The 49,844-nt window shown below is 60.1% G+C and carries 47 protein-coding genes; 21 read left to right on the forward strand and 26 right to left on the reverse strand.

Annotated elements, in window-relative coordinates:
* Nucleotides 1-9: 9 nt before the first annotated feature.
* From pnp to rimP, 7 genes are all read right to left on the reverse strand, one after another.
* Nucleotides 10-2,151 carry a polyribonucleotide nucleotidyltransferase gene (pnp, locus tag ACYQ1A_RS14600; protein WP_499363123.1) on the reverse strand — a complete coding sequence of 714 codons (2,142 nt, stop codon included), beginning with the start codon at nt 2,149-2,151 and terminating at the stop codon, nt 10-12.
* A gap of 337 nt (nt 2,152-2,488) precedes the next feature.
* Nucleotides 2,489-2,758: a 30S ribosomal protein S15 gene (gene rpsO, locus ACYQ1A_RS14605; protein ID WP_053937794.1), complete on the reverse strand. Its 270-nt coding sequence runs from the start codon at nt 2,756-2,758 to the stop codon at nt 2,489-2,491.
* Nucleotides 2,759-2,884: 126 nt separating this feature from the next.
* Entirely contained in the window at nt 2,885-3,799 is a 915-nt protein-coding gene (gene truB / locus ACYQ1A_RS14610; RefSeq protein WP_499363125.1) for a tRNA pseudouridine(55) synthase TruB, read from the reverse strand.
* Between the two features lie 9 nt (nt 3,800-3,808).
* On the reverse strand, nt 3,809-4,234 hold the full coding sequence (gene rbfA / locus ACYQ1A_RS14615) for a 30S ribosome-binding factor RbfA (RefSeq protein ID WP_499363127.1): 426 nt from the start codon (nt 4,232-4,234) through the stop codon (nt 3,809-3,811).
* Nucleotides 4,235-4,365: 131 nt separating this feature from the next.
* Nucleotides 4,366-7,167 carry a translation initiation factor IF-2 gene (gene infB, locus ACYQ1A_RS14620; protein WP_499363128.1) on the reverse strand — a complete coding sequence of 934 codons (2,802 nt, stop codon included), beginning with the start codon at nt 7,165-7,167 and terminating at the stop codon, nt 4,366-4,368.
* Between the two features lie 15 nt (nt 7,168-7,182).
* Nucleotides 7,183-8,655 carry a transcription termination factor NusA gene (gene nusA / locus ACYQ1A_RS14625; protein ID WP_499363129.1) on the reverse strand — a complete coding sequence of 491 codons (1,473 nt, stop codon included), beginning with the start codon at nt 8,653-8,655 and terminating at the stop codon, nt 7,183-7,185.
* A gap of 120 nt (nt 8,656-8,775) precedes the next feature.
* Nucleotides 8,776-9,204, reverse strand: coding sequence for a ribosome maturation factor RimP (rimP, locus tag ACYQ1A_RS14630; protein WP_062222232.1), 429 nt, complete (start codon nt 9,202-9,204; stop codon nt 8,776-8,778).
* A gap of 544 nt (nt 9,205-9,748) precedes the next feature.
* Here rimP and fadD point away from each other — a divergent pair.
* The 4 genes from fadD (at nt 9,749) to dapE (ending at nt 14,373) form a co-directional block, all read left to right on the forward strand.
* Entirely contained in the window at nt 9,749-11,413 is a 1,665-nt protein-coding gene (fadD, locus tag ACYQ1A_RS14635) for a long-chain-fatty-acid--CoA ligase FadD (RefSeq protein WP_499363131.1), read from the forward strand.
* Between the two features lie 88 nt (nt 11,414-11,501).
* Nucleotides 11,502-12,650: a PilT/PilU family type 4a pilus ATPase gene (locus ACYQ1A_RS14640; protein ID WP_499363185.1), complete on the forward strand. Its 1,149-nt coding sequence runs from the start codon at nt 11,502-11,504 to the stop codon at nt 12,648-12,650.
* Between the two features lie 71 nt (nt 12,651-12,721).
* Nucleotides 12,722-13,069, forward strand: a complete 348-nt coding sequence (locus tag ACYQ1A_RS14645; protein WP_499363133.1) for an ArsC family reductase — start codon at nt 12,722-12,724, stop codon at nt 13,067-13,069.
* A gap of 158 nt (nt 13,070-13,227) precedes the next feature.
* Entirely contained in the window at nt 13,228-14,373 is a 1,146-nt protein-coding gene (gene dapE, locus ACYQ1A_RS14650; protein WP_499363134.1) for a succinyl-diaminopimelate desuccinylase, read from the forward strand.
* A 7-nt stretch (nt 14,374-14,380) separates the two neighbouring features.
* On the opposite strand, the gene tilS is transcribed toward dapE, so the two are convergent.
* The 3 genes from tilS to fliW form a co-directional block, all read right to left on the reverse strand.
* Nucleotides 14,381-15,766 (reverse strand): tRNA lysidine(34) synthetase TilS, encoded by a 1,386-nt coding sequence (gene tilS, locus ACYQ1A_RS14655; protein ID WP_499363136.1) that lies wholly within the window; start codon nt 15,764-15,766, stop codon nt 14,381-14,383.
* Entirely contained in the window at nt 15,735-16,703 is a 969-nt protein-coding gene (locus ACYQ1A_RS14660) for an acetyl-CoA carboxylase carboxyltransferase subunit alpha (RefSeq protein WP_499363137.1), read from the reverse strand. The genes tilS and ACYQ1A_RS14660 overlap by 32 nt, the downstream gene beginning before the upstream one ends.
* Before the next feature lie 197 nt (nt 16,704-16,900).
* Complete coding sequence (gene fliW / locus ACYQ1A_RS14665; protein WP_062222225.1) at nt 16,901-17,326, reverse strand: flagellar assembly protein FliW; 426 nt, start codon at nt 17,324-17,326, stop codon at nt 16,901-16,903.
* A gap of 168 nt (nt 17,327-17,494) precedes the next feature.
* Here fliW and flgM point away from each other — a divergent pair, with 168 nt between their 5' ends.
* Nucleotides 17,495-17,797 (forward strand): flagellar biosynthesis anti-sigma factor FlgM, encoded by a 303-nt coding sequence (gene flgM, locus ACYQ1A_RS14670; RefSeq protein ID WP_053937783.1) that lies wholly within the window; start codon nt 17,495-17,497, stop codon nt 17,795-17,797.
* 11 nt (nt 17,798-17,808) lie between these two features.
* Nucleotides 17,809-18,279: a flagellar export chaperone FlgN gene (gene flgN, locus ACYQ1A_RS14675; protein WP_062222221.1), complete on the forward strand. Its 471-nt coding sequence runs from the start codon at nt 17,809-17,811 to the stop codon at nt 18,277-18,279.
* A 38-nt stretch (nt 18,280-18,317) separates the two neighbouring features.
* Here flgN and ACYQ1A_RS14680 read toward each other — a convergent pair whose 3' ends face one another.
* The gene (locus tag ACYQ1A_RS14680; protein WP_499363140.1) at nt 18,318-18,866 is read right to left on the reverse strand and encodes a C40 family peptidase; all 549 of its coding nucleotides are present in this window, start codon (nt 18,864-18,866) and stop codon (nt 18,318-18,320) included.
* Between the two features lie 215 nt (nt 18,867-19,081).
* On the opposite strand from ACYQ1A_RS14680, the gene ACYQ1A_RS14685 reads away from it, so the two are divergent.
* Nucleotides 19,082-20,278 carry a class I SAM-dependent methyltransferase gene (locus tag ACYQ1A_RS14685; protein WP_499363142.1) on the forward strand — a complete coding sequence of 399 codons (1,197 nt, stop codon included), beginning with the start codon at nt 19,082-19,084 and terminating at the stop codon, nt 20,276-20,278.
* Between the two features lie 306 nt (nt 20,279-20,584).
* Here the strand turns inward: ACYQ1A_RS14685 and ACYQ1A_RS14690 are convergent, their stop codons facing one another.
* From ACYQ1A_RS14690 to leuC, 12 genes are all read right to left on the reverse strand, one after another.
* The gene (locus ACYQ1A_RS14690) at nt 20,585-22,066 is read right to left on the reverse strand and encodes a DegQ family serine endoprotease (protein WP_499363144.1); all 1,482 of its coding nucleotides are present in this window, start codon (nt 22,064-22,066) and stop codon (nt 20,585-20,587) included.
* 87 nt (nt 22,067-22,153) lie between these two features.
* Nucleotides 22,154-23,482: an ATP-binding protein gene (locus tag ACYQ1A_RS14695; RefSeq protein WP_499363146.1), complete on the reverse strand. Its 1,329-nt coding sequence runs from the start codon at nt 23,480-23,482 to the stop codon at nt 22,154-22,156.
* Complete coding sequence (locus ACYQ1A_RS14700) at nt 23,479-24,144, reverse strand: response regulator transcription factor (RefSeq protein ID WP_062222234.1); 666 nt, start codon at nt 24,142-24,144, stop codon at nt 23,479-23,481. Before ACYQ1A_RS14700 ends, ACYQ1A_RS14695 begins: the two co-directional genes overlap by 4 nt.
* Before the next feature lie 180 nt (nt 24,145-24,324).
* Nucleotides 24,325-24,627, reverse strand: a complete 303-nt coding sequence (locus ACYQ1A_RS14705; protein WP_499363148.1) for a PsiF family protein — start codon at nt 24,625-24,627, stop codon at nt 24,325-24,327.
* A gap of 104 nt (nt 24,628-24,731) precedes the next feature.
* A complete protein-coding gene (locus ACYQ1A_RS14710; RefSeq protein ID WP_499363150.1) occupies nt 24,732-27,125 on the reverse strand; it encodes a patatin-like phospholipase family protein in 2,394 nt (797 codons plus the stop codon).
* A 123-nt stretch (nt 27,126-27,248) separates the two neighbouring features.
* A complete protein-coding gene (locus ACYQ1A_RS14715) occupies nt 27,249-29,573 on the reverse strand; it encodes a Tex family protein (protein WP_499363152.1) in 2,325 nt (774 codons plus the stop codon).
* Between the two features lie 37 nt (nt 29,574-29,610).
* Entirely contained in the window at nt 29,611-30,495 is an 885-nt protein-coding gene (locus ACYQ1A_RS14720; RefSeq protein WP_499363154.1) for an Asd/ArgC dimerization domain-containing protein, read from the reverse strand.
* Between the two features lie 80 nt (nt 30,496-30,575).
* Nucleotides 30,576-31,640: a 3-isopropylmalate dehydrogenase gene (leuB, locus tag ACYQ1A_RS14725; protein WP_053937773.1), complete on the reverse strand. Its 1,065-nt coding sequence runs from the start codon at nt 31,638-31,640 to the stop codon at nt 30,576-30,578.
* An 84-nt stretch (nt 31,641-31,724) separates the two neighbouring features.
* Complete coding sequence (gene nagB, locus ACYQ1A_RS14730) at nt 31,725-32,459, reverse strand: glucosamine-6-phosphate deaminase (RefSeq protein ID WP_499363156.1); 735 nt, start codon at nt 32,457-32,459, stop codon at nt 31,725-31,727.
* 369 nt (nt 32,460-32,828) lie between these two features.
* Nucleotides 32,829-33,467 (reverse strand): 3-isopropylmalate dehydratase small subunit, encoded by a 639-nt coding sequence (leuD, locus tag ACYQ1A_RS14735; RefSeq protein ID WP_053937771.1) that lies wholly within the window; start codon nt 33,465-33,467, stop codon nt 32,829-32,831.
* A gap of 9 nt (nt 33,468-33,476) precedes the next feature.
* On the reverse strand, nt 33,477-33,590 hold the full coding sequence (locus ACYQ1A_RS14740) for an entericidin A/B family lipoprotein (protein ID WP_053937770.1): 114 nt from the start codon (nt 33,588-33,590) through the stop codon (nt 33,477-33,479).
* 51 nt (nt 33,591-33,641) lie between these two features.
* Nucleotides 33,642-35,051, reverse strand: coding sequence for a 3-isopropylmalate dehydratase large subunit (leuC, locus tag ACYQ1A_RS14745; protein WP_499363158.1), 1,410 nt, complete (start codon nt 35,049-35,051; stop codon nt 33,642-33,644).
* 209 nt (nt 35,052-35,260) lie between these two features.
* Here leuC and ACYQ1A_RS14750 point away from each other — a divergent pair, with 209 nt between their 5' ends.
* The 3 genes from ACYQ1A_RS14750 (at nt 35,261) to ACYQ1A_RS14760 (ending at nt 36,833) form a co-directional block, all read left to right on the forward strand.
* Nucleotides 35,261-36,034: a helix-turn-helix transcriptional regulator gene (locus ACYQ1A_RS14750; protein WP_499363160.1), complete on the forward strand. Its 774-nt coding sequence runs from the start codon at nt 35,261-35,263 to the stop codon at nt 36,032-36,034.
* 68 nt (nt 36,035-36,102) lie between these two features.
* Nucleotides 36,103-36,549, forward strand: coding sequence for a ribonuclease domain-containing protein (locus tag ACYQ1A_RS14755; protein WP_499363162.1), 447 nt, complete (start codon nt 36,103-36,105; stop codon nt 36,547-36,549).
* Entirely contained in the window at nt 36,540-36,833 is a 294-nt protein-coding gene (locus ACYQ1A_RS14760; RefSeq protein WP_062224856.1) for a barstar family protein, read from the forward strand. Before ACYQ1A_RS14755 ends, ACYQ1A_RS14760 begins: the two co-directional genes overlap by 10 nt.
* A gap of 36 nt (nt 36,834-36,869) precedes the next feature.
* On the opposite strand, the gene ACYQ1A_RS14765 is transcribed toward ACYQ1A_RS14760, so the two are convergent.
* Nucleotides 36,870-37,664 carry a ferritin-like domain-containing protein gene (locus ACYQ1A_RS14765; protein ID WP_499363164.1) on the reverse strand — a complete coding sequence of 265 codons (795 nt, stop codon included), beginning with the start codon at nt 37,662-37,664 and terminating at the stop codon, nt 36,870-36,872.
* A 159-nt stretch (nt 37,665-37,823) separates the two neighbouring features.
* On the opposite strand from ACYQ1A_RS14765, the gene ACYQ1A_RS14770 reads away from it, so the two are divergent.
* Nucleotides 37,824-38,150 carry a helix-turn-helix domain-containing protein gene (locus ACYQ1A_RS14770; RefSeq protein ID WP_499363166.1) on the forward strand — a complete coding sequence of 109 codons (327 nt, stop codon included), beginning with the start codon at nt 37,824-37,826 and terminating at the stop codon, nt 38,148-38,150.
* 25 nt (nt 38,151-38,175) lie between these two features.
* On the opposite strand, the gene ACYQ1A_RS14775 is transcribed toward ACYQ1A_RS14770, so the two are convergent.
* Nucleotides 38,176-39,063 (reverse strand): radical SAM protein, encoded by an 888-nt coding sequence (locus tag ACYQ1A_RS14775; RefSeq protein ID WP_499363168.1) that lies wholly within the window; start codon nt 39,061-39,063, stop codon nt 38,176-38,178.
* A complete protein-coding gene (locus ACYQ1A_RS14780) occupies nt 39,056-39,508 on the reverse strand; it encodes a universal stress protein (RefSeq protein ID WP_062225448.1) in 453 nt (150 codons plus the stop codon). Before ACYQ1A_RS14780 ends, ACYQ1A_RS14775 begins: the two co-directional genes overlap by 8 nt.
* A 171-nt stretch (nt 39,509-39,679) precedes the next feature.
* Between ACYQ1A_RS14780 and ACYQ1A_RS14785 the strand changes: the two genes are divergently transcribed.
* The 10 genes from ACYQ1A_RS14785 (at nt 39,680) to loiP (ending at nt 49,696) form a co-directional block, all read left to right on the forward strand.
* On the forward strand, nt 39,680-40,129 hold the full coding sequence (locus ACYQ1A_RS14785; RefSeq protein ID WP_499363170.1) for an acyl-CoA thioesterase: 450 nt from the start codon (nt 39,680-39,682) through the stop codon (nt 40,127-40,129).
* Nucleotides 40,130-40,135: 6 nt separating this feature from the next.
* On the forward strand, nt 40,136-40,549 hold the full coding sequence (locus ACYQ1A_RS14790; protein ID WP_499363172.1) for a hypothetical protein: 414 nt from the start codon (nt 40,136-40,138) through the stop codon (nt 40,547-40,549).
* Nucleotides 40,550-40,709: 160 nt separating this feature from the next.
* Nucleotides 40,710-42,518 carry a methyl-accepting chemotaxis protein gene (locus ACYQ1A_RS14795; RefSeq protein WP_499363174.1) on the forward strand — a complete coding sequence of 603 codons (1,809 nt, stop codon included), beginning with the start codon at nt 40,710-40,712 and terminating at the stop codon, nt 42,516-42,518.
* Entirely contained in the window at nt 42,515-43,006 is a 492-nt protein-coding gene (locus tag ACYQ1A_RS14800) for a DNA-deoxyinosine glycosylase (RefSeq protein WP_499363176.1), read from the forward strand. The genes ACYQ1A_RS14795 and ACYQ1A_RS14800 overlap by 4 nt, the downstream gene beginning before the upstream one ends.
* A gap of 38 nt (nt 43,007-43,044) precedes the next feature.
* The gene (locus ACYQ1A_RS14805; RefSeq protein WP_062224315.1) at nt 43,045-43,695 is read left to right on the forward strand and encodes an HAD family hydrolase; all 651 of its coding nucleotides are present in this window, start codon (nt 43,045-43,047) and stop codon (nt 43,693-43,695) included.
* Between the two features lie 376 nt (nt 43,696-44,071).
* Nucleotides 44,072-44,815, forward strand: coding sequence for a fimbrial biogenesis chaperone (locus ACYQ1A_RS14810; protein ID WP_499363178.1), 744 nt, complete (start codon nt 44,072-44,074; stop codon nt 44,813-44,815).
* Between the two features lie 100 nt (nt 44,816-44,915).
* Nucleotides 44,916-47,144, forward strand: coding sequence for a fimbria/pilus outer membrane usher protein (locus ACYQ1A_RS14815; protein WP_499363180.1), 2,229 nt, complete (start codon nt 44,916-44,918; stop codon nt 47,142-47,144).
* A 529-nt stretch (nt 47,145-47,673) separates the two neighbouring features.
* On the forward strand, nt 47,674-48,051 hold the full coding sequence (locus ACYQ1A_RS14820; RefSeq protein ID WP_062224324.1) for a Csu type fimbrial protein: 378 nt from the start codon (nt 47,674-47,676) through the stop codon (nt 48,049-48,051).
* Nucleotides 48,052-48,208: 157 nt separating this feature from the next.
* Complete coding sequence (locus tag ACYQ1A_RS14825) at nt 48,209-48,703, forward strand: Csu type fimbrial protein (protein WP_499363182.1); 495 nt, start codon at nt 48,209-48,211, stop codon at nt 48,701-48,703.
* A gap of 231 nt (nt 48,704-48,934) precedes the next feature.
* Nucleotides 48,935-49,696: a metalloprotease LoiP gene (gene loiP, locus ACYQ1A_RS14830; RefSeq protein WP_062224325.1), complete on the forward strand. Its 762-nt coding sequence runs from the start codon at nt 48,935-48,937 to the stop codon at nt 49,694-49,696.
* The last annotated feature ends 148 nt before the right edge of the window (nt 49,697-49,844 follow it).

The following is a 49,844-nucleotide window of genomic DNA, read 5'->3' on the forward strand; positions in this document are numbered from 1 at the left end:
GACTAGCGCTTAGCCTTCGGACGGTACGTCGGCCACTTGCTGGGCAGCAGTGGCTTCGTCGTTCAGCACGGCCTTGATCGACAGGCGCACGCGGCCCTTGTCGTCTTGTTCCAGTGCCTTCACGCGTACAACCTGGCCTTCTTTCAGGTAGTCCGACACGTTCTTGATGCGTTCGTTGGCGATCTGGCTGATGTGCACCAGACCATCGCGGCCCGGCATGATCGACACAATGGCGCCGACGTTGTTGTCCAGAATCTTGACGACCGGGCCTTCGTAGATCTTGCCGATTTCCACTTCAGCGGTAATTTCGCTGATGCGGCGTTTGGCTTCGTCAGCACCTTCCGAAGATACGGACGCGATGGTGATCGTGCCGTCTTCCTGGATGTCGATTTGCGTACCGGTTTCTTCGGTCAGCGCGCGGATCACCGAACCACCCTTGCCGATCACGTCACGGATTTTTTCCGGATTGATCTTCATGGTGTACAGACGCGGAGCGTGTGCGCTGACTTCTTCGCGCGCGCCGCCCACTTCGTTCTTCATGATGCCGAGGATGTGCAGACGGCCAGCTTGGGCCTGGTCCAGCGCAACCTTCATGATTTCCTTGGTGATGCCGTCGATCTTGATGTCCATCTGCAGTGCGGTAACGCCTGCATCAGTACCGGCAACCTTGAAGTCCATGTCGCCGAGGTGATCTTCGTCGCCCAGGATGTCGGTCAGCACCGCAAAGCGGTTGCCTTCCTTGATCAGGCCCATGGCGATACCGGCCACGTGGTTCTTCAGCGGCACGCCCGCGTCCATCAGTGCCAGGCAACCGCCACACACCGAAGCCATCGAGGACGAACCGTTGGATTCGGTGATTTCCGAAACCACGCGCATCGAGTAGGCAAAGTCTTCCGGGCTCGGCAGCACGGCGATCAGCGCGCGCTTGGCCAGACGGCCGTGGCCGATTTCGCGGCGCTTGGGCGTGCCCACGCGGCCGGTTTCACCGGTGGAGTACGGCGGGAAGTTGTAATGCAGCATGAAGCGGTCGGTGTATTCGCCGGCCAGCGCATCAATCTTTTGCTCGTCCAGCTTGGTGCCGAGGGTGGCGACCACCAGACCCTGGGTTTCGCCACGGGTAAACAGTGCCGAACCGTGGGTACGCGGCAGCACGCTGGTGCGCACGGTAATCGGACGCACGGTGCGGGTGTCGCGGCCGTCGATACGCGGGAAACCGTCCAGAATCTGGTTACGCACGATCTTGGCTTCCATGTCATGGAAAATGCCGCGGATCTTGTTGGCTTGCAGCGTATCGGTGTCTTCGTTGATCAGGGCGGTTTTCACCAGATCCCAGGCTTCGTTGAGCTTGACGGTACGCGCTTGCTTTTGCGGAATGCGGAAGGCTTGAGCGATGGCTTCGCCGGCGATTTGCTTGATCTGGCCTTCGAGCGCTTCGTCACGGACGGGCTCGTTCCAGTCAAACAGTTCGGGGTTCACTTCATCGGCCAGCGCGTTGATGGCGGCGATGGCTTTCTGCATTTCGTCATGGCCAAACACCACGGCGCCCAGCATCACTTCTTCCGACAGCTCTTTGGCTTCGGATTCAACCATCAGCACGGCTTTTTCGGTACCGGCGACGACAAGGTCGAGTTCGCTGGTAGCCAGCTCTTCTTTGGTCGGGTTCAGCAGGTACTGGCCGTTGGCGTAACCCACGCGTGCAGCGCCGATCGGGCCCTGGAACGGCACGCCGGAAATCGCCAGCGCAGCGGAGGCGCCGATCATGGCGGGGATATCGGAATCAATTTGCGGATCCAGCGACACCACGGTGGCGATGATCTGGATTTCGTTGAAAAAGCCTTCCGGGAACAGCGGACGGATCGGACGATCGATCAGGCGGCTGGTCAGAATTTCTTTTTCCGAAGGACGGCCTTCGCGCTTGAAGAAGCCACCCGGGATTTTACCGGCGGCGTAAGTACGTTCTTGATAATCAACGGTCAGGGGGAAGAAATCCTGGCCGGGTTTGACGCCGCGCGCAGCCACAACGGTGACCAGCACAACGGTATCGTCCATGGAAACCAGAACCGCACCGGAGGCCTGGCGAGCGATTTCGCCCGTTTCCAGCGTCACGGTATGGCGGCCGTATTGGAAAGACTTGGAGATTTTATTGAACACGGATTGCTATCCTTTTCAGTAATGCGCTTTTCGGCCACAAGCGCGTGCGATTGCCGCTGCGGTCAGGCCGGGAGACAGAAGCCGACGCGTTGTGTTCGACGCCGTTCGGAATCCATCCGGGACAAGGGGGCGCGTGGCGCCAGTTTCATGACCCTGTCCATGACCGCCAGTTCCAGCACAGTCCAACACCACTCCTCGCCGCCGGAACTGCAATTTGACGAGGGAGGGCTAAAAACACGATGAGCACCAGACAGGGATGTCAGGTGCTCGATGCGATTGCTTTTCAGCGTACTGAAAAACAAAAAAGTCGCAGTTTTCACTGCGACTTCTTATGAGATTACTTACGCAGACCCAGCTTGGCGATCAGTTCGCGGTAGCTTTCGACGTTGGTGCGCTTGAGGTAATCCAGCAGGCGACGACGGCGGGAAACCATTTTCAGCAGGCCGCGGCGGGAGTGGTGATCCTTGGCGTTGGCTTTGAAGTGGGGGGTCAGATCGTTGATGCGGGCGGTCAACAGGGCCACTTGAACTTCAGGGCTGCCGGTGTCGCCAGCGGCGCGTTGGAACTGGCCGACGATTTCGGCTTTTTGCGTAACAGATACAGTCATTTGGAACTCCGATTCCGATTAAATCAGTCTGGACATCAACACGATGTCGTTCGACTGGACAAGCAAGGCAGAGCTTTCATCGCACCCCGCGCCTTGCTCCATTTACCAGCGTCATCCCCAGCGGGTTTAGCCAGGGATTGCCAGCAGACGTTTGGGCCGCAGCACATCATCGGATGCCACTTCGCCCAAACCGATGAACGCGCCATTATGCCCATTTGCCAAGGTGCCGTAAAGCCGCAAACCACTGGCGGAGACTGGCCAGGCGCTGCTGCGCGCCACGCTCATGCCGTGCAGCATGCGCTCGGTTTCGGCGGCATCCAGCGTAATGGCCGGCAGGTCTTGCAACAGCGTGTCGGGCTGCAGCAACAAGGCTTCGCGCGCGGGCATGTCCATTTCGATCAGCTCGTCCAGCGTCACCGCTTCCGCCAGTTTGAAACCGGCAGTCTGGGTACGGCGCAAACCGGCCAGATAAGCGCCGCAACCCAAGGTGCGGCCAATGTCGTCGGCCAGCGTGCGGATGTAAGTGCCCTTGCTGCAGGCCACGTCGATCACTAGCACATCGGCCTCGAAACTGACGATATCAATCTGATAAATCGTGACGTGGCGAATCTTGCGCTCGATCTCGATGCCTTCGCGCGCGTATTCATATAGCGCTTTGCCTTCGAACTTGAGCGCAGAGTGCATCGGCGGGATTTGTTCGATGGGGCCGGTGTATTGCTGCAGCACCGCTTCGATCTGCGCGCGGCCGCACGTCACCGCGCCGCTGCGGCTAATGCCGCCCTCGCCGTCCAGCGTGGTCGACACCTGGCCTAACTGGATGGTGGCGCGATAGCCCTTGTCGGCATCCAGCATGCGTTGCGCAAACTTGGTGGCCTCGCCAAAACATAGCGGCAACAGGCCAGTGGCGAAAGGATCAAGTACGCCGGTGTGGCCGGCTTTCTCGGCCTGAAACAACCAGCGCACTTTTTGCAGAATGTTATTGCTGGACCAGCCAAACGGCTTGTCCAGCAGCAACACGCCGTCGATTTTACGTTTTGCCATGCGCCCGGCTTAGCCTTCTTGCTTGGGTTCAGCGTCGTGGTCTTCTGCCGCGGCTTCGTCGTCATCCAGCGGGGCCGAGGTGCTGACCGCTTGCTGGATCAGGCTGTCCAGCGCCATGCCGCGCTCTACCGAGTGATCGTATTCAAAATGCAGCTCCGGCATCTTGAACAGCGAAATGCCGCGCGCCAGCTGGCTGCGGATAAAGCCTTTGGCGGCTTCCAGCTTTTCGGCGATCGACTTGGCGTCTTCCGGCGTGCCAAGGAAGGTGTAGAAGATTTTGGCGTGCGAATAATCGCGCGTTACTTCGACGTCGGTAATGGTGATCAGCGATGCTTTGGGATGATCCAGCTCAGCGCGGATCAGCTCGGCGGTATCGCGCTGCAATTGCTGCGCCACGCGGTCCGAGCGTGAAAAATGTTTTGCTTGTTTAGCCATGATGGGGTCTACCCGCCGCGCTCGAGGTGATGCGCAGCCTGCCAGAATGCAAAAAGGCGCAGAACCGGTCTGGTCCTGCGCCGCCGGTGTCCCGGCCGACCACCACCTCGTGGCGGCCGGGATACCTGGTATTACAGCGTACGTGCCACTTCGACGATTTCGAACACTTCCAGCTGATCGCCTTCCTGGATGTCGTTGTAGTTCTTGAGTTGCAAGCCGCACTCGTAGCCGGCCTTGACCTCTTTAACGTCATCCTTGAAGCGCTTGAGCGTTTCGAGCTCGCCCTGATGCACCACCACGTTGTTACGCAGCAGGCGCACGCCGGCACCGCGTTTAACCGTACCGTCAAGCACATAACAACCGGCAATCGAACCGACCTTCGAAATCACGAAGACCTGGCGGATTTCGACCAGACCGATGATCTGTTCGCGTTTTTCCGGCGCCAGCATGCCCGACAGCGCCGCCTTCACATCGTCCACAACGTCATAAATGATGTTGTAGTAACGGATGTCGACGCCTTCAGCCTCGGCCAGCTTGCGTGCGGCTGCATCGGCGCGGACGTTAAAGCCCACCACGACGGCCTTCGAAGCCAGTGCCAGGTTGATGTCCGATTCGCTGATACCACCGACGCCCGAGTGCAGGATCTGCACACGCACTTCGGAAGTGGACAGCTTGAGCAGCGAGCTGGACAGCGCTTCCAGCGAACCCTGCACATCGCTCTTGATGACGATAGGCAGGTTTTGCACTTCGCCTTCGGCCATCTGCGCGAACATGTTTTCGAGCTTGGTGGCTTGTTGCTTGGCAAACTTGACGTCGCGGAACTTGCCTTGACGGAACAAGGCGATTTCACGCGCCTTCTTCTCATCGGCCAGCACCATGGCGTCTTCACCGGCGCTCGGCACTTCGGACAGACCCAGAATTTCGACCGGAATCGACGGGCCAGCTTCGTTGATCTGCTTGCCGTTCTCGTCGAGCATGGCGCGAATACGGCCATACACGCCGCCAGCCAGCAGCACGTCGCCCTTCTTCAGGGTACCGCTTTGCACCAGCATGGTGGCCACAGCGCCGCGGCCTTTATCCAGACGCGCTTCGATGATGATGCCCTTGGCAGGCGCATCGATCGGGGCGGTCAGTTCCAGCACTTCGGCTTGCAGCAGGATGGCGTCGAGCAGTTCGTCGATGCCCGTGCCTTGTTTGGCCGAGACTTCGATGAACTGGGTATCGCCACCCCAGTCTTCCGGCACCACCTCTTGCGCCACCAGTTCCTGGCGGATGCGCTCGGGGTTTGCGCCTTGCTTGTCGATCTTGTTGACCGCAACCACGATCGGAACACCGGCCGCTTTGGCGTGGTGAACCGCTTCAATGGTTTGCGGCATTACGCCGTCATCGGCTGCCACCACCAGCACCACAATATCGGTGGCCGAGGCGCCGCGAGCACGCATGGCGGTAAACGCCTCGTGGCCCGGGGTATCCAGGAAGGTAATAACGCCCTTCTCGGTCTCGACGTGGTATGCGCCAATGTGCTGCGTAATGCCACCGGCTTCGCCCGCCGCCACTTTGGCGCGACGGATGTAATCCAGCAGCGAGGTCTTGCCGTGATCGACGTGACCCATCACGGTAACGACCGGTGCGCGCGGCAGTACTTCGTGCTCGCCCGCCTTGCTGTCGTCGCCCAGATAGATTTCCGGATCGTCATGCTTGGCAGCCACCGGCGCATGGCCCATTTCTTCCACCACGATCATGGCGGTTTCCTGGTCCAGCACCTGGTTGATGGTCACCATCATGCCCATCTTCATCAGGGCCTTGACCACTTCAACGCCCTTGACGGCCATCTTGTGCGCCAGATCGGCCACGCTGATGGTTTCGGGCACGTCAACCGTACGGCTGATCGGCTCGGTCGGCGCCTGGAAGGCGTGAGCGTTGTTGTCTTGTTGTTGCTTGTTGCGACCGCCGGACTTGCGCGATTTCCAGTCATTACCGCCAGCGTCGCCGCCTTTGGTACGCAGACCTTTCTTGCCACCGCGCTTGTCGTCTTCCCACGCGCCCTTCTCTGCTTTCTTCTTGTCAGCAGGTTTGGCGACAGGGGCCGGGGCCGGGGCTGCCGCTTTGGCAGGTTCCGGCGCACGCAGCGGCTCGTTACGCGGCTTGCGCAGTTCAACGCGCATACCGATACGCGGACGGCCACCGTCATGCTCGGACGCGCCAGCCGAAGCCGGGGCCGGAGCAGGTGCGGCAGCGCGAACCGGGGCTGGCGCAGGAGCAGGCGTCGGCGCAGCGGCTTGCGCCACCGGTGCCGGAGCAGCCACTGGCGTCGGCGCCGGAGCGGCAGCGACTTCAGCCACAGCCACCGCAGCGACGGCCGGAGCCGGTGCAGCCACGGCGGCTTGTTCGGCCACAGCAGGCGCGGCAACGGTTTCGGCCACAGCCACGGCGTCGTCTTTACGCACGCCACCATCACGATTGTGCTTGGCTTGCATCTCGGCCGCCTGGCGCGCAAACAGTTCGTTCTGGCGCCGTGCTTCTTGCTCACGCGCGGCCAGTTCAGATTCGTTCACGATCGGTGCGCCGTTGCTACCGGCATTGCTGTTGCTGGCCGCGCCCGAGTACACCTCGGCACGTTCCGGCGCAGCGCCGCCTTCGGGCGTTACCACCACACGCTTCTTGCGCACTTCAACCTGAATGGTCTTGGCTTTGCCGGTTGCGTCGGTCTTGCGGATTTCAGTTGTTTCTTTACGCGTCAGCGTGATCTTGGGCTTGTCCGCGCCAGCACCATGCTTGCGTTGCAAGTGGTCCAGCAGACGCGTCTTGTCCTCGGCCGTTACCGAATCGGATTCGTTGTGCTTGACCACACCTGCCGCGCGCAATTGCTCCAGCAGCTCTTGCGGCGGCATCTTCAGTTCTGCCGCGAATTGACTGACTTTCAGTTCACTCATGCATTTCCTCCCGCCTTATGCGAACCAATGCTCGCGGGCCTTCATAATCAGCTGTTTGGCATCGTCTTCACCGATGCCGATCATTTCTACCAGCTCGTCGACGGCCAGTTCTGCCAGGTCGTCACGGGTATGGATGTCATGCTCAGCCAGTTTGGTTGCCAGTTCGGCCGACATGCCTTGCAGATCGCGCAGGTCTTCCGATTGGTGTTCCAGTTTTTCTTCGCGGGCAATGGCTTGCGTCAGCAGCGCATCGCGGGCACGGGCACGCAACTCGTTCACGGTGTCTTCGTCAAACGCCTCGATCTCGAGCATTTCGTTCAGCGGCACATAGGCCACTTCTTCCAGCGTGTTGAAACCTTCCTGCACCAGCACGTCGGCTACATCTTCGTCTACGTCCAGTGCCTTGACGAACAGCTCGCGCACTTTCGAGAACTCGGCTTCGTGTTTCACTTCAGCTTCGTTCACGGTCATGATGTTGAGCTTCCAGCCGGTCAGTTCAGACGCCAGTTTCACGTTCTGACCGCCGCGGCCGATGGCCATGGCCAGGTTGTCTTCGTCAACGATCACGTCCATGGCGTGGCTGTCTTCGTCTACGACGATGGAGCTCACGTCCGCCGGGCTCAGCGCGCCAATCACAAACTGCGCCGGATCAGCCGACCACAACACGATGTCGACACGCTCACCAGCCAGTTCGTTGGTCACCGCGTTAACGCGGGTACCACGCACACCAATACATGTGCCTTGCGGATCAACACGCGGGTCGTTGGACTTGACCGCGATCTTGGCGCGCATACCAGGGTCACGCGCCACGCCTTTCAGTTCGATCAGGTTGTTCTCGATTTCCGGAACTTCCATTTCAAACAGTTTTTCCATGAACTGCGGCGCAATCCGGCTCAACACCAGTTGCGGGCCACGGCCCATGCGATCAATGCGCAGCAGGAAAGCACGCACGCGGTCACCCACGCGCAGGTTTTCTTTGGGGATCATCTGGTCGCGCGGCAGAATTGCTTCAAGCTTGCCCAGTTCGATGATCGCGCTACCGCGTTCAATGCGTTTGATACTGCCCGACACGATATGCTCGCGACGTTGCAGGAAATCGTTCAGGTTCTGTTCGCGCTCAGCGTCGCGGATCTTTTGCAGGATGACCTGCTTGGCGGTTTGCGCGCCAATGCGGCCAAACTCGATCGGCTCGAGTTCTTCTTCCCACGTATCACCCAGTTGCAACGCCTTGTCATACTCAGGCGCATCGGTGATGGCGATCTGACGCGACGGTTCTTCGTGGTCATTGTCTTCAACCACCGTCCAGACGCGGAAGCTGCGGTAATCGCCGGTATCGCGATCAATGGCAACGCGGACATCCACTTCGTCGTCGTAACGCTTTTTGGTTGCAGACGCGAGCGCCAGCTCCAGCGCGGTGAACACGACGTCTTTCTCTACATTTTTTTCGCGTGCCAGCGCGTCGACCAGCAGCAGAATTTCACGGCTCATTGTCTAATATCCCTCGGCAAAAACCCGGCCAGCTGTAATGCTTTTTTGTATTTACCCGGGCACACGGGCGACGCCCGCATTCATCCCGAAAACCATCTGTAGCCGCGTTCTGTCTCTCAATCAGAATTGCGGCTCCAGGCGTACCTTGTCGATGTGCGCCTGCTCGATCGTCAAGCGCTCACCGTCTACGTCTACCACTACCTTGTTGTCTTCCAGGCCTACCAGTTTGCCGACAAAGCGTTTGCGCTTGTCCGGCAAGGGCATGCGCATCTTGACGCGCACCATTTCACCCGCAAAACGGGCGAAATCAGCGGGCGTCTTGATGGCGCGATCAAGACCGGGCGACGACACCTCAAGGCGGTCGTAGCCGATGTTTTCTACCATGAACAAGCGCGTCAAATGGTTGCTGACCGTGGCGCAATCTTCCACGGTGATGCCACCCGGCTTGTCGATGAACAAGCGCACCAGACCGTTCTGGCCCAGTTCGAGATCGACCACCTCGTAACCCAGACCCGGGACTGTCGCTTCAACCACGCTTTGCAGGTTCACTGCCATAAAAGTGCAAAATCCTTTTCGCAAACAAAAAATGGGCTGCTACAACAGCGCCCATTTCAAGCACTCCCTTGTTGTTGCGGCACGTGCGATGCCGTTTGGGCACCAGAACGTAAAACACACCGCTAGGGGATAGACCGGATTCTATCAGAAACAAGACTTTGGCGAAACTCTGGCTTGCAGCTCAGCACGCAAGGCGCCGTGACGGCGTCATGAATAACAAGACCGGGCCGCGATGTTATCCGGGCAAAAATCAGCGCCACCAGGCGCTGCGGGCCGCTTGCCACGCACCATCGTGAGGCCCGGGCAAGCCGGATCAACCCGCTACCCCGGCACTTTGCGCCATGTACTTGATCGCACAAGGAATTAACCCCAACCCGCTGGCCACCCCGGTTACAGCGCGCGCAAGCACCCTGCTACAGCATTGTGCACAGCGCGTCACACCAGGGCAGGCTCACCTTGTGACCCGCGCATTACATCACTAGAGTTACGCGCTATTGAAGTCGAGGTGCCACGTAGCGCCTCGCATTAAGGAGAGAGCATGGAGCGCCCCTGGTTTGCCAGCTACCCCGCTGGCGTGCCGCACGAGATCAACCCGGCCGAATTTACCTCGATTCCGGATGTGATGAAGCAGACCGTCGCTAAATATGCCGACCGCGACGCGTTTATCAATATGGGCAAGGCCATCACGTATCAAGAGCTGGACCAGCTCTCGACCGCGTTCGCGGCCTATCTGCAGCAAACGCTGCGCTTAAGCCGCGGTGCGCGCGTGGGCATCATGATGCCCAACCTGCTGCAATACCCGGTAGCGCTGTTCGGCATCCTGAAAGCGGGCATGGTGGTGGTCAACATCAACCCGCTGTACACACCGCGTGAACTGGAGCATCAGCTCAAGGATTCCGGCGCCGAGGCCATCGTGATCGTCGCCAACTTTGCCCACACGCTGGATAAATGCATCAGCAAGACCGCAGTCAAACACGTGATCGTGAGCGAAATCGGCGACATGCTGGGCTTTCCCAAGCGCTTGCTGGTCAACGCCGTTATCAAATATGTGAAGAAGATGGTGCCGGGCTATAGCTTGCCCGGTGCGGTCAGCTTTAACCATGCGCTGGCAGACGGCCGCGCCCAGACACTGGCACCGGTTAATCTGACGCTGGATGATCTGGCGTTTCTGCAATACACCGGCGGCACCACCGGCGTGGCCAAGGGCGCCATGCTGACCCACCGCAATATCGTCGCCAACATGCAGCAAGCGCATGCCTGGATCGGTGGTGTGGTGGCGGATGGCCGCGAGCTGATCGTGACCGCCCTGCCGCTGTATCACATCTTTTCGCTCACCGCGAACGGCATGATCTTTACCAAGATCGGCGCCACCAATCTGTTGATCACCAATCCGCGTGATATCCCCGGCTTTATCAAGGAGCTGAGCAAATATCCGGTAACGGCGATTACCGGCGTCAACACGCTATTTAATGCGCTGGTCAATCATCCCGATTTTCTGAAACTGGATTTCAGTAGCTGGAAACTGACACTTGGCGGCGGTATGGCGGTACAGCAGCCCGTCGCCGACAAGTGGAAAAAAGTCACTGGCGTCACGCTGGTAGAGGCTTATGGCCTGACCGAAACCTCGCCTGCGGCCATGATCAACCCGATGACGCTGCGTGAATACAATGGCATGATCGGCTTGCCTGTGCCGTCCACCGACGCGCAGATCCGTGGCGAAGACGGTAGCGTGCAGCCACCGGGTAGCGCGGGCGAATTGTTTATCAAGGGCCCGCAAGTGATGAAGGGTTACTGGCAACGCGCCGATGAGACCGCCAAGGTCATCGGCGCCGACGGTTTCCTTGCCACCGGTGACGTGGCGATCATGTCGCCGACCGGTTTCTTCCGCATTGCGGATCGCAAGAAAGACATGGTGCTGGTGTCCGGCTTCAATGTGTACCCGAACGAAGTCGAAGACGTGGTGGCGCGGCATCCGGGTGTGCTGGAAGTGGCCTGCGTAGGCGTACCGGATGATAAATCCGGTGAAGCGGTCAAGATTTTTGTGGTGCGTAAAGACCCGACCTTGACTGAAGCCGCGCTGATTGCCTATTGCCGCGAACAGTTGACCAATTACAAAGTGCCGCGCAAGGTTGAATTCCGCGACGCCTTGCCCAAGTCGAATGTGGGCAAGATACTGCGCCGCGAATTGCGCGATCATCAATAACGGCCGGGGCTGCAGCCGCACCGGTTGCAGCCCTGTTTAGCGCTGAATGGGCTCACACCTTCAGCGGGAGATCAATGCCGTGAATCTGATGCCTTTTTTCAAGCTGATGGCCGAGCGCCAGGCTTCTGATCTGTTTCTGTCCGCCAACTCCCCCATCACCATCAAGATCCAGGGCGTGTGCTACCCGGTCAACAACCAGGTGCTGGGCCCGGATCACGTCAAGCAACTTATTTATCAGATTCTGACCCCGCAGCGCATCGCGCGCTTTGAAGAAGACCTTGAGCTTAACTTCGGCATGGCGCTGGAAGGTCTGGGCAATCTGCGGATCAACGTCTTTAAAAGCCGCGGCCATGTCGCCATGGTGGCGCGCTTTATCAAGCAAAAGGCTGCCACGCTCGAAGAGTTGCGCGTGCCCACGCTGCTGAAAGATCTGGTGATGGAAAAGCGCGGCATCATTCTGGTGGTGGGCGCCACCGGCAGTGGCAAATCGTCCACCGTGTCGGCCATGCTGGACCATCGCAACGAAAACCATCCCGGCCACATCCTGACGCTGGAAGACCCGATCGAGTTTTTGTACACACACAAAAAGAGCCTGGTCAATCAGCGCGAAGTCGGTGTCGATACGCATAGCTATGGCGACGCACTGAAGAACGCCATGCGTGAGGCACCGGATGTATTGATGATCGGCGAAGTGCGTGACCGCGAAACCATGACCTACGCCATCCAGTACGCGCAAGCCGGCCACCTTTGTATTACTACTCTGCACGCCAACAACAGTTATCATTCGCTCTCGCGCATCGTGAACTTCTTTCCGCAAGAAGCACGCGAAAGCCTGTTGTACGACATGTCCACCGCCCTGCGCGCCATTGTTTCGCAACGACTGGTGCGCAACAAGGCCGGCAAACTGGTGCCAGCAGTCGAGATCATGCTGAACACGCCGCGCGTGGCCGAGCTGATTCGCACCGGCGCCTTGTCGGACATCAAGGATGCGATGGAACAAACGCTGTCCGAAGGCTCACAAACCTTTGAACAAGCGCTGTACCGCCTGTATCGTTCGGGCGAAGTCGAACTGGACGAAGCCTTGCGCAATGCCGATTCCGCCACCAACCTGTCGTGGATGGTGAACAACGCGCAAAGCGTCGAAGAGCAGGAACAAGCGCAACCCGCCGCCGCGCCCACGCGCACGGCCAGCGCGCCGGCCGCCGACAATCTGGATTTTGATATTTCGCTGCACTGATCCACGCTGCGACAGCGCCAGAAACCGGGCCGCCTTTGCGGCCCTTTTGCTTATATGAAGAGAACATCACCATGAAGCTGTACGGCATCCCCAATTGCGACACCGTCAAAAAGGCGCGCACCTGGCTGACCGAGCAAGGCCAGCACTACGACTGGCATGATTTCAAGAAACAAGGCATCGATACCGTGCTATTGCAAAGCTGGGTCAACGCCATCGGCTGGGAGCCGTTGCTCAATCGCCAGGGCACCACCTGGCGCAAGCTGGACGATGCCACCAAAGCCGGCGTGACCGATGCCGCCAGCGCCATCGCCGTGATGCAGGCCAACCCGTCGGTGATCAAGCGCCCGGTGCTCGATCGCGACGGCAAGATCAGCGTGGGCTTCAAACCCGAGCAATATCAGGCGCTCTTCGCAAATTGACTTGGGTTGGATTCTGGCGTCCCCGTCCAGACCCAGCATCAAAGCCATCAAGCAATTGCAATAACGCGAGTTATACCGCGTAGATGCGCCGCACTTAGCCAACGCCTTTGAATGGTGGGCCCAGGCCCACCCTATATCGACACCCGCAGGAAACCACCATGCCCGCCCCCACCGCCGCCGACCCGACACTCGAACTCACCCAGCAACTGATGCGCCAGGCATCCGTGACGCCGGACGATGCCAATTGCCAGACCATGATGGCGGATCGCCTGAGCAAGCTGGGTTTCCATATCGAGCCCATGCGTTTTGGCGACGTCGATAATTTGTGGGCGCGCCGCGGCACGTCCGGCCCGGTGCTGGTGTTTGCGGGCCATACCGACGTGGTGCCAACCGGCCCATTGGAGCGCTGGCATTCCGATCCGTTTGCGCCCGCCATTCGTGATGGCCACCTGTTTGGCCGTGGCGCGGCCGATATGAAGGCCTCGCTGGCCGCGTTCATCACCGCCACCGAAGCGTTTGTGGCTGATCATCCCCAGCACAAGGGTTCGATTGCGTTTCTGATTACGTCAGACGAAGAAGGCCCGGCCAAAGACGGCACGGTCAAAGTGGTTGAAGCCTTGGCGGCACGCGGCGAAGCGCTGGATTACTGCATCGTGGGCGAGCCGACCAGCTCGGAGCAATTCGGCGACATGATCAAGAATGGCCGCCGTGGCTCCTTGTCTGGCCATCTGACCGTACATGGCGTGCAAGGCCATATCGCCTATCCGCATCTGGCGCGCAATCCCATCCACGTGCTGGCGCCCGCGCTGGCCGAGCTGACTGAAACCGAATGGGATCACGGTAACGAATACTTTCCGCCGACCACCTGGCAAGTGTCCAACATGCACAGCGGCACTGGCGCCACCAACGTGATTCCCGGCACGGTGGAAGTACTGTTCAACTTCCGCTTCTCCACCGAGAACACCGCCGATACGCTGAAGCAAAAGCTGGAGGACATCCTGAAGCGGCATGGCGTTGAATATGATCTGGATTGGTCCTTGTCCGGCGAGCCGTATCTGACCGGGACTGGCGATCTGGTGGATGCGATGCAGGCCGCCATCGAAGAAGAAACCGGCGTCCGCCCGGTATTGTCGACCACGGGCGGTACGTCTGATGGGCGCTTTATCGCCAAACATTGTGCTCAGGTGATCGAATTCGGGCCGCTCAACGCCACCATCCACAAGCTGAATGAATGTGTGGCGGTGGATCATCTGCCGCTGTTGTCGGGCGTGTATCGCCGCGCGCTGGAAAAGCTGATTGCCTGACGCGGCATCAGCTTGCGCGGCCCGGATCGGACGGCGGGTTATGGCGCCATAACGGCAGCCAGCCCGCCTCATCGGCGGCCGCGCGATAGCGCTGATCAACGCCCAGCCCGGTAAAGGCAGCCAGTTGATCCTCGATATAGAGGGCGGGGGTGCCCAGCCGTACCCACGGCGGCATGCCTTGCGCCTGCGCCAGATTCTTCAGTTGCTGCGCCGGACCGTCCGCGCGCAAACGCAGGCGGGCACTGCCCTGCCAGGCGCGTAATTCATACCCCTGCTCCAGCCAGTGCAAAGCAATACCGTGCCCGAGTGCCTGCTGCTGCCAGCAGATGCTGCCGTGCCAGAACGGCACGCTTTGCGCTGCGATGCCTTGCAGCGCCACATTTGGCCCGGCCTGGACCTGCGCCGGCGTAATCCACAGCCGCGTGCGATAACGCCGCACCGCCTGCTGCCGCCAAACCAGTGTCGGCTGCGTATCGCCAGCGGCAGCGCTCATCACACGCCATAACTCATCGAAGGCCCGGGTATCCAGCACCAGGCCCGATTGCGCCAGCCAATAGCGCAAGGCATGGCGCAGCCGCAATGGACTGAGCGCTGTGGCCAGCTCAAAGGCAGCGCCCTGCAGACAGCGCGCCAGATCCTCGGCCGCCAGTTCATCCAGCAAATGACTGGCTTCGCCAAAATGGCGTGCGCTGCGCGCCAGGGCTGTGTCGACGTCGCCAAACTGCGCACGCAGGCCCGGCATGATGTCGTGACGCAAGGCATTGCGTTCGTAATCGGTGGATAGATTGCTTTCGTCTTCGACCCATTGCAGCGCGTGCTGGCGGGCGTAATCCAGCAAGCGAGCACGGGGCGTATCGAGCAAGGGGCGCACCAGCGTGGCCGCGCCGAGCGCGCGCGCATACGGCATCGCGGCCAGACCGTTGACGCCGCTGCCGCGCAGCAAGCTCAGCAGCACGGTTTCGGCCTGATCATCGCGATGATGACCCACGGCAAACAGCTGGGCGGGCTGGCGCAAAAAGGCGGCATAACGCGCATTGCGCGCTGCGCCTTCAACACCCAACTCACCGCGCTGGCTGAGCGTAACGCGCTCCACCGTGCACGGCACGCCCAGGCGCCGGGCGTAATCGAGCGCAAATTGCGCCCACGCATCCGCATGCGGCGACAAGCCGTGATGCACATGCACTGCACGTAACGGGAAGGAAGCGGTGTGCGCCCTCGTTTGCGCGTAACGGGCGAGCAGATGCAACAACACCACCGAATCGACGCCGCCAGACAGGCCGACGCACACGGTGGTGTTGCTGTGGAGCAGGGGCGCCAGTCGCTGCGTTACCAGCTGCAGCAACTGCGCCGAGACATCACGCTCAGGCGACGTCGACTTCCTTGAACTTGCCATAAGCCATCAGGCGCTCGTAGCGCGCTTCCAGCAACTGGTCAATGGTTTTGTCCTGCAGCGGCTTCAGTGCATCCGCCAGCGCTTTCTTCAGGCTCACCATCATTTGCTGCGGATTACGATGCGCGCCGCCAACCGGTTCGGTCACGATCTTGTCGATCAGGCCGAGGGTCTTCAGGCGGGCAGAAGTAATGCCCATCGCTTCGGCGGCTTCCGGCGCTTTCTCGGCCGTTTTCCACAAAATCGAGGCGCAGCCTTCTGGTGAAATCACCGAATAGGTGGCGTATTGCAGCATCAGCACCGCATCGCCCACCGCGATCGCCAGCGCACCGCCCGAACCGCCCTCGCCGATCACCGTGGTGATCACGGGCACGCGCAATTGCGCCAGTTCGAACAGGTTACGGCCGATGGCCTCGGACTGACCGCGTTCTTCTGCGCCAATACCGGGATAAGCACCGGGCGTATCGACAAAGGTCAGTACCGGCAGATTAAAGCGCTCGGCCAGCTTCATCAGGCGCAATGCCTTGCGATAGCCTTCCGGACGCGGCATGCCAAAGTTGCGGTATTGGCGATCTTTGGTATCACGGCCCTTTTGATGGCCTATCACCACGACGCTCTGACCATTAAAGCGCGCGAGGCCGCCCACGATGGCAGCATCATCGGCATAGGCACGATCGCCATGCAGTTCTTCAAAGCCGGTGAACAGCCCCTTGACGTAATCAAGGGTGTAGGGGCGCTGCGGATGGCGCGCCACCTGGGCGATCTGTTGCGGCGTGATCTTGCCGTAGATGCTTTTGGTCAGCTCCTGGCTCTTTTTTTCCAGGTGGCCGATTTCTACCGAGATGTCTACCGCCGAGTCATCCTGCACAAAGCGCAGTTCCTCGATCTTGTTTTCGAGTTCGGCGATAGGTTGTTCAAAATCCAGAAAAGTGGTCTTCATGCTGCTCTTTGTTCCCCGAGAAGCCGCCAGGGGTTGGGTCTTCCGATTCGTCGTACACCGCTACAAACCAAGGGTTTGCGGCGCGCTGTGCCGGCTTGCGGTCAAATGCCGGACGAAAAAATGTCGCAACTATACAGCAAGGTTTGCCCTGCCCCAAGCGACTACGCCCGGCGGCTTACAACCGGATAGGCGGTCTATCAGTTGCGGAAAACGATATCCGCGCGCAGACCGGTTTTCTGGAAGCCACGCTTGGCGGCCACATTAAGAATAACGGGCGCAAAGGTATTGGCGGCAATCTGCCCGTCCAGCCCGTTATGGGTGTTACGGCGCGACAGGATCAATAACAGTTGCACGTCTTCCTGGCGCTCCAGTTGCAACAGAGCGACTTCTTCGTCCGACAACACAATCTCATAATCCAACCCCAGGTCTGACGCGGGCACCACGCTCAACGCCACGCTGGTGTCATCCAGCGATTGCAGCCAGCGCACGGTGGGATTGGGCTTGTCTTCATGCAGCAGCACAAAGCGGGTAAAGGTCTCAAAACCGGGCAGGCCCAGCGGAAAGGTCAGCTCGTTGGACGGGTCAATATCGACTTCGCCAAACCGGGTATTCAGATGCGTCATGAGGTCTCCTGACTGATGACAAACAGGCTGCAAGGCCTGCGTTACCGTTCATAAAACGGCATAAGCTGCTGATCGCTAAAGTTTCTGTGCAAGCTGCCGATAGTTGGCATAATAGTGCAATTGTTCCGCCCGCTGCCCCGCAGTGGCGCGGAGTTTGAAAGGTATATCATGAAAATCGACCAGACCGGAAAAGTCTCACTGCAGACCCCGACGCGTTCGACTGATCGCACCGCCACCCCGGCTACTCAAACCGACGCGGGCGAAGTCAGCAGCGCGCGGGATGACAGCGTGACGATCAATCCTGCCGCAGCTCAGCTGGGCCAGGTTGATCAAGCCAATGACACCAGCGTGTTTGATAGCGACCGCGTGGCACAACTGCGCCAGGCCATTGCCGATGGCAAGTTCACCGTGCGCAGCGATGCCATCGCCGACAAGCTGATCGACAGCGTTAAACAACTGCTTAGCCAATAAGGCCCCACGCGGTGACCCCACTCGAAAGCATTCTGCCTTTGATCATCCACGCCAGCACTACGCTGGCGCGTTTACTTGAGGTGTTGCGCGGCGAACAGGATTTGCTGGTGCAGAATCGCATCGATGGTTTAAGCGCCCTGTTGCCCGAGAAACAACAAGCCGCCGCCCTGGCCGATGCGTCGGCGCGCACGCTGCAGGCGTTTCTGGCCGCCAATGGTGTGGAAGGCAGCGAAGCCGCCGTGCGTGCCTGGCTGCAAGCCCATGCCGCCGACGCGCTGGATGCCTGGGACACCTTGCGGGAATATGCGCGCCAGGCCGCTGCGATCAATCGCAGCAACGGCGCGCTGATCGATACCCGCCGCCATTTGATCGATGGCTTTCTGCACGATATCGCCAGCGAACGTCAGGACGATATCCAGGTTTATTCAGAACGCGGCCGCATGCACAGCGGTGCCGGCACCATCCGCCGCGACAAGGCCTGAGCCGCCGCGTTGCGCTGGCCTTCCCCGTTTGACCCTCTCTAGCCCTGGCCCTGACGCCCTGCGATCAAGGTCCGGCCGCCCTCAAAACGCGCGGCAAACCACGGCGATTTGAGCGACTCCACTTTGATATGGCTCTTGCTCGACGGTGCGTGCACAAATTTGCCATCGCCAATGTAGATGCCCACATGCGAGTGCGGTTTGTTCAGCGTGTTAAAGAACACCAGATCGCCCGCTTCCAGATCCCGCGTTTCGACCGGCTTCGACAGCCGCGCCATCTCGGCCGCGTTGTGCGGCAGATTGATGCCCAGCGCATTCTTGTAGATGAAATACACCAGCCCGCTGCAATCCATCCCGGCCTCAGGGTTGGCCCCGCCAAATTGATAGTTCACGTCGAGCAGACTCAGCGCATATAACACCACTTCACGACGATCATCCGAATTGACGGTGATGGTACTGGTCGTGCGGTCTATCGGTTTGGGTGGCGGTGCGCTAGCGGTGGTGTTCTTGCGCGGGGCGCTGCCGCAAGCGGCCAGTACCAGCAGCAAGGGCGATAGATAAAGCCAGGCGGGCGCAGCGGTACGGGTCATGAACGTCTTTGGGTGATCGGCCGGTGGTGGCGCAAAGCATTGTAGCGCGCCACTTTGCCGCGTGGCACCCAGGCCATACAAACATGTCGTTACATATGCAACTGTCAAAGCATTAACCGCTTACTGGATTTTTCAGAAACAAAGTCTTATCGTAGTCCACGACGCGGCCCAGACCGCGCCACATCGCGTTGCTTCACTTGCACAAGAGGCCACCTATGTCCTGGAACCCTTTGTTTGATGAGTTCGTAAACCGCATGCGCAGCCATGCAATTCCCTTGCGATTGCAACTATGGAATGGCAGCCACTTCGATCTGGCCGCTGAACCCCGCGTCACCATCACCGCCAACAGCCTGGGCAGCCTGCGGCACATCATCCACCCCACGCTCGATAACCTCGGCAAAGCTTATGTGGAGGGTGATATCGATGTGAGCGGGCATGTAATGGATGTGGTGGCAGTGGCAGCGCGGCTGGCCGAAGCCAACAATTCCACCGAGCGCCCGTCCACCCGCGTGGCCGACCATACCCGGCAACTCGACAAAGATTCGATCAGTTATCACTACGACGTTTCCAACGAGTTTTATGCGCAGTGGCTGGACAAGGAAATGATCTATTCCTGCGCCTATTTCAAAACCGCCGACGACACGCTGGACGCCGCGCAAGAACAGAAGCTGGACCACATTCTGGCCAAGCTCAATCTGCGGCCGGGCCAGACGCTGTTGGACATAGGCTGCGGCTGGGGCGCTTTGATCATACGGGCGGCCCGCAAATACGGGGTGAAGGCACTGGGTGTGACGCTTTCGCAGAATCAATACGACTATGCCAGGGCGCGCATCGAGCGCGAAGGCCTGAGCGATGTGTGCGAAGTGCGCATTCAGGATTACCGCGATGTGACCGGCACGTTTGACCGCATCACCAGTGTCGGCATGTTTGAGCACGTGGGGCTGAAGAACCTGCAGACCTATTTCAAGCAAGTGAACAAATTGCTGGCCGACGGTGGCGTGGCCATGAACCACGGCATTACCAGCACCGACCCGGATTCAAAAAGCACCCCGTTTGGTGGCGGCGACTTTATTGATCGCTATGTGTTTCCCAATGGCGAGTTGCCCCATATCAGCCTGGCATTACGGGAAATGGCCAGCGCTGGACTGGAAGTGCTCGACGTGGAAAACCTGCGCCGCCACTACGCCTTGACGCTAGAACACTGGGCCGAACGCTTTGACGCCGCCAAAGAACGCGTACTGGCTTTGGCCGGTGAGCAACGCTATCGCATCTGGCGTATTTATCTGGCGGGTTGCGCCTATGGCTTCAGGCAGGACTGGATTGCACTGCACCAGATTCTGGCCACCAAGAGCGGCGGCCCGGAGATGAACAAACTGCCGCTGACACGCGATTATATGTACCGGCACCCGTAGCGACCGACGACGCGCATGTCACGCGTCGCATAGGGTGGGTCATGACCCACCGCCCAAAGCCAAAGCCAAAGCCGGGAACCGTAATCCTGTCCAGCCACACTGGTTGGTGGGTCAAGACGGGGACGCCGAGTCCCACCCTATGCGCAGCGGTTTTTCAGGCGATCGCTTAGGCAAAAAAAAGGGGGCGGATCTTTCGATCCGCCCCTGCCATTTAGCCATTCGAATTACGCAAGGAGAGCTACTGCAAATTTCCACTTACCACTTACCCGCTGCGGCGCTGGAGAAAGCAGCGCCACGGCGTTTTGATCAACCGAGGTTGATCGGCACGAAAATCTTGGCGTCGCCACGTTGTACCAGCAGGGCCACGTGGTCGCCAGCTTTCGCCATAAACGCTTTCAACTGATCCGCCGAAGTCACCGGCGTGCCATTAATCGCCAGCACGACATCACCCGGCTCTATCCCGGCGGCAGCGGCCGGGCCACTGGCCTGCTCCACCACCAGACCGGATGCAATGCCGGATTCTTGCTGTTCATCTTTGGACAAGGGCCGCACGGCCAGGCCCAGACGGCCATGGTCCGGTGTCTTGTCTTCCGCCGCCACCTTGGCGCCCTTGGCTTCCGAGATCTTTGCCGTCAGCGTCTGGGTTTTGCCATCGCGCCAGATTTCCAGCTTGGCATTGGTGCCCGGCGTGATATTGGCAATGCGCGGCGGCAGGTCGCTGGAGCTGATGATGGCTTGATCATTCAGCTTCAGAATAATGTCGCCCGATTTCAGGCCGGCTTTGGCACCGGCGCTATCCGGCTCAACGCCGCTGACCAGCGCGCCATTCGGCGTTTTCAGACCAAATGATTGCGCCAGCGACTGGTTCACATCCTGGATGGTTACGCCCAGACGACCGCGCGTTACCTTGCCGTGCGCCACGATTTGCTGTTCCACGTTCTTGGCGATATCGATCGGAATCGAGAACGACAAGCCCTGGAAGCCACCACTGCGCGAATAGATCTGCGCGTTGATGCCGATCACTTCGCCGTTCAGGTTAAACAGCGGGCCGCCCGAGTTGCCCGGGTTGATCGGCGCATCAGTCTGGATAAACGGGGTGTAGCCGCCATCGGGCAAGGAGCGCGATTTGGCCGAGATAATCCCGGCGGTCACCGAGTTCTCAAAGCCAAACGGCGAGCCTATGGCCAGCACCCAGTCGCCCACGCGGCTATTGGCCGGATCGCCCAGTTTGACGGTCGGCAGGTTGCTGGCGTTGATCTTGAGTACGGCGATATCGGTGTCTTTATCAAAGCCCAACACCTTGGCCACAAATTCGCGCTTGTCGGTCAACTTGACCGTCACTTCGCTGGCATCCGCCACCACGTGCGCATTGGTCAGCACGATGCCGTCGGCGCTGATGATAAAGCCCGAACCGAGCGCATGCGTCGGTTGTGCGCTACCGCCTTGCGGGGCACCGGGAATACCAAAGCGCCGGAAGAATTCATAGAACGGATCGTTCGGGTCAATCTGCGGCGCGCCACGTTGTTGTTGCTGCGCGGTCTTGACCTGGCCGGTCACGCTGATATTGACCACGGCCGGGCCGTTGCGCTGCACGATGTCGCTGAAGTTGGGCAGATTGCCTTGCACCACCGGCACGATCGGTGCGGTGCTGGCGGTCGCAGCGGCGACCGGCGTAGTTGCCTGAGCTTGCGGAAACAGGTGGCCGTTAAATCTGGCCACAGTAAAACCGAGCAGCCCGGCGATACCAAGGGCAATCGCAGACTGCTTCCAGGTACGAGGTTTGGTCATGGTTGCTCCTGTTCAGTAGGGGTTCAGTCGAACCGTTGCCGGCTAGACTAACCACCTGAGCTTAAACGGCTCTTAAAGAACAGACGCTTATGCCGCCACCACGGGGCTGGCCGTATTGGTAAAAATCACTTCGGCCGCCAGCCCGCCCAGCGATGAATCGCCCAGCACCACCAGCGCCTCGTTGCGCTCGGCAATGGCTTTAACGATGGCCAGACCCAGGCCACTGCCGCCCACGGTCATACCCGGGCGCCGATAAAATCGGTCAAACACGCGCTCACGTTCTTCCGGCGGAATGCCCGGCCCGCTGTCGCTGACGCGCATGAACGGATGCCCCGCGTTATCGATGCCGGTCAGCACATCCACCCGGCCGCCATGCGGGGTGTAGCGCACCGCGTTGGTGACCAGATTGCTCAGCAACACACGCACCGATTCCGGGTCCGCGGTCAGAAATGCCGTGTGGGCGTGCTCAGACAGGCCGATATCCAGTTCTTTGTCTTCGGCCAGGGTGTAATGGTCGGCCAGCACATTACCAGCCAGTTCCAGCAAATCAATCTGCACCGGCGGCCGCGCCTGGGCATCGGGCTCGGCCCGTGCCAGCGCCAGCAACTGCAGCAGCACGTGCGTGGCGCGTTCCAGCCCGGATTGCAGATTGTTCATCGCAATCTGGCGTTCTTCTTCGGTGGTGGCACGTTCCAGCATCTGCAATTGCAACTGCAGCGCCGTCAGCGGGGTGCGCAACTCATGCGCCGCGTCGGCGGTGAAATTGCGTTGCGCGCTCATGGCTTGTTCCAGCCGCGCCATCAAACTGTTGATTTCGTTAACCAGCGCACCGGCTTCTATCGGCGCGTGTTCCAGCGCCACCGGCTCCAAGGCCACCGGCGTGCGTGCGGCCACGGCGGCGGCGAGTTTTTCCAGCGGGCTAAGTCCGCGTCCAACCAGCCACCAGCCGATCACCGCCAGCAAAGGCAGCATGGCCAGAAACGGCATGATGGTGCGTAATGCCGCCATCAGCGCCAGCTGGTTGCGGATGCGCATGGGTTGCGCCACTTGCACCACCTGGTTATTGATCGGAATCGATATCGTGCGCCAGTCGCCATCGCGCGTTTCGACGGTGGCAAAGCCCAGCGTGGCACGATCGGGCAAGGAACGGCCGGGATGCGACATATAAATACGTACGCCGCGCTCATTCCACACCTGAATGACAAAATCAAAATCGCCGCGATCACGCGCGGGCGGTGGCAGGCTGCCAATAAAATTCTGGTCACGCAGCGCCAGTGCCATCTGGCGCAGCTGGTAATCAAACAGCTGGTTCACTTCCTGGCGCGCGCGATAAAAAGTGATGGCCGCACCCAGCGCAATCGCGCCGCACAACACCGCCAGCAGCGATGCGACCAGTTGTTTACGGATCGAGATCATGCCTGGCCTTTCGGCACAAAGTAGCCCACCCCGCGCAGGTTCTTGATCCATTCCGGCCCGAGTTTGCGGCGCAAGGCGTGGATATAGACTTCGACTGCGTTGCTGCCCACCTCTTCACCCCAGCCATACAGGCGTTCTTCCAGCTGCGCACGCGATAGCGGCACGCCAGGGCGTTCGGCCAGCGCCAGCAACACGGCGTATTCGCGCGCCGACAGCGTGACCAGCTCGCCCGCCAGGGTGACTTCGCGCGTGGCCGGGTTGATGCGCAAAGCACCGAGTTCGATTACCGGATCGGCGCGGCCGGCATGGCGGCGCAACACCGCGCGGATGCGGGCGGCCAGCTCGTCCAGATCGAAGGGTTTGACCACGTAATCATCGGCACCGGCGTCGAGGCCAGCCACGCGGTCGCTGACCGTATCGCGCGCCGTCAGGATCAGTACCGGGCGGCCGTCTTGTTTGCGGCGCATGCCACGCAGCAAATCAAGGCCGGATTTACGCGGCATCGACAGGTCCAGCAACACCAGTTCATGTTCGCCGCTGCCCAGCGCCAGCTCGCCCTCGCCGCCGTCGCGCGCCCAGTCCACCGTCATGCCCAGCGGCTTGAGGCCTTGTTGCACGGCGTCACCAATCATGGGGTCGTCTTCTACCAGCAAAACTCGCATGTGTTTGTCCTTATAAGCGAAGCCGATCCCGGCGAACGAGCCGTATTGTAAACATGCCACGCCCATTCCTGGCTAAAGCTTTGCGGCCGGGGTGACGGCATAAAAAAACGGACGCGCACAGTCGTCCGTTCTTACATAGCGCGCTATGCCTTTCGGCCAGCGCCGGTCATGGCAGCAGGCTCAGGCGGGCTTTTTCTTCAGGCAATCGCTCATAAAGGTTTTACGCGCATCGCCTTTCAGGGCCTGGGCCGAGGCGTTCTGATTACAGACCTTCATTTTGTCTTGTTGCGTTGCCGGCGCCGAGGCCGCAGCACTATCCGCTTTAAGACACGTGCTCATAAAACTTTTGCGCGCATCGCCGCTCAGGTTTTTGGTTTTGGCATCGGCATTGCAGGTTTTCATTTTGTCTTGCTGGCTATTGGCAGCCATGACTTGCGTTGAACACAACACGGCGGCAATCAGCAACAGGCTTGGCAGCTTCATCACATCTCTCCAGGGATGGTCTTCAAATCAGTCTTTGAATCGGACTTCAAGTCGTGCTCAGTGTAGCCAGGCTTTTGCGTCATGTATTGCCTGCCCTGCGCGTTTCAGAACGGATTGCCCAGCGTCAGGTAATAGCGCATCTGGCGGTTATCGCCGTACGCGGCCCCCAGATACAGCGGCCCAAGAAAAGTATCGACGCCGATATAGGCCACGCCAGAGTAATGCCAACCGGTCTCGGACTGATCATGCACATCCGAAACCTTGCCTGCTTCCGCCGCAAAACCCAGCCAGGTCGATTTGTTATCTGCCTGCAAAAACGGCATCGGTTGATATAGCGTCACGCGGCCATACAGCGAGTGCTCGCCCAATAAGGATTGATAGGCGTAGCTGGACATATTCATAAAGCCCCCCATCCAGCTGACATCGGCACTGCTGTTATTCACGTTGTGCGCCAGCCGCGCCTTGAACATGGCGTAGCCGCTCAAATGCCCCATCGAAAACGCCTGCTTGCCGGTCAATTCGGCCCGGCCATACGAATCGCCGTTTTGATCGCCGCTAATGGCCTGATACACCGAGGCGCGCAATTGCGTGCCGCTGGAAGGAAAATCCGCGTGGTCGAGCTGGTCATAGCTAAGCGAGGCCTGCACGCCCCAGTCGTGCTGGCGGATATCCTGAATCGCATTATCGCCAAACGAGTTCTCGCCTATCTGCCGCGTCAGATGAAAATACTCAGTCTGCAAACCGATGCGCGCTTCGCCATAGCGGCTGAAACCGGAACCAAGATCAATGCCCGCGGTTTCGCGGCGATAACGGTATTGCGAAACCTGCTTGCCATCCTCATACACCGCCAACGGGCTGGATTGCACGCTGGCATTGGGTGCGACAAAGGCGTAGCCATCGATTTGCAGCGGCTGATAAAACTCGCCGGACAAGGCCATGGTATCGCCCGCGCGCAAACTTACGTCCATTTCGCCACCGAGCGAATTCATCCACGTGCGGCGATAGCGCATCAAAAAGGCATAGGGCGAGGAATCATCAAAATCAGTGCCCAGCGCCAGCCCGAAATTAAGGTAATTGGGCCCCCAATCTTTTTCTACCGGCACCAGTCGCAATTTCTGCCCGGCACCGTCATCGATCAATTCGTAATCCAGTTGCGAGAAATCGCCGCGCGCATACAGCCGTTGCAACTGCTGATTGAAATTGTCGCCTTCAAAGCGCTTGCCGGTAGCCACTTGCACATTGCGCGACAATACATCCGGATTAACCCGGCTCATCTTGGCGACTTCAATGTTCTCAATGGGCTTGGGATGCAAACGCCGCGCCTGGCGCGCGGCTTCCCACGCGTTGTATTCGTCTTCGGGCAAGGCATAACGCTGCAATTTGGCCAATTGCAAACGCGCGCCCTTCTCACCGATCACCATCAGGTCGCGGGCGCGATTAAATGCCACGCTTTCGATATTGCCCAGCGGCGGGGTAATCAACACGTCGGCGCTTTTCAGACTGTCGATTTGCGGCCGCTCGTTTTGCACTATCATCAGCCGGGTGTATTGCTCCGCCACATTAAAAATGGTCTGGATACCATCACGCTTGAGCGGCGGCATCGCCACATCCACGGCGATCACCACATCGGCACACATCTTGCGCGCCACATCCACGCCCAGATTACGCGACAGGCCGCCGTCCACCAGCAATTTGTCGGAACGCGGCACCGGCGGAAACACGCCCGGCACCGCCATGCTGGCGCGCATGGCGGTGACCAGATCGCCATCGCCCATCACGACCATTTCACCGGTTTCCAGATCGGTGGCCAGCGCACGGAACGGCACCGCCAGTTGATCAAAATTAGGGGCAGTGCCGGCGTAGGTCAGATCACGCAATACGATCTCGATCTTTTGCGTATCCATCGCCGATTTGGGCAGCGCCAGGCTCAGGTCATCGCGCACGCCCACATCGATCGGAGCCAGATGCAAGTTGTCATCCTGCTTGGCGCGATACGACATTTGCTGGCGCGGCAGGCCCGAGGTGAACAATTGATCCCAATCGGTGACATCGGCTTTATCGCTCATGCTGGCGGCGGTCTGGCCCGCGGCATAGCCGCCGCCGACCAGCGCACCGATGCTGGTGCCGACGATGCAATCAACCGGAATATGGTTGTCTTCCAGCACCTTGAGGACGCCGATATGCGCCAGGCCGCGCGCACCGCCACCGCCCAGCACCAGGCCTATGCGCGGGCGTTTGCGCGCCACCGGCGCACTGGCAGCGCTGCTCAAGGCCGGCGCGCTGGCCGTCAAAGCCGCGGGTGCGCTGGCAATCGGCGCGGTGGACAAGGGCTGGCTGGTGGCTGGCGTAACGGAAACCGGGATGGAAACGGTTGCGGGCGTCAGTGCGGGTGCGGCGGTGGCGTCTGCCGCCCAGGCCGGGGTGGCGACGCTCAAACACAGGGCGGCCAGCGCAGCGGCGCGGGCCCAGACAACAAGGTGATCAGCAAAGCGATTCATGCGGCTCGCAGTTAAACAAAAGGTCGGCGGATCAACAATCTGGCGCGTGGACGCTGCGCCCGCGTAAAGCCTGAGCAATGTCCACGAACTGCAGGGCCAGTGTCAATCAGCGCCGACCCTTGTTTAGCGCTTCAATTTCAGTCCGGACAAGGCGGCGGCCAGCGCATTTTGCGGCTCGGCGGGCTGCTGGCGTTGCACGTGGCGTTTGTCGCCCTTGCTCATGCCCTGCGCCTGCACGCCGCTTTCGTTGGCGCGCTTCTGGCTGTCGTCGCTCAAACGCATGGTGAGCGCAATGCGTTTACGTTTGGCATCCACTTCCAGCACTTTGACCTTGACCACATCGCCCGCCTTGACCACTTCGCGCGGGTCTTTGACGAACTTTGTACTCAGCATCGAGATATGCACCAGGCCGTCCTGATGCACGCCAATATCCACAAACGCGCCAAAGTTGGTGACGTTGGTAATCACGCCTTCCAGCACCATGTCGACCTGCAGATCGGCAATCTCTTCCACGCCCTCGGCAAAGCTGGCGGTTTTGAACTCGGGGCGCGGATCACGACCCGGTTTTTCCAGCTCTTGCAGGATGTCTTTGACGGTGGGCAAGCCAAAGCGCTCATCGGTCAGCTCGGCCGGTTTCAGCTGTTTGATAAAGCTCACGTCGCCAATCAGCGATTTAACCGGGCGATTCACCCGCGCCACAATCTTGTCTACCAGCGGATACGCTTCCGGGTGGACCGCGGAGGCATCCAGCGGATTGTCGCCATTCATTACGCGCAAAAAGCCAGCCGCTTGTTCGAAGGTTTTCTCGCCCAGGCGCGGCACTTTCAGCAGTTCTTTGCGATTGCGAAACGCGCCGTTGCTATCGCGCCAGTTGACGATCTGCTGCGCCAACGTCGCATTCAGGCCCGAGATACGCGTCAGCAGCGGCACCGACGCCATGTTCACATCCACGCCCACGGCGTTGACGCAATCTTCCACCACCGCATCGAGCGAGCGCGCCAGATCCAGCTGGTTAACGTCATGCTGATACTGGCCCACGCCAATCGACTTGGGATCGATCTTGACCAGTTCGGCCAGCGGGTCTTGCAAGCGGCGCGCAATCGACACCGCCCCGCGCAACGACACATCCAGCGTCGGAAATTCTTTGGCCGCCAGCTCGGAGGCCGAATACACCGAGGCACCGGCTTCGGACACCACCAGCTTGGTCAGCTTCAGCTCGGGGTATTTCTTGATCATCTCGGCCGCCAGCTTGTCGGTTTCGCGGCTGGCGGTGCCGTTACCGATGGCGATCAGCTCCACCTTGTGTTTGCTGGCCAGTGCGGCCAGCACGGCAATGGATTCATCCCACTGCCGCCGTGGCTCATGCGGATACACAGTGTGCGTATCCAGCAGCTTGCCAGTGGCGTCGACCACGGCCACCTTCACGCCGGTGCGGATGCCAGGATCGAGGCCCATGGTGGCGCGCGGGCCAGCCGGGGCGGCCAGCAACAGGTCTTTCATATTGTTGGCGAACACCTGGATGGCGGCGCCTTCCGCGCGTTCGCGCAACTGGTTGATCAGTTCGGCTTCGAGGCTGAGCGCGATCTTGGCACGCCAGGTCAGGCGCACGGTGTCTTGCAGCCATTTGTCCGCTGCACGGCCCTGATTTTCAATGCCAAAGCGGCGCGCGATTTTCAGCTCGCACACGCCCGGGCCGGTGGGCTTGGCGGTCTCGTCCAGTTCTTCTGGCAGTGGCAATGCCAAGGTCAGAATGCCTTCGTTACGGCCCCGCAACACCGCCAATGCGCGATGCGAGGGTACGTCACGCCACGGTTCGTCGTATTCAAAGTAATCGGAGAATTTGGCGCCCTCTTCCGCCTTGCCTTCCACCAGCCGGGTTTTGACGTGCGCTTGCGTGGCTACATGTTGCCGCAGCGCCCCGACCAGTTCGGCGTCTTCCGAGAACTGCTCCATCAGGATGGCGCGCGCGCCGTCGAGTGCGGCTTTGGCATCGGCCACGCCTTTTTCGGCATCGACAAACGCGGCGGCGCTGGCTTCGGGGTGTTGCGTCGGGTCGCTCAGCAGACCTTGCGCCAGCGGGTCCAGCCCGGCTTCGCGCGCAATCTGCGCCCGGGTGCGGCGCTTGGGTTTGAACGGCAAATACAGATCTTCCAGCCGTTGCTTGTTATCGGCCGTCAACAACGCCGCTTGCAGTTCCGGGGTGAGCTTGCCCTGCTCTTGCACGCTGGCAATCACCGCGCCACGGCGGTCTTCCAGCTCGCGCAGATAGCGCAATCGCACTTCCAGATTACGCAACTGGGTGTCATCCAGACCCCCGGTTACTTCTTTACGATAACGCGCAATAAACGGCACGGTGGCGCCTTCGTCCAGCAACTGGACGGCGGCGGTGACCTGGGCTTCGCGACAGGCGAGTTCGTCCGCCAGGCGTGCATTGATAGCAGGCAGCATGCTCACAATTCCTTGATTCTTGATTTCGCCGGGGCGATCAGTGACGGGCAGCGCCCAGCAGTTCGGCCACCACGGCCATCGCGCCCAAACGCGCGTTATCCACCACGGCCCACAGCGTGACGGTCTTGCCATCGGCGCTGACTTCTACCTGGCTGATCCACACCAGATCGGCGCCGATCACGTCTTGCGGCGTGGCGATGCCCGCCGGGCCTTCGGCGTCCAGCACAAACAAACCGCTGCTGGCGCGCAGGGCGGCAATTACGGCTTCTTTGCTGGTTTCCTGGATCAGGCGCACCGCCAGGGTAGCGCCATGGCCAAAGAACAACGGCACTTGTACGCGTTGCACGCTATCGAGCAGCGGCGCGCCCAGCTGCTGGTTAACCACATTGCGGATATGTTCGGATTGCTGTTGCGGCAGCGGGAACAGATTGAAAGCCAGGCGTTTGGCGAATGCGCCATTTTCGATTTCGGCATTGGCAAACAGCGCGCGGGTCTGGCGCGACAGCGTGTCCACGCCGCCCTGGCCTTGCGACGAGGCCGATTCCATCAGCGTGGCGTGGGCCCGCGCAATCGACAGACCATTGAGCGCAGCCAGCGGGCGTGCCAGCACGGCAAACGAGGCCAGCGGCGCAGTGGCATCCAGCAAGCGGCAACCGGCGGCTTTGGCGGCGGGCGCGTATTGCTTCATTTCGTCGCGGCTGCCGGCAAATACGGCCACCGATGCTTGCGACCAGTCGAAACCGTCGGCGGCTTCGATGATGGTGTCTTCACCCCGGAACGTGACCACCGAGCCATCTTCGTCGGCGGCCAGTGCAAAAATCTCGTCCACCGAGACCGGGCTTTCGGCCAGCACTTCAAGCAGGGTGTCGCCAAACGGGCCGTGAGCGCCAAAGATGGCCAGTTTCAGGGGAGCTGCAGACATCGGTCATTCCTTTCAAGCTGTGGAGCAAAAAACAAACAGGGCGCCAAACGCGCCCTGTCTTCTTTGAGCAATCCGCGATTTTACAACGCGGCGACCACGGCGTCGCCCATCTCGCTGCACGACACCTTGTTGGTGCCGGCTTCAAAGATGTCGCCCGTGCGATAACCCTGCGCCAACACGGCCTTGACCGCGTTTTCCACGCGTACTGCTGCGGCTTCGTTATTGCCGGAATAACGCAGCAACATGGCCAGCGACAGGATGGTGGCCAGCGGGTTGGCCAGGTTTTTGCCGGCGATATCGGGCGCGGAGCCATGGCTGGGCTCGTACATGCCCTTGTTGTTCTGGTCCAGCGACGCCGACGGCAGCATACCGATGGAACCGGTCAACATCGAAGCCTCGTCCGACAGGATGTCGCCAAAGATGTTACCGGTGACCATCACGTCAAATTGCTTGGGATTACGCACCAGTTGCATCGCGGCGTTATCCACATACATATGGCTGAGCGCCACATCCGGATATTCCTTCGCCACATCGGTGACGATTTCTTTCCAGAACTCGGTGGTTTCCAGCACGTTGGCCTTGTCGACCGAACACAGCTTTTTCTGGCGCTTTTGCGCGGCCTTGAACGCCACGTGCGCAATCCGGCGGATTTCGCTTTCGCTGTAGCGCATGGTGTTAAAGCCTTCGCGCTCGCCCGCTTCGTTAACGTGCACGCCGCGCGGTTGGCCAAAGTAGATATCGCCGGTCAGCTCACGCACGATCAGGATATCCAGGCCGGACACCACTTCGGGCTTCAGCGTCGAGGCATTGGCCAGCTCGGGGTACAGAATGGCCGGGCGCAGGTTGGCAAACAGATTCAGATCTTTGCGGATGGCCAGCAGACCGCGCTCGGGCCGCAGCGGGCGGTCCAGCGTGTCATATTGCGGGCCGCCGACGGCGCCCAGCAGCACGGCGTCTGCGGCGCGTGCCAGGTCTTGCGTTACCTGCGGATAGGGCGCGCCGTACTGGTCATAAGCCGCGCCACCCAGCGGGGCGGTTTCGGTTTCAACCTTCAGGCCGTCGCTACGCAGCACGTCCAGCACGCGCGTGGCTTGTGCAATGATTTCGGGGCCGATGCCGTCGCCGGGCAGAATCAGGATCTTCATGTTGGGGTATCGCCGTTTAAACAAAAATCCGGGCCCTGCCGCCGTACTGCACGGCAAGAAACCGGATTTTGATCGTGGGTAATATCAGCTGTGCGAGAGCTTGTAGTTCACATCGCAATCGGTCAGGACTATGACGCGCGGATGGGTCTGCAACAGTGATGCGGGAATTTCAGTGGTGATCGCGCCGTTGAGCGTGCGATCAAGGATTTCGGCTTTTTCCTGACCCTTGACCACCAGCAGAATGGCCTTGGCGTGCAGGATGGAACCCATGCCCATGGTCACCGCGTGGGTGGGCACTTCGTCCAGCGAGTTAAAGAAGCGCTTGTTGGCTTCGCGGGTATCTTCTTTCAGCGTGACCTTGTGGGTAAACCGAGAGAGCGATGTGTCCGGCTCGTTAAAGCCGATATGGCCATTGTGGCCGATGCCCAGCAACTGCATGTCGATGGGGCCCAGCTGATACATCATTTCGTCGTAACGACGGCATTCGGCTTCGATGTCGGGCGCATTGCCGTTGGGCACATGCGTATTGGCCGGCTCGATGTCGATATGGTCGAACAGATTACGTTGCATAAAGCTGCGGTAAGACTCGGCGTGCGACACCGGCAAACCTACGTATTCGTCCAGGTTAAAGGTACGGGCTTCTTTAAAGCTGACCAGGCCTTGCTGGTAGCTCTTGACGATTTCCTGGTACAGACCGACCGGTGTACCCCCGGTGGCCATCCCCAGTACGGCGTTGGGTTTGGCGCGTACCACCGACAGCATCAGATCGGCAGCAACGCGATCCAGCTCGGACTGGTTTTTGAATTTATGCAGGATCATGGTTTTCGTTTCCCATCTGGTTTATTGAAGCATCACAAGTTGCTGTGAGCGCAAGCCCGACGGGGATCGATGTCATTTGAAGTCTGCATGCGTCGCCCATCCAGGTCTTGCCGTGCCCGGCCACTGTGTCGTGGCTATGTTTTTGGGTACCACACATACATCGCGCGTCCCGGGCTGGATCGCGCAAAGCGCCAATGTTACTCCGAAATCAATTGCTTTCGGCATATTGACGGGGCAAATGCAGCAGATGGACAACGAAGGGTAAAAGGCGGGGCGGCGCGACTTTGCGTGCCTGGCGCGCCCTTAGAACACGCCAGCAAGCGCCAGCCGCAGCCGCCCGCCCTCGATCAAACACCGCGCAGCGACTGATCAGCCAAACAGCCAGGGTTGCGCTTGTTTGTGCTTTGCTTCAAACGCCTTGATCTCGTCGGCGTGTTGCAGCGTCAGGCCAATCTCATCCAGACCGTTGAGCATGCAGTGCTTGCGGTGGCCGGTGATGTCAAAGCCAAACACAGCGCCCGACGGCGTGGTGACCGTTTGCGCGGCCAGATCGATATGCAGGGTGTAACCGTCAGCAGCGGCGGTTTCAGCAAACAACTGGTCGACCGCAGCCTCGGGCAACACGATAGGCAGCACGCCGTTCTTGTAGCAGTTGTTAAAGAAGATATCGGCAAAGCTCGGCGCAATCACCGCGCGAAAGCCATAGTCTTCCAGCGCCCACGGCGCGTGTTCACGCGAGGAGCCACAACCAAAGTTGTCGCGCGCCAGCAGCACTTGCGCGCCTTTGTAACGCGGCTGGTTCAGCACAAAGTCCGGGTTGAGCGGACGCTGGCTGTTATCCATGCCCGGCTCGCCGTGATCCAGATAACGCCACTCGTCAAACAGGTTGGGGCCAAAGCCCGAACGCTTGATCGACTTGAGAAACTGCTTGGGGATGATGGCATCGGTATCGACGTTGGCACGGTCGAGCGGACACACGAGCCCATCCACTTGGGTAAACGCTTTCATGGCAGATCCTTACTTGCCCTCGATCTTCTCACCCACTTTCTGCAGATCCTGGCCAAAACCATGCACGGTGTTACAGGCGGTCAAGGCACAAACAGCAATTACAACGATCAACAGGGATTTCATGGGTGTTAAGACTCCGCAAGTGTATGAATTAAAAGCTGATGGCCACCGGCCTCAGGCAAATGTGCGGACGTCGACAAAATGGCCGGCGATGGCAGCGGCTGCTGCCATCTCGGGGCTGACCAGGTGGGTACGTCCCCCCTGGCCCTGCCGACCTTCAAAGTTGCGGTTGGAGGTGGACGCACAGCGTTCACCCGGTTCCAGCCGGTCCGCGTTCATTGCCAGGCACATCGAGCAGCCAGGCTCACGCCATTCGAAACCGGCGGCGACAAAAATCTTGTCCAGGCCTTCGGCTTCGGCCTGCTGTTTTACCAGACCGGAGCCCGGCACCACCATTGCCAGCTTCACATTGGCGGCCTTCTGGCGGCCTTTGGCCACGGCGGCGGCGGCGCGCAAATCTTCGATGCGCGAATTGGTACAGGAGCCGATAAACACTTTGTCGATCTGGATTTGCTCGATCGGCGTATCCGCCTGCAGGCCCATATAGCTGAGCGCGCGTTCCAGGCTGGCGCGCTTGACCGGGTCTTCCAGCTGCGCCGGGTTCGGCACTTTGCCGCCGACGGTGGTCACTTGCTCGGGCGAGGTACCCCAGGTCACTTGCGGTTCGATCTTGCTGGCGTCGAGCTCAACCACTTTGTCGAAAGTGGCGCCTTCGTCGGACACCAGCGTTTTCCAGTAGGCGACGGCGGCATCCCATTGCTCGGCCTTGGGCGAGAACGGACGGTCTTTCAGGTATTCGACGGTCTTGTCATCCACCGCCACCATACCGGCACGAGCGCCCGCTTCGATCGCCATATTGCACAAGGTCATGCGGCCTTCCATCGACAGGCTACGGATGGCCGAACCGCCAAATTCGACGGCATAACCGGTGCCGCCGGCAGTGCCGATTTCGCCAATGATGGCCAGTGCCACATCTTTGCCGGTGACGCCGTGGCCCAGTTCGCCTTCCACTTTGATCAGCATGGCTTTGGATTTTTTGGCGGTCAGCGTTTGCGTGGCCAGCACGTGTTCCACTTCCGAGGTACCGATGCCATGTGCCAGCGCGGCAAAGGCGCCGTGGGTGGAAGTATGGCTATCGCCACAGACTACGGTCATACCGGGCAAGGTAGCGCCGTTTTCCGGGCCCACCACGTGCACGATGCCCTGGCGCAAATCCTTGAACGGAAAATACGCTTTGGCGCCGAAATGCTTGATATTGCTGTCCAGCGTTTCAACTTGCTGGCGCGAAATCGGGTCCTGGATGCCCAGTTCCCAATGATCGGTGGGGGTATTGTGGTCAGCCGTGGCCACTACGGAATCCACGCGCCACGGCGTGCGATTGGCCAGACGCAGGCCTTCAAACGCTTGCGGGCTGGTTACTTCGTGGACCAGATGGCGGTCGATATAGATCAGACAGGTGCCATCGTCGGACTGGCTTACCACATGGGATTGCCAGAGTTTGTCGTAAAGCGTCTGTGCAGCCATTTTGCTTATCCTGAGAGACCGCATTGCGATGCGGCTTGGTTTGCCTGCCTTGATGGCGTATCGCGCCGGGCAAGCAGCGCGCAACGTCGGCAGAGCCAGTAATGCGTTGAGGGAACAGAGAACCTGGCTCGCAGCTTAGAACTTTGTTGTAACAGCAACAAGGCGGTGATTTATACTGGTATTAATACTACCCGGTAACAGGATGAAGCATGTCGATCCAGCGTCAGGCCCTCGGGGCTTTTTTGATGGCCACACGGCAGAAATGCCAGCCCGCTGCGTTTGGTTTTCCGCACGGGCAACGGCGCCGCACCCAAGGCTTGCGCCGCGAAGAAGTGGCGCAGCTGGCCGACATCAGCCCCACCTGGTACACCTGGATTGAGCAAGGGCGCGAGATCAACGTATCGGGCAAAGCGCTCGACCGGCTGGCGTTGGCGCTGCGCATGGACAAAACCCAGCGCGCCTATCTGTTTGAACTGGCTGGCCAGCACGATCCCAACGCGCCGCAAGCCGCCGATGAAATCGCGCCGCTGGCCTTGCAGCAAATCGTCGATGACTTTGCCATGCCCGCCTACGTGCTGGGCCGGTTCTGGGATGTACTGGCGTGGAATGGCGGCGCGCGCGATCTGTTTGGTGACTGGCTCGATGCCGCCCTCGCCCCCAATCTGCTGCGCTTTGTGTTTCTGGACCCGCACGCGCGCAGCCTGGTGCAGGATTGGGAAACGCGCGCGCAACGCATCGCGGCTGAATTCCGCGCCGATAGCCGCGATCATCTGGAAGATCCGGCTTTCCATCAATTGCTGACCGAGTTGCAGCAAGGCAGCCCCGAGTTTGCCCAATACTGGAAACGCTATGACGTGCTGGAGCGCCACGGCGGCGAGCGCGGCTTTAACCATCCCGCGCGCGGCGCGCTGGCCTTGCGCCAGATGACATTTCAGCTGGTAGACCAGGAACATCTGAAGCTGGTGTTGTTGACGCGCCCATAACGCCATTCGCCTTGCACAGCGCGACGGGCGCCACTACGCTGCAACTCTTTTCGCCGTTGGCGGGTTTGATGAAACTGATTCGACTGCTGGCGGCCACCGCCGCCCTTGTTCTTGGCAACGCCTGTTGGGCCGCGCCGTCGTGCCAGAGCGTGGTGTACGCCCTTAACGCCACGCTCAATCCGCGCCTGGCCGATCCGGATGCGCTGGCGCAAACGCTGACGACCTTGCAGCAGACGGGCCATCTGCCCGATCGCTACGTCACCAAACGCCAGGCGCAAGCCGCCGGCTGGCAATCGGGTAGCAGTTTATGGCGCGTATTGCCGGGCAAAGCCATCGGCGGCGATCGCTTTGGCAACCGCGAACGACGGCTGCCAGCCGGGCAATATCAGGAAGCCGATCTTGATTACCGCGGCGGCAAACGCGGCGCGCGACGCTTGATCATCAGCCGCGACGGCCAACGTTATGTCACCGTCGATCACTACCAGACTTTTATCCAGGTTCCGCCATGTCAGTAAATCCCGCCCGCCCCGTCAAAGAAGCCACGCTGGTCAACGTGCATACGGTGGCCGAGGTGTATGCGCAACTGGTGCAGCAACTCGATTTTCCGGCTGATTTTGGCTACAACCTGGATGCCTTGTATGACGTGCTCACCGGAGCATTGCCGGGGCCGGTACGCATTATCTGGCGCGATGCGCTGGCTGCCAGAGCGGCGTTGCCCCGGCATGACTTTGAAGACGTGTTGGGCGTGTTCAATGACGCCAGCGGCGAGCGCGATGATCTCGAAATCGTACTGACCTGAGCCCTCACCCCGCGCTTAGATCAGTAGATCAGTCTTTCAATCGCGCAAGGTAGCGATCAATTGCAGTTCTTCCGCGCTAAAGCCAGCCTGCAATCGTGCTGGCTGGTTCAGTGCGCCACGAAACGCCGGGGCTTCATGCTCACGCAGCAATTGCACAAAAGTTGCCACCGGCTCCAGTCCCCGCTGTTCACAGCACCAGTGATACCAACGATTGCCGATGCGAACATGGCCGATTTCATCACGCAGAATGACATCGAGGATGTCGCAGGCGCGCTGATCACCCACCCCACGCAAGCGCGCCTGTATGCCTGGCGTGACGTCCAGCCCGCGCGCTTCCATGATGCGCGGCACCAGTGCCATGCGCGCCAGCACATCGTGATCAGTGCGTCTGGCCATCGTCCACAGCCCGTCATGCGCCGGGAAGTCGCCGTATTCATGACCATAGCTGTGTAGGTGCTCACGCAACAGATTGAAGTGCAGCGCTTCTTCTTGCGCCACTTGCAGCCAGTCGACGTAGTAATCAAATGGCATATCCCGAAAGCGATAGAGCGCGTCCAGTGCAAGGTTGACCGCGTTGAATTCAATGTGCGCGATAGCATGGATCAGTGCAGCGCGGCCTTCGGCACTCCCCAGACCACGCTGCCCCACTTGCTTGGGCGGCACCAGCAGCGGGCGCTGCGGGCGGCCGGGGCTGGACAGGCGCTGCGGCGGTGCCGCCGCGGGGTCGAAAATCAGCGTACCGAGTGGGGCAATCGCAGCGACGCGACGCATTTTCTCATTGATATCGCATTCCAATAAGGCGGCTGAAATTTCGGTAAGGAAATCGCTCATTTCGCTTTTATTTCAAGAAGTTTCGTGCAACAAGACGTAATTAATAACCAGCCCAAAAACCAAAAACTCACGTGATTATGCCGGGGCGGCGTCAGTAAGATGACGTCATCCTATTTTTTAATCATTTGGCATAAATCGGCACACACACAGGAGGCCCCCATGAACTTCCCCATGGATAACCCGAGGGAAATAAGACGTCAAACCGGACTCAACCAGCAAGAATTCTGGAGCCGGATAGGCGTAACCCAAAGCGGTGGATCGCGTTACGAAAGCGGGCGCAGCATGCCGCGCCCGGTGCAGGAATTATTGCGCATCGTGCATCTGGAACAAATCCCGTTAGAAGACTTGAGCGGCGAAGACCTACGCGTTTTGCGCTTTCTCAAAGAATACAAACCCGAACTGTTCGAGACCTTGCGAAAAGCAGCCCATGAACGCCTACATCCTCGCCCCGCTGCTGCTATGCGCGTACCGGTTCGCGAAGTCTGATCCGACCGCAGTTCCCCACCCGGCGTTAGACGCTGAGTTTCACTTCCAGGCCTTGAGTAGCGATCCGCGCTGCCAGGGCCTGCATCCAGTCAGCATCTGCTGCTGACAGACGCGGTGCCATCGGCTGCAATGAAGGCCGCGCCAGTCCATATAGCAAAACGCCGCGCAAGCCCGGCGCTTGTTGCTTCATCTGCCCGACAAACTCCACATACCCTGCCAGTTCGGCCTCGCTCGGCAACTGGCCGTCCAGCGCAAACATACAGGTCTGCACCCAGGTCGCGCAGCGCGCGCTGGCCGCGACCAGATGCCGCGCCACCGCGTCACGCTTGAGTTGCACCCGATTAACCGGGCTGAAGCCGTCCTGCGGTGCACGATCGATCTTGAACCAGAGTTCGCCGTTGATGCGGCCGATATGCTCAAGCACCTGCAGCACTTCGGGCTTGTACATCTGGCTGCCATTGCTGATGACCACCAGCTTGATCTGCCCCAGCAAACCAAACGCCGCCAGTTGCCGCTCCACCACCCGCAGTGCCGGGCCAAATTCCGGGCTCATGGTGGGTTCACCATTACCGGAAAACGCCACGTCATTGATGCGGCGCGCATTTTCGGGCACCCGGGTTTGCATGAAGTCACCATGCACGATTTGCGTGAGCATGGCGCGCAGTTCGTCTTCGAGCTGCGCCAGATTGATTGGTGGCGGCCCGCCGCGCTGCAAATCCGGCACCTGGCAATATACACAGGCCCAGTTACAGGCGTTATTCGGATTCAGATTTACGCCGATCGACACCCCACCAGCGCGCCGCGACACCACCGGATATATATAAGTAAAACCGGCGCTATCACGGGCATGGTCGTCAGTGCGCAGCACCGCGCCGGAAGGCGATAGCGGCTGCAAGGGAATCACTTCAGGCATGGGCAGGCGTCCGCACCAGCAGGATGGGCACGCTGGCATGGCGCATCACGCCTTCAGCCACGCTGCCGAGCAAAAGATGGGTCAAGCCGCTATAGCCGTGCGTGCCCATCACCAGCACGTCGGCCTTCCAGCTGGCCGCGTCGTCGACGATGCTGCGCGCCAGATTGCCACCCCAGGCTTCCAGCAACGCGGTCTCGGCGCTGATGTTTTGTTCAGCCAGCACCGCGGCGTGCCTGGCCAGCAGTTGCTCACCGCTTTTACGCAGCGAATCCTGCAACTGCGGCACATCAAGGAATTCATTCGCGCTCCAGGCGAACTGCGCCAGATCAATCACATGCACCAGCCGCACGCAGGCATGCTGGTCAAGGGCAAAGCGGATGGATTCGCGCAGGGCGGCGGCGCTGGTGGCGCTGTCGTCCACAGGAACCAGAATACGTTGGTACATGGTTAATTCCTCCTGTTGCCGGTGAGACGGGTATGTTGTTGTGCTTGCCAGTCTAGCAGATCGGCCCCGCCCGTCTGCCCCTGTGCCGCTGTGCTACAGCGGCGCTGGTTGCGGCGGCGCAGGCATCCGAATACACTCGATTGCACCGTTCCGGCATACCCCAAACACATTATGGCCCGCATCAAACTAGAACCGCCGCAATGGGTGGACTTTGCCACTGAACTGACCATACGGGTGACCGATATCAATTATGGTGGCCACCTGGGCCACCAGGAATTGATCGGCCTGATGCATGAAGCCCGCGTGCAGTACTTTGCGCATTACGATCAAACCGAGACCGGCCGCGCAGGCGAGCCTGGCATCATCATGAATGACCTTGCCGTGATGTATCGCAGCGAGGCATTTCTGGGCGAAACGTTGCAGATATCCATGGCCGGTGCGGAACCCTGGCGCGCCGGCTTCGATCTTTATTACACCGTCAACGCGTTGAGCGCCACCGCCGCCCCCCGGCTGGTTGCCGTCGCGAAAACGGGGATCGCATTTTTCGATTACAACGCACGCAAACTGGCCAGCATGCCCGCCGCCTGGGCGGCCAGACTGACACGCCCACCACAGGATTGAAGCAGTATGAAAAAGTATGCCAACAACAGCGCCGAAGCCATGGCGCGCCTCCTCGTCATGCAGATGATGTGTGACGGCAATTTCGACCCTGCTGAAATCGACGAACTCGAGCATTTGCGTGTGTACGAAGCGCTCGATATTTCGCGCAAAGGGTTTATTACCGTGCTGCAGGATTACTGCAACGATCTGAGCGACGATGCCTCGGAGGACGGCAATATCCGTCTGGTTGACGCCGAGCGGATCGACCAGTTGCTCGATAGCGTGGACGACCCGCGCAAACGCCTGATGGTGGCGGCGATCGCGCTGGGCATTGCGCGCTCGGACAATGATTTCAGCGATGTCGAGCTGGTGGTGTTCCGCCATATGCTCAAGCGCTGGCATTTGACGCTGGAAGATCTGCAATCGGCTTTCGCTGATTAAGCGCGACCAGGCGGGCGCGCCGGGCATGGGCCGGGCGTGCCGCGCGACAAGCCGCGAGGGGGCTCGCGGCTTTGTTATACCTACCGATTCTGCAAAGCGGTTCCGATATCTATAAAAACAGGCGCGTAAATCGGCGCGCCGCCGGTGGAGACTCCCTGGTATGCAATGGATCGATCAATTCCATGCGGCGCTGGAGCGCTCGCTGCTGTTTTCTCTCAATCGCAAATTCGCCTTCCTCTATCTATTACTGTTGTTTCCGCTGCTACTGACCCTGCTGGCCAGCCAGGCGCATAGCCAGCTCAGCGCGGTCATCCAGGCGCACGGCCTCGATGCGCGCACCGCCGCTGACTTGAATGCCAGCCTTGAGCACCTGGCTTTGTGGGGCTGGTTACTGTTGGCGGGCGCCGCGCTGTTTATTACCGTGCAGGTGATCTACTTCAATTTCTGGATCGCGCGCCCGGTGGGGGCCATTACGCGGGTGTTTAATGAAGTGGCGCGCGGCGAAGGCGATTTGTCGCGCGACGTGCCCGAGATCACCAACGATGAGATCGCCCAACTGGCGCAAAGCTGTAACCGCTTTCTGGCCAAGCAACGCGAAGTGATCGCCAGCGTGCAGACCATGACGGTCGGCATCGCGCTGGAAGCCGCCAAGTCGCTGAAAAACATCAAGGATTCGGCCAGCTCAACCCAGGAACAGGATCAACTGGCGCAAACCGTGGTCGATGCCAGCAATGGCACCACCCAAGGCATCAATCAGGTTTCGGTGCGCACCCAGGATATCAGCACTACCACCCAGCAAAACCTGAATATGGCGCGCGCTTCCTATGCCGAACTACAGGATGTGACCGCACGCATCCACGCCATCAGCACCCGTATCGCTACCTTCAATGAGACGGTGGACGGGCTGAACCAGCGTTCCGCCAGCATCAAGTCCATCGTCGATCTGATCAAGGAAATTGCCAGCCAGACCAATCTGCTGGCGCTGAACGCCGCCATCGAAGCCGCCCGCGCCGGTGAAACCGGCCGCGGTTTTGCCGTGGTGGCGGATGAGGTGCGCAAACTGGCCGAGAAGGTTGGCGTTGCCACCGACGACATCTCGCACAATATCGACAATATGCTGGCGCAAGTGGCAGAAACGCTGGATGAAACGCATCTGATCACGCACGACGCGCAGCACACGCGGCAGGTGGTAGAAAGCGCCTCAGCGCAATTTGCCCGCATGGTGACCGACTTTGAGCAAACCTCCAGCGCCCTCACCGGCATCGCCGCCACGCTGGAAGAATTCAGCGTCGCCAACGACCAGGTCAACCTTAACGTGACGCAAATCCATGATTTGTCGCTGGCGGTCAACGAGCGCATGACGCGCTCGGCGCAATCGTCGCAAGACCTGGCGCGCGCGGCCGAACGGGTGCAGGAACTGATCGGCCGCTTTACCGTCGGCCAGGGCGACCTGGACGGCAATATCCAGTTGGCCAGCCAGATGCGCGACCAGGTGCAACAACGTATCGAGGCTTTGGCGAATTCGGGCGTCAATGTGTTTGATCAGCAATATCGTCCGCTGCCAGGTAGCAAGCCGCAGAAATACAGCACCAGCTGGGATCAGGCCTTTGCCCAGGCCTTGCAACCCTTGTTCGATCAACTGGCGCGCAGCGCGGTGGGGGGCAAGTTCTGTCTGGCGGTGGATACCAATGGCTACGGCGCCACGCATAACAGCTGGTATTCCAAAGCGCCCAGCGGCGACGCCGCTGTCGACCTGGTTAACAGCCGTGACAAGCGCATCTTTAACGATCCGGCGGGTTTGCGCGCCGCGCGCAATACCCAGCGCTTTTTGCTGCAAACCTATGCCCGCGACACCGGCGAAATCATGACCGAACTGGACGTGCCCATTATGGTGAACGGGCGGCACTGGGGCGGATTGCGGCTGGGCTTTGACGCCAGCGCCATGCTGACGGCCACGCACGCGGCATGACGCCCAAGCGGTGTTTCGCGCCGGTGGTGGATGCGCACACGCGCTTGCTGGTGCTGGGCAGCCTGCCTGGCGAAAAATCGCTGCAAGCGGCGCGTTATTACGCGCATCCGCAAAATCGCTTCTGGCATTTGCTCGGCGACGTATTGCAGATAGACCTGGTCGGCCAGGATTACGACTGCCGCCTGCAGCGTTTGCTGGCACACCACGTCGGGCTATGGGATGTGGTGGCCGAAGCCACGCGCGCGGGCAGCCTCGACAGCAATATCCGTGACCACGCCGCCAACGACTTGCTGGCGCTGATCGCCACCCTGCCCGCTTTGCGCGCCGTCGCCTTCAATGGCGGCACCGCCGCCCGCATCGGACTGAAGCAACTGGCGGCGCAACCCGCCGGGCTCGATATCGTGCTACTGCCTTCCAGCAGCCCTGCCTATACCAGACCGTATGCCGAAAAGCTGGAACAATGGCGGCTACTGACGCGCTTTCTGTAGCGTCAGCCCGACCTCTTCCTCACTCTGGCTGGAATCGCATGAACTACGATCTGATCCTGTTTGACCTTGACGGCACCCTGAGCGACCCCGAACAGGGCATAGGCCGCAGTATCAATCACGCGCTGGAACGCTTTGGCTATCCCTTGCAAGCCGCCGACCAGATCAGCCGCTGGATTGGGCCGCCGCTGGATGTGTCATTTCGCAGCATCACCGGCAGCGACTCCGCTGCGCATATCGCCGAACTGGTTGCCTGCTATCGCGAACGCTATGGCGACATCGGCTACGCCGAAAACGTGCTGTACGCCGAGATTCCGGCGGCGCTACAGGCGCTGGCCGATGCGGGCGTGCCGATGGGCGTGTGCACGTCCAAGCGGGCCGATTTTGCCGATCGCATCCTGCGTTTGTTTGAGCTGGAGCGCTACTTTGGCTTTATCAGCGGCGGCGAGATCGGCGTGCACAAATGGCAGCAGATCGAGGCGCTTAAAGCGGCAGGCACCGTCAGCAACGCCAGCCTTATGATCGGCGACCGCGCCGTCGATATCACCGCCGCCAAACGCAATGGCCTGAGCAGCGCGGGCGTGTTGTGGGGCCACGGCAGCCGCGAAGAACTGCTCGCGGAAAACCCGGATTGGCTTTTCGCCAGCCCCACCGAATTGCGCCAACTGGTGCCGACCGCGCCGAATCCCTAGCCTCTGGCTCCAGCCAGCATACACGGCTGTCGGATTTATCAGTTTATTTGCATGCGCTTGTATTTGGCGCTATCGCCCGTCCCGGCCAGCGGCTGCGCCCGACACCGCAATCGTTTCGGCCGTAGCGTGGGCTAAACGTCAGTCCAGACGGCTGATTTTAAAGGCTTTTAGCGCCATGTTTAGCTAAGTCTTTGATTTTTTTGCCGACGGCAAATGTCACGCATTTGATCAATCCAGGCTTTACGCTGCGCTTCGAGCAGGCGCTGGCCCCGGGCAGCGACTTGCATTTGGGCCATTTTCTTATTGAATGAGAGACAGGGACGCGACTCATCGCGGGCCGGTGCCGCCCCTCTCCATGCTTAAGGAAAACCATATCGTGCGACGTCATTCGGCAGCGTTACAACGCTGCATGCTGGCCGTCGTGGCCGTTGCCCTCAGCCATGCCAGCTATGCCGCCAACTATTTGCAGATATCGCCCATCCTGCTCGAAATGCAGCAAGGCCAGACGGCGGCCGGCCTGCGCTTGCGTAATCCGGGCGATGAGGCCGTCAATGGCCAGGTGCGCGTCTATCGCTGGTCGCAAGTCGATGGCGAAGATCAACTGGTGCCCGCTACCGACGTCATTGCCAGCCCGCCGATTATTCAGGTCGATCCGCAAGGCGAACAGTTGGTGCGGCTGGTGCGTACCGGCGGCGGCAGCGTAAACGAAGAACAGAGCTATCGCCTGCTGGTGGACGAACTACCGGGCGGGCGGATTGATCAGCAGAACAATGTGCGTTTGCGCCTGCGCTATTCGATTCCGGTGTTTGTCTTGCCCCCCGGCACGCCGCAGCCCGACCTCAAATGGACGATCGCGCCCAAAGGCAAAATGCTCAGCCTGCGCAGCCTCAATCGCGGCAAGCTGCATGCGCGCATCAGCAGCGCCACCCTTGTCACCGCCCAAGGCAAGAAAGTCACCATCGCCGAAGGCTTGCTCGGCTATACCCTGGCGGGCCAGCAGCGCAACTGGGATATCCCGGCGGTGGCCAGCGCAGAACTCAACGGCGCCCATGTAACCGCCACCATCAACGGCATGCCGAGCGATCTACCGGTGGAACTGGCGAGCGCGGAGGAGCATTGAGCTGACTCCTGCCGCCTTATCCACAAAAAAAAGAGCAGCCGCACTGCTCGCCAGCCTGATCACCGCGTGGGCCCACGCCGCCGATGATCTATTGCCGTCGATGGATTTGCCGCACGACGTCTACCCCGAGGTGACCGTCAACGGCACACCCACGCGCAGCGTGGCGCATTTTCTGGAATACCAGGGCGAATTGATGGTCCGGCGCAAAGATCTGGAAGCCCTGGGGATCATTCCGCCCGCCTCGATCACCGACGACAGCGCCACCATCTCGCTCGACCAGCTTTCCGAAATCACCTATGACTACCAGTCGGCACGGCAGACGCTGGACATCAAAGTGCCCGAGACCATGTTGCAAGCGGTGGACATCAGCCGCGTGCAGCCGCGCTTGATTCCGGCCAGCAGCGGCGTTGGTATGGTCATCAACTACGATCTGTTCAGTCAGGGCAGCGGCGGCGTGCGGGATTATTCGCTGTGGAGCGAGGCGCGCGCCTTTGCGCCGCTGGGGGTGGCCAGCACCACGGGCACGCTGTATGACACACCCGCGCGCAAATACTATCTGCGCTTCGATACCACGCTGAGCCATTCCGACCCCGAGAAACTGACCACGCTGCGCGTGGGCGATGCGGTCAGCTCATCGCTGGACTGGACCCGCGCGGTGCGGCTGGGCGGCGTGCAATACCAGCGCAACTTCTCTTTGCGGCCCGACCTGATTACCTTTCCGGTGCCGGCTTTGGGCGGCAGCACGGCGGTGCCGTCGTCGGTCGACGTTTATATCAACAGCATGAAGCAATACAGCGGCGACGTACCGGCCGGGCCGTTTGTGACGCACGACCCGCCGGGCATCGTCGGTGCGGGCAATGCCACGGTGGTGGTCAAGGACGCCCAGGGCCGCGAAGTGACGACCACGGTGCCAATTTATATAGATACGCGTTTGCTCAATGCCGGACTGTCCAGCTTCTCGGCCGAGACCGGTTTTGTGCGGCAGAACTACGGTCTGACCTCCTTCGATTACGACTACGGCCATCCCGCCCTTAGCGCCACCGGCCGTTATGGCTATAGCAGCAATATCACGGTGGAAGGCCATACCGAACTCACCCGCGGCCTGGCCAATGCGGGCGCGGGGGTGCTGGTTAAACTGGGCAATGCCGGTGTGATCAATGGCGCGGTGTCGGCCAGCGGCGGCGAGTTGTCTGGCCTGCAGCTCAAGCTGGGCTATCAATTGATCACCCCACGCTTTAGCGTCACCGTGCAGACCCAACGCGCCACGCCGCGTTTTGGTGACCTGGCGGCGGTCACCGGTTCGCCCATCCTGCTGGAAACCGATCAGATTGCGCTGTCGTTGCCCTTGTTTGGCCACCAGACCGTGTCGGTCAGTCTGGTGCAACAACATCAGTCCGGCCAGGCCATCACCCGGCTGGGCTCACTCAGCTACAACGCCGAAATCACCCGCAATATCGGCTTTTTGCTCAGCCTGTATCGCGACTTTGCTGGCAGCGGCGAATCGGGCGGTTATGCCAGCCTGAATTTTGCCTTGCCCAACCAGATTACCGCCTCGGCCTCGCTCAGCACTGCCAACGGCCAGAAAAGCTGGGGCCTGAACGCGGCGCGGCCGGCGGATTACAGCGGCGGTCTGGGTTGGGCGCTACAGGACAATAACAATAGCGGCAGCCCGTATCAGCAAGCGCGCGCCAATTACCTCGGCCGCTACGGCGAAGTCCTGGGCGCGGTGGAAAACAGCAACGGCACTCACAACTACTCGCTCGATATCAATGGCGCGCTGGTGTGGATGGACAGCGACGTGATTGCCGCGCGCCGCATCAGCGACGCGTTTGCCCTGGTCAGCACCGACGGCATGGAAGGCGTGCAGGTGCTGCATGAATATCGGCCGCTGGGCGTGACCAATAGCAACGGGCATTTGCTGGTGCCCGATCTGATCGCCTGGCAGAACAACCATGTCGGCATCAATGGCGTAAACCTGCCCGCCGATGCGCGCCTGACCACCACCGAATCCGACATCGTGCCGCAAGCCGGTTCTGGCGCGATGGCCTACTTTCCGGTGACGCGTTACCGCGCCGCCACCGTCATCCTGCACGACAGCAAGGGCAACCCGCTGCCCGCTGGCCTGGGGGTGCGAGATCTGCAAAGCGGGCGCGAATTTGTGGTTGGCTTTGACGGCGTGGCATTTATCGAAGGCCTGGTGGCGCACAACACGCTGCGCGTGGACGACGTTGATCTGCGTTGCGAGGTGGCATTTGATTACGCGCCGACGCCGGACAACCCGCTGCCCACGCTGGGCCCGCTCACCTGCCACCCGGTCAGCGGCAACTAGGGCACGGCCCCGGCTTTGTAGCAATGCCACAGACCGTTTATCGGCTGATAAAACCAGTTTGCCTGTGCCTGACCCAGGAGCGCTCCTTACAAGCTAGCCCAGGACAACTACTGGGTTGGTGCTGTCTGCAGGCTGATTTAGCCCAGGAGCGACCCTGGTTAGGCGGGAAGCGATTTGTCTGCTAAAGGCGCTGCAAGCCTTGCCGCTATTCACTTGCGCACAATGGGATCAAAAACTGGCCCGGCAGCCTGCGGCGTACCCTGTAGGAAATCGTCCGACAAGCCTTTGCGGAAACCTTACAAATTATCCGATCGCGAAAATCAGAATTTCGCAAAAAAATGTAATTTCACTTACAAGGTGGTGCATCCGGTAGTGCGACGCCTGCGTATATCCCCTCGTGCAGACATCGCTGCACACGGCGCGGAGCAAGGTTTTGACGCGACAAAGTGATCTGCCTCTGGCAATATTCACCTGTCCGCTGCAATCCACCGCACCTTGACAAAAACTGCAAGAAAACAGGGGCTTTACCGTGGCATTCCGCACCATCCGCATCTCCGCCAAGACCGCCGCCGTCGCCATGACGCTGGCTGCCAGCGCCTTGCTGCCGACTGCCCGTGCTGCCGACCACGCCACCTTGCAGGTCTCGCTCACTGTGGTTTCGGTATGCACCGTGGGCTCGCAACAAGCGCTGGCCGGTCAGGTCGGTAGCAATGTCAATGTGAGCTGCTCGGCGCGTACCCCTTATCTGGTTGATGTGAGCAACACCAATCTGCATCAAACCCGCTCGGCGCTCAGCCGTGCCGAAGAACAAGCCGTGAGCAACAACCCGGCCGCGCAAACGCAAAACCAGCACGCCAGCGCCAACAGCAGCGCCACCCAGAGCGCCGTCGCCACCATCACCTTCTAAGCTGCCCCGGTCACATTTGCGCCCCCGCCCCAGGACTGCGCCTGGCCAGGAGCCGTGCTAGCTGTTGCCCGCATCCTGTTTGCGCACAATGCAACGCATCGCCGCCGTGTTTCCCTCATTCAGCCACGGCAGGCACGGTCTTGCGGAGCGCACCATCATGAAGAACATCGCTGGCTTTATCGTTACGGCAATCGCCTTGATCGGCGCACCGGGCGCCTATGCCGTCACCACGCAATCGTCGCAGTTCCAGGTGAACCTGACGTTGCAGGCGGCGTGCACGATTACCTCTTCGGCGCTTAATTTTGGTACCCAGGGCGTGCTGACTTCGGCCATCAACCAGAGCACGCAACTGAGTGTTACTTGTACCAACTCAGCGCCCTATAGCGTGGGGCTGGACGCAGGCAACGTGACCGGTTCAGCGGTATCCAGCCGCTTGTTGCAAGCTGGCGCCGGCGGCCCGACGGTGGCGTTTCAGCTGTATCAGGATTCCAGCCGCTCACAAATCTGGGGCAACACCGTGGGCGTCGACGCCATGACCGGGGTTGGCAACGGCAGCGCGCAGACCTTGTCGGTATATGGCCAGATTGCCCCGCAAAGCACGCCGGCAGCCGGCACGTATTCAACAACGATTACCGCGACGATCTCATTCTGATTTTGTAAAAAACGCAGATCGCGCCTAACCACATTCGCTACGCAAGGTGAATGGGCTGTTGTGGCAGGGACGGAAAAGGTCAGCCTTCGGGCTGGCCTTTTTGCTTTTTGCCGTCCGGCGCGGCGCTGGGCGGGAATGGGGGCTATCCCACATGTCAGCGCCATGTCATTGCGGCACAATGAGCGCCCGGTTACCGCACAGATACATGTCGGATACAACAAGGACATCGCTATGAACACCCCTACTCGTTACGCCCTGCTCTGCAGCATGGTGGCCACTTTGTCGGCCTGCGCCGGCAGTGGCATGGATACCAACGCGCTGCTGGATTCCGGCGTCAAAGCGGCCCAGGCGGCCACGCTGACCGACACCGACATGCGCACGCTCACGGCGCAGTCGTGCCAGCAAATGGATGCCAAATCGCAGATTGCGGCGGCCAATAGCAACTACGTCAAACGGCTGGCCAGCATCAGCAAAGGCCTGCCCACCGAGATCAACGGCCAGGCGCTCAATTTCAAGGTGTATCAAACCAAAGAGGTCAACGCGTGGGCCATGGCTAACGGCTGCGTGCGGGTATACAGCGGCTTGATGGACATGATGAGCGACGACGAAGTCCGCGCGGTGCTGGGCCATGAAATTGGCCATGTGGCGCTGGGGCACAGCCGCAAGGCGGCGCAGACAGCATATGGCATTGCGGCGGCACGCGGTGCGGTGGGGGCTTTGGGTAACTCAACGGTGTCGGCATTGAGCAAATCGCAGCTGGCGGATTTTGGCGAGCAACTGGTGAATGCGCAGTTCTCGCAGAAGCAGGAAAGCCAGGCGGATGATTATTCGTTTGATCTGCTCAAATCCAAGGGCTACAACCCGCAGGCGCTGGTGAGCAGCTTCCAGAAGCTGGCGACGCTGGATGGCGGGCAGAGCAGCATCATGAGTTCGCATCCGTCTTCGGCGGATCGGGCGAAGCATATTCAGCAGCGGATTGCGAGCGGGAAGTGAGGCGGCGGGCGCTGCGGGCGCTATGTTTTTGGGGTTTGGGCGCTTAGCCTGCGGCGCGTGTTTTGATGTTCGGTTTTGGCTGACCTGAAACCCTTAACCGCTTGAGCCTGCGGCGCATGTTTTGATGTTCGGCTGGTGCCGAACAAAT

The organism is Silvimonas sp. JCM 19000 (genome assembly GCF_054652575.1).

Excerpts from the sequence above, each read along its gene's own strand:
- rpsO (WP_053937794.1), bottom strand. The coding sequence starts at position 2,758 with ATGACTGTATCTGTTACGCAAAAAGCCGAAATCGTCGGCCAGTTCCAA.
- truB (WP_499363125.1), bottom strand. The coding sequence starts at position 3,799 with ATGGCAAAACGTAAAATCGACGGCGTGTTGCTGCTGGACAAGCCGTTT.
- rbfA (WP_499363127.1), bottom strand. The coding sequence starts at position 4,234 with ATGGCTAAACAAGCAAAACATTTTTCACGCTCGGACCGCGTGGCGCAG.
- infB (WP_499363128.1), bottom strand. The coding sequence starts at position 7,167 with ATGAGTGAACTGAAAGTCAGTCAATTCGCGGCAGAACTGAAGATGCCG.
- nusA (WP_499363129.1), bottom strand. The coding sequence starts at position 8,655 with ATGAGCCGTGAAATTCTGCTGCTGGTCGACGCGCTGGCACGCGAAAAA.
- fadD (WP_499363131.1), top strand. The coding sequence starts at position 9,749 with ATGGAGCGCCCCTGGTTTGCCAGCTACCCCGCTGGCGTGCCGCACGAG.
- ACYQ1A_RS14640 (WP_499363185.1), top strand. The coding sequence starts at position 11,502 with ATGCCTTTTTTCAAGCTGATGGCCGAGCGCCAGGCTTCTGATCTGTTT.
- ACYQ1A_RS14645 (WP_499363133.1), top strand. The coding sequence starts at position 12,722 with ATGAAGCTGTACGGCATCCCCAATTGCGACACCGTCAAAAAGGCGCGC.
- dapE (WP_499363134.1), top strand. The coding sequence starts at position 13,228 with ATGCCCGCCCCCACCGCCGCCGACCCGACACTCGAACTCACCCAGCAA.
- tilS (WP_499363136.1), bottom strand. The coding sequence starts at position 15,766 with ATGGCAAGTTCAAGGAAGTCGACGTCGCCTGAGCGTGATGTCTCGGCG.
- ACYQ1A_RS14660 (WP_499363137.1), bottom strand. The coding sequence starts at position 16,703 with ATGAAGACCACTTTTCTGGATTTTGAACAACCTATCGCCGAACTCGAA.
- fliW (WP_062222225.1), bottom strand. The coding sequence starts at position 17,326 with ATGACGCATCTGAATACCCGGTTTGGCGAAGTCGATATTGACCCGTCC.
- flgM (WP_053937783.1), top strand. The coding sequence starts at position 17,495 with ATGAAAATCGACCAGACCGGAAAAGTCTCACTGCAGACCCCGACGCGT.
- ACYQ1A_RS14680 (WP_499363140.1), bottom strand. The coding sequence starts at position 18,866 with ATGACCCGTACCGCTGCGCCCGCCTGGCTTTATCTATCGCCCTTGCTG.
- ACYQ1A_RS14685 (WP_499363142.1), top strand. The coding sequence starts at position 19,082 with ATGTCCTGGAACCCTTTGTTTGATGAGTTCGTAAACCGCATGCGCAGC.
- ACYQ1A_RS14690 (WP_499363144.1), bottom strand. The coding sequence starts at position 22,066 with ATGACCAAACCTCGTACCTGGAAGCAGTCTGCGATTGCCCTTGGTATC.
- ACYQ1A_RS14695 (WP_499363146.1), bottom strand. The coding sequence starts at position 23,482 with ATGATCTCGATCCGTAAACAACTGGTCGCATCGCTGCTGGCGGTGTTG.
- ACYQ1A_RS14700 (WP_062222234.1), bottom strand. The coding sequence starts at position 24,144 with ATGCGAGTTTTGCTGGTAGAAGACGACCCCATGATTGGTGACGCCGTG.
- ACYQ1A_RS14705 (WP_499363148.1), bottom strand. The coding sequence starts at position 24,627 with ATGAAGCTGCCAAGCCTGTTGCTGATTGCCGCCGTGTTGTGTTCAACG.
- ACYQ1A_RS14710 (WP_499363150.1), bottom strand. The coding sequence starts at position 27,125 with ATGAATCGCTTTGCTGATCACCTTGTTGTCTGGGCCCGCGCCGCTGCG.
- ACYQ1A_RS14715 (WP_499363152.1), bottom strand. The coding sequence starts at position 29,573 with ATGCTGCCTGCTATCAATGCACGCCTGGCGGACGAACTCGCCTGTCGC.
- ACYQ1A_RS14720 (WP_499363154.1), bottom strand. The coding sequence starts at position 30,495 with ATGTCTGCAGCTCCCCTGAAACTGGCCATCTTTGGCGCTCACGGCCCG.
- leuB (WP_053937773.1), bottom strand. The coding sequence starts at position 31,640 with ATGAAGATCCTGATTCTGCCCGGCGACGGCATCGGCCCCGAAATCATT.
- nagB (WP_499363156.1), bottom strand. The coding sequence starts at position 32,459 with ATGATCCTGCATAAATTCAAAAACCAGTCCGAGCTGGATCGCGTTGCT.
- leuD (WP_053937771.1), bottom strand. The coding sequence starts at position 33,467 with ATGAAAGCGTTTACCCAAGTGGATGGGCTCGTGTGTCCGCTCGACCGT.
- ACYQ1A_RS14740 (WP_053937770.1), bottom strand. The coding sequence starts at position 33,590 with ATGAAATCCCTGTTGATCGTTGTAATTGCTGTTTGTGCCTTGACCGCC.
- leuC (WP_499363158.1), bottom strand. The coding sequence starts at position 35,051 with ATGGCTGCACAGACGCTTTACGACAAACTCTGGCAATCCCATGTGGTA.
- ACYQ1A_RS14750 (WP_499363160.1), top strand. The coding sequence starts at position 35,261 with ATGTCGATCCAGCGTCAGGCCCTCGGGGCTTTTTTGATGGCCACACGG.
- ACYQ1A_RS14755 (WP_499363162.1), top strand. The coding sequence starts at position 36,103 with ATGAAACTGATTCGACTGCTGGCGGCCACCGCCGCCCTTGTTCTTGGC.
- ACYQ1A_RS14760 (WP_062224856.1), top strand. The coding sequence starts at position 36,540 with ATGTCAGTAAATCCCGCCCGCCCCGTCAAAGAAGCCACGCTGGTCAAC.
- ACYQ1A_RS14765 (WP_499363164.1), bottom strand. The coding sequence starts at position 37,664 with ATGAGCGATTTCCTTACCGAAATTTCAGCCGCCTTATTGGAATGCGAT.
- ACYQ1A_RS14770 (WP_499363166.1), top strand. The coding sequence starts at position 37,824 with ATGAACTTCCCCATGGATAACCCGAGGGAAATAAGACGTCAAACCGGA.
- ACYQ1A_RS14775 (WP_499363168.1), bottom strand. The coding sequence starts at position 39,063 with ATGCCTGAAGTGATTCCCTTGCAGCCGCTATCGCCTTCCGGCGCGGTG.
- ACYQ1A_RS14780 (WP_062225448.1), bottom strand. The coding sequence starts at position 39,508 with ATGTACCAACGTATTCTGGTTCCTGTGGACGACAGCGCCACCAGCGCC.
- ACYQ1A_RS14785 (WP_499363170.1), top strand. The coding sequence starts at position 39,680 with ATGGCCCGCATCAAACTAGAACCGCCGCAATGGGTGGACTTTGCCACT.
- ACYQ1A_RS14790 (WP_499363172.1), top strand. The coding sequence starts at position 40,136 with ATGAAAAAGTATGCCAACAACAGCGCCGAAGCCATGGCGCGCCTCCTC.
- ACYQ1A_RS14795 (WP_499363174.1), top strand. The coding sequence starts at position 40,710 with ATGCAATGGATCGATCAATTCCATGCGGCGCTGGAGCGCTCGCTGCTG.
- ACYQ1A_RS14800 (WP_499363176.1), top strand. The coding sequence starts at position 42,515 with ATGACGCCCAAGCGGTGTTTCGCGCCGGTGGTGGATGCGCACACGCGC.
- ACYQ1A_RS14805 (WP_062224315.1), top strand. The coding sequence starts at position 43,045 with ATGAACTACGATCTGATCCTGTTTGACCTTGACGGCACCCTGAGCGAC.
- ACYQ1A_RS14815 (WP_499363180.1), top strand. The coding sequence starts at position 44,916 with ATGGATTTGCCGCACGACGTCTACCCCGAGGTGACCGTCAACGGCACA.
- ACYQ1A_RS14825 (WP_499363182.1), top strand. The coding sequence starts at position 48,209 with ATGAAGAACATCGCTGGCTTTATCGTTACGGCAATCGCCTTGATCGGC.
- loiP (WP_062224325.1), top strand. The coding sequence starts at position 48,935 with ATGAACACCCCTACTCGTTACGCCCTGCTCTGCAGCATGGTGGCCACT.